Below are 57,671 nucleotides of genomic sequence, written 5' to 3'. Positions count from 1 at the left end.
AATTTAAAATCCTAATTTTACATTCTTCATCCTACAGCACTGCCTGATCTATTCCGCTGCCGGATACTCATTGCACAGCAGCCTGTAAGGCTCCTCATCCTCCTCGATCTCGGGGAACCTTCCTACATTTTCATAGAACCGATTGTCCGTGTTGTCGTCATTGCACATGGACACTTCCCCCAAGAGGACCGGGCCGCTTCCCTCCTCCACGTCAAAGTCGTGATACAGGTAGGGCGTGATGGTGATGGACTCTCCCGGGCAGAGCCTGATCTGGGTTCCTGCCGGTACGGTATAGGTATGTCCGTCGCAGTGAACGGTCACCGGCGTGTCCGCAAACTCTTCTTTTTCATTGGAATTGTACACCCGGATCAGCACATTGCCGCCGCCCCGGTTGATGATATCCTCCATCTTGTTCCAGTGAAAATGCATGGGGGAGTGCTGTCCTTCTTTTATATAAAGGAGCTTCTCCGCATAGGGCTTCGGATACTTCTCATCGTGCACGTTGCCGTTGCGGATGGTGATAAGGGAAAATCCCACTTTGTCGAAGTCCCCAAGGCCGTAATCTGTGATATCCCAGCCCAGCCCGTTGTCCCGGATCTCATCGTACTCGTGCCCTTTTGTCTTCCACTCCTCCGGTGTGAAATGACAGAAGGGCGGAAGGCTGATCCGGTACTCATGGATCATGGCCTCCATCTCTTTTAATGCCTGGTTAATTTCTGAACGCTTCATTTTTCTCCTCCCTCTGCCCCACATGCTCTTCCATCCACCTGTACAGATCCTCGTACACCTGCTGCCGGTCCTGCTCATTAAGCACTTCATGCCGGTCGTTCTCATAGAGCTTCATGCTCACGTCTTTCACTCCCGCTTCTTTGTACAACCGGAAGAGCTTTTCCACATCTTTTCCAAAATTGCCCACCGGGTCCTTCCCGCCGGACATAAACAGCACCGGAACGGTCCTTGGAATCCGCAGGGCTCCTTTCTTTCCGGCGATCTGCTTCATTCCCTCAAACATCTGGTAGTAGCCGTTGACTGTGAAGGTGAAGCTGCAGAGCGGATCTGCCTCGTACTTTTCCCGCATCTGGATATCTGAAGTGACCCACTCCCGCCTGCTGTCGCAGGGCTCAAAGCTGCGGTTGTATCCGCCCAGTCCCAGATTATCTATCAAACGGCTCCTGTAATCCCAGCCCTTCACCGCTGCCAACAGCCGGCACAGGAGCTGTCCCGCACACAGGACAGGCACGCTCTTAGATCCCGTGCCCATGATAATGGCGCCCGCAAGGCCCCTGCCGTGCTTCAGAAGATACTGGCGCAAAAGGAATGATCCCATACTGTGTCCCAGCATAAAATAAGGAACGCCGGGATATCTGTCCCCGGCGCGTTCCCTGAGCGTATGGATATCTCGGATGACACAGGCATTGCCATCCGGCTCATGGAAAAATCCATACTTTTCTTCTGATGTAACGGATTTCCCATGCCCCAGATGATCATTTCCTGTTACATACCATCCTTTTTCTGCAAGCCAGGAGGCAACCCCGTCATAGCGGTCTATGTATTCCACCATGCCGTGGCTGATCTGAAGCACTGCTTTCACCTCGCCCTCCGGGATCCATTCCACACCGTGGATATCCGTCTCTCCATCCGCGGACGGGTAAAAGAATTCTCTCTTCATATTCTTCCTCCTAGCGGTCCTCCATCTTGACGTAGTCTCTGTGTTCTGCCAGCGCTTTGTACGCGGGGCGGATGATCTTGTCTACATTTTTCAGCTCTTCCAGCCTGTGGGCGCTCCAGCCCACAATGCGGGCCGCCGCAAAAATAGGTGTGTAGAGAGCCTGGGGCAGCCCCAGCATGCTGTACACAAGTCCGCTGTAAAAGTCCACGTTGGCGTTAACGCCCTTGTAGATCCTTCTCTTCTCTCCGATCACTTCCGGAGCCAGATGCTCCACCGTCTCATAGAGGGCATACTCTTTCTCGTATCCTTTTTCAGCGGCAAGCTGCTTTACAAATTTCTTGAAAATATCTGCACGTGGATCGGAGACAGAGTACACCGCGTGCCCCATACCGTAGATCAGTCCCTTCTGATCAAAAGCCTTCTTGTCCAGCAGGTCGCACAGATACTGGCGGACCTCATCTTTGTCTTCCCAGTCATGGACATTTTTCTTCATATCCTCAAACATCTGCGTCACTTTAATGTTGGCGCCGCCGTGTTTCGGTCCCTTCAGGGACGCCATGGCAGCCGCGATCGTAGAATACGTATCTGTGCCCGACGATGTGACAACATGGGTGGTAAAGGTAGAGTTATTTCCGCCGCCGTGATCCATATGGAGTACCAGCGCCATGTCCAGGATCTTGGCCTCCAGCTTTGTGTACTGGCGATCTTCACGGAGCATCATCAAAATGTTTTCCGCCGTGGAGAGCTCCGGTTTGGGTGCATAGATAAACAGATCTTCTCCCATACGGTAATTATAGGCATGATAGCCATATACCATCATCATGGGGAACTGGCTGATCAGATTCAGGCACTGGCGGAGCACATTGGGAATGGACGTGTCATCTGCCTTTGCGTCATAGGAATACATGTTCAAAATAGAGCGGGAAAGACTGTTCATCATGTCACGGCTTGGCGCTTTCATAATGACATCTCTCACAAAATTGGGGGGAAGCGTTCTTCTCTCCACCAGCGTGTCATGGAACTTTTTCAGCTCCTTCTCACTTGGAAGCTCGCCAAAGAGAAGCAGATATGTGATCTCCTCAAATCCATAGTGGTCTGCATCCAGGAAACCTTTCACAAGCTCTTTGATGTTATATCCCCGATAGTAGAGTTCTCCCTCGCAGGGCACTTCCTGTCCATCCACCACCTTCTTGGCGATAATATCAGATATGTTGGTAAGTCCTGCCAGAACACCTTTTCCGTTTAAATCACGAAGACCTCTTTTTACCTCATATTTTGTATAGAGCTCTTTATCAATGGCAGTATTTTTTTCACAGAGTTCTGCCAGATGCTCGATCTCCGGCGTGATCTCAAAAAGTGCTCTTGCTGCTGGATAATGTTTCTCCATCTTCTGTTCTCCTCTCTTTATTCTATTCATGATTGTCAGGCTGCCCATTTATCTTCCGATAAATGATATTACTAAGCAGCGCGAAGTCTTCCAGTGTCAGAGTCTCTCCGCGTACACCGGGCCCTTTGCCCAGCTCCTCTATACTCTCTTCAACAATTTCCCTGGGAAGATCCAGCTCTGCTGAGTTTTTCAGTCCATTTGCCAGCGTCTTTCTGCGCTGGTTGAAAGATGCCCGTATCATGCGGAACATCAATTTCTCATCCTCCACCCGGACCGGCGGTTCCCGGTGCACAGTCAGCCTTATGACTGCAGACCCGACTTTGGGCCTGGGCATAAAACAATTGGGAGGCACATTTGCCACAATATAGGGCTGCGCATAATACTGCACGGCCAAAGAGAGGGCACCGTAGTCCTTTGTCCCCGGCCCCACCTGCATCCGGTCTGCCACTTCTTTCTGCACCATCACAGTTATGCTCTCAATAGGCACATGGCTCTCAAAAAGCCCCATGATGATGGGCGTTGTGATATAGTAGGGAAGATTGGCCACCACTTTCACTGGCTTTCCGCCATTTTCTTCGTCCACCAGCTTCTGAATATCCATCTTCAGTATGTCCTGATTAACAATATTTACATTGTCGTAATCCTTCAGGGTATCTGCAAGAATCGGGATCAGCGCCTTGTCGATCTCCACCGCTGTCACCTTACCCGCTGCCGCAGCCAGATACTGCGTCATAGTTCCGATGCCGGGGCCGATCTCCAGAACATAATCGTCTTTTGTTATATCGGCCGCCGCAATGATCTTATCCAATACATGGGTATCTATAAGAAAATTCTGTCCAAATTTTTTTTGAAAGGAAAAATTATATTTTTTCAGTATCTCTATTGTATTCTGGGGATTTCCCAGTGTAGGTATGGGCATCGCCCCGCCTCCCTCCATCATTTAGTCTCTCATGCCGTATAATATTCTGGCGTTTTTCTCTGTCTGTGCCACGACTTCTTCACAGGAAATTCCCTTGATCTCTGCAATCTCTTTCACTACATAGGGAAGGTTCAAAGAACTGTTCCTCTTCCCTCTGTTTGGCACAGGTGCAAGATAGGGACAGTCTGTCTCCAGCACAATGGATGAAAGAGAAATATCTTCCACCACTTCCTTAAGCCTGCGTCCGTTTTTAAATGTGACAACACCGCCCACACCTATGAAAAAGCCCATCTTCACATATTCCCGGGCCAGCTCTTTTGAATAAGAAAAGCAGTGGATCACCCCCATAAGTCCCCGGGCATGTGACTGCATGATCTCCAGCGTGTCGGCCGCCGCATCCCTGCTGTGTACGATAACCGGCAAAGACAACTCCCTGGCCAGCTCGATCTGACGCACAAACCACTTTTTCTGCACCTCCCTGGGTGCCTCATCCCAGTAATAGTCCAGTCCGATCTCCCCCACGGCGACAACCTTATCCCTGCCGCACAGCCCGCGCAGCTCCCGAAAACTTTCCTCGTCCAGCTCTCCTGCGTGATCCGGATGAACCCCAACGGCTGCATAGATAAAAGGATAGGCTTCCGCCAGAGAGATGGATGTCCTGCTGGATTCTATAGAAGCTCCCACATTGACGATCGCTCCGACACCGCCCTCTTCCATGGAGGCAAGAAGCGCGTCTCTGTCCATATCAAACTGTTCGTCGTCATAGTGTGCGTGAGTCTCAAAAATCATGCTGTTTCCATCCAATTCCATTTCTGATCTAAAATTAGTAGAACAATTATACCATAATTTCTCCCCAATTCATATAATATGAAAATTAATTTTTTGTTAAGGATTTGGGTTACCCTCTTGCCCGGAACTCCTCTTCCAGCTTTTGGATCTCTTCTATATTCATGCCGGTCAGGTCCGCAATCATCTCAGGATCCATGCCTTTCTCCAGCATACGAAAGACAATATCCTGTCTCTCCTGCCGTATACCCTGCTGCAAACCCTGCTTCATGCCCTGCTCTCTCCCCTCCTGCAGACCCTTCTCCATGCCCTCCTGCAGGCCCTTCTCCATGCCCTCCTGCAGGCCTTTCTCCATGCCGGTTTCCCAGGCGCTGCTCATGATGGCATCGTGGTCCCTGATGGCCTTCTGTCTGGCCTCGTACTCCAGCCTGGCCCTCTCGTCCGCGCTCATCCTCTCCAGCTCCCTGTATGCCTCCTCAATATATTCACTTGTACCTGCCATATCCTCCAACTCCTTCCGGTTCTTCCCTGCCAGGAAGCGCATCCAACGGATGACCTCATCATCACTCTGCAGTTCTTCCGGCAGCTTCTTAAGCTCCAGGATCTGCATCTCCAGAAGGTCTGTGTACTTTTTCCCTGTCTGTTCATCACACAGGCTGATGATCCGGTGGCATTTCTCGTCATCCGCAAAGCGGATAAAATCCAGTATGCTCACATGGATACACTTTTTCAGTTTCGTGTAGGGATCGCCCCTTCCGATCTGCTCTGTGTACATTTTGCTCAGATAGAACAGAGACCTGGCGTCCCACTGTCCGAACGGGTAAGCCTGCATCTCCATATTGATCTGAGCCCCGTCTTCCATCAGGGCCCGGACATCCAGGATGCCCAGCTTCTCGTCCGGGTATTCCTGCCGCAGCGCCGTGGGGAGCAGCACCGTCTCCCGGACAGCCGCCGGGTCTGTCCCCAGCAGGGCAGCGATAAAGCCTTTCCGCACTTTGGGATTGTACATCAGTCCCTTAAAACACACATCCACGGTGGGAAGCATGATAAAATTGTCATTTTTCTTCGTCACAGTCTTCTCCTTTCCTGCTTGTCTCATACAGGAAAGAGCTCTGCTTTCATATTAGCACATTTTCCAGAGCCATCAAAGGCGAAGCCCTGTTCCTGCATTATTCCTTTTGTTTACAAATCGGATCTAATGCCTGGAATACAGGCTCCGAAAATAAGATATCTGCTGCTTTGAACATCTGCAGCATGAAGATAGATCTTACAGGCAGCGTACATTGCCACCCAACTGATTTTAAAATAACATAATCCGATTGATTATGCAATCCATTTCCCGCTTTTTTCATAATTTTGTTTTCATAAAAAAGCTGCGGAGGTTATACTCCACAGCTTTTTCTTTATGACAGGCCCCTTTTCTAGCAGATCTCTGCTCCTGCCGGCATTTCTTTTTCCGGTGTCATGAGAGCCAGATTGCCGTCTGCATCTTCCGCGCAGAGCAGCATTCCCTCGGAGAGAACGCCAGCCAGTTTCGCAGGTTTCAGGTTCACAAGGACCATGACCTTCTTGCCTACCATCTCCTCAGGCGTGTAGTTGGACTTGATGCCGGACACGATCTGTTTGATCTGGCTGCCCACGCGCACTTTGGAGCAAAGCAGCTTCTTGGACTTCTTCACTGCCTCGCACTCAATGATCTCGCCTACCTGGAACTGCATTTTTCCAAATTCCTCAAAGGTGATCTCCGGTTTGGCCTCTATGTCGATGACTTCTGTCTCCTCTTCTTTTTCCTCCACAGCCGGGTGAAGCTCCTCCACCTTTTTCATGACTTCTTCCAGATCCAGCCTCTGGAAGAGGATCTCCGGCTTCTCTGTCACCTTGCCATCTCCCAGCTGTGCCAGGATCTTCTCTGATGTCTCAGGCATAAAAGACTCCAGCGCTCTGGCGCCGGCCTTGATGCTCTCGATCAGATTGAAGAGCACTGTCTCCAGGCGGTCTTTCTTCGACTCATCTTTTGCCAGAGCCCAGGGCATAGTCTCATCAATATATTTGTTGCAGCGTTTGAACAGGGTAAAGATTTCTGTGATGGCATCCGCCACGCGGAGGTCTTCCATCTTCTTTTCCACTGCTTTCGGCATATTCTCTGTCACAGCCTTCAGATCTGCGTCTACTTCCTCTGCGGCGCCCTTGTCAGTCACAGTTCCGCCGAAATATTTGTTTGTCATGGAAATCGTACGGTTTACCAGGTTTCCAAGGGTGTTTGCCAGATCGGAATTCATCCTCTCCACCATCAGCTCCCAGGAGATCACGCCGTCATTGTCAAAGGGCATCTCATGGAGAACAAAGTAGCGCACTGCATCCACGCCGAAGAAATCCACCAGCTCGTCAGCGTAGAGAACATTTCCTTTGGACTTGCTCATCTTGCCGTCTCCCTGAAGAAGCCAGGGATGGCCGAACACCTGCTTCGGAAGAGGCAGATCCAGAGCCATCAGGAAGATGGGCCAGTAAATAGTATGGAAACGGATGATATCTTTTCCGATCAGATGAAGATCTGCCGGCCAGTTTTTCTTAAACTGTTCTGTGCTCTCCCCGTCACAGTCATATCCGATCCCTGTGATATAGTTTGTCAGTGCGTCCAGCCACACGTACACTACGTGATCCGGGTCGAAATCCACCGGAATGCCCCATTTGAAGGATGTTCTGGACACGCACAGGTCCTGCAGTCCGGGAAGCAGGAAATTGTTCATCATCTCATTTTTCCTGGACACCGGCTGGATGAACTCCGGATGGGTATTGATATGCTCGATGAGCCGGTCTGCATATTTGCTCATTTTAAAGAAGTAGGCCTCTTCTTTTGCCGGCTGCACCTCCCGGCCGCAGTCCGGACATTTGCCGTCCACAAGCTGGGACTCTGTAAAGAAGGACTCGCAGGGTGTGCAGTACATTCCCTCATAATATCCTTTATAGATATCTCCCTGGTCATACAGCTTCTTGAAGATCTTCTGCACCTGTTTTTCATGGTCTGCGTCTGTAGTGCGGATAAATTTGTCGTAGGATGTGTTCATCAGATCCCAGATCCGCTTGATCTCCCCTGCCACATTGTCCACGAATTCCTTTGGCGTAACGCCTGCTTCCTCAGCCTTCAGCTCAATCTTCTGGCCGTGCTCATCGGTTCCTGTCTGAAAGAACACATCGTATCCCTGGCTTCTTTTGTACCTTGCGATGGCGTCCGCCAGTACGATCTCGTAAGTGTTCCCGATGTGGGGCTTGCCTGATGTGTAGGCAATGGCTGTTGTAATATAATACTTCTGCTTTTCCATACTCTCTTCTCTCCTTTATAAATAAAAAAGTCCTCCCTGACTTCCTTGGGAAATCAGAGAAGACGAATTTACCGTGTTACCACTTCTCATTCACTCCTGCCTCACAGCAGAAATCTCGTCAGGTGCCGGCATGGCCGACATCTCTCCGCTATAGAGGGCGGTCCCTTCGCAGACTTACATTGAGCACTTAGCGAGGTTTTTTCTGTTCGTCTGCGCCGCTCGGAAGCCATCTTCAGCCCGCTTCCATCCATTCCCTCTCAGCATACGGAAATTTCTCTGTAAAACTTTTCCGGACCTACTCTCTTCGTCACAGCGTTTCTGTTATGAAAAATAATCTGTTTCAAATCGTAGCACAGGGGAAGAGAAATGTCAAGGCGTCCGGCCTTCCTAAAACTAGGCTTCATAAAAACATCCGTAGCACTTGGTTTATTGTTTGCGGCAGTAATCTGCACAATCAACCGCTCCATATTCGCATTCAGCTAATGCTGAATAGACCGGATTATTGCCACGGGTGCTTCCCTTCTGAAGCTGTTCATTTCTTTTACATTTTTCCTCGTATCCCCCATTGTATTTCATATTTCATTATCCGATGCGGACTGTAAACTCCTCATCTCCCATTCGGACTACATCGCCGTTTGAAATCCTTGTGTCAACACCTGCTTCCAGCACATATCCGTTAATGAAAACACGGTTCGTAGAGTGGTTATCCTGTATGTAACACACTCCATCACGTATCGTAATGAGTGCATGTCTGCGGCTAATCGCCGTATTATCTGTAATACAGTAATCTACATACCCCGCATCCTTGCCAATCCAGAATGACTCTTTGTTTATGCAGATATCCTCTCCTGTCTTCCGGCGGATCAGATGGACCATTTGCAGCATGCCGTTATTGATCATTTGCCCGCCCAGAAGCGTTGTTTCTCCATAAGACTGCTCCTCTGTCTGCTGTGGTGCTACGCTCTGCTGCGGCTGGCACGGCTGCTGTGGTGCTGTGTTCTGCTGCGGCTGATATGACTGCTGTGGCGCTGCGTTCTGCTGCGGCTGGTACGGCTGCTGTGTCTGATGTGTCTGCTGGGGATTCATTTCCAGAGCCTGCATCTTGCCGCGGTACTGTCTGAGCAATATTCCAAAGCAGATACTTGCCGTAGCCATACCCGCATTGCCAAGGAACCCGAATATAGACAGCCCTGCCAATGACGAGAGGGCTGAAATTGCCGATCCGGCTCCCTCGAGATAACAGATAATCTCAACAAATAAAGATACCCTTGCGTTCGGACGGCCTGTAACCAATGTTTCTTTCATTTGTTTGACCATTCCGCTCAGTTTTACATTATAAATGACATCTATCGAACAGATTGCCAATAAAACAAGCATTACCAGAACAAGGATTACAACAACCGACGCACCGTCTCCATAATATCCAGCCAGTGAACCAGTCCCGATTATAGCAAGAAGGCCTATAATTGCCACTGCAAAAACTGTGATACAGGAAAAGACGAGCTGTATGATCACGATCACCCGCACCATTGTCAGCCCTGTTGCCGCGATTCCCGGAAGCTTATTTTGCCTGGCAGCGGCAAAAATCATCCATATCCCCGCCACAGCTACCATCGCCGGAAGCAGGCTGAACAGCGTAGAAATCACCGACGTGCCGCCAAATACTCCTGAAAGGATCTGCATGGTTTCATAATCCATGCTGCTGTATGCTCCGGACTCTGCCATGATGCGGTTCATCATGCTCATGAGCCCTGACCCGCCTGAAAACGATCCGAGCAGTTCAAACAGCACATACGCCGAATATCCGATCGTTCCTACAAGAAACAATACGGACGTCGCCATTGTCCTGATCACGTTTATGGTTCCATTTTGTACATTCTGAGTGTTCATAGTTTCTCCTCCTCATTCGTCTCCTTCTATAAGACTGTATTATTTAACTTCCGCAGTGCATGCGGAATGTTAAAACTTTTTCATCCACCGAGTTCGGCAGCCTTCTGCTCTATCCTCTGTCTCAGCGCCCTTAATTCTTCTGTTGCCTGCCTCAGCCGGCCGGCATTCCTGCGGTCTGCCTGGTCTGCCTGATCATAAATACGATCCATACTGCCCCGGCAGATCCTGCTAATTTCTGATACCCTCTCGAAATAAGCATTAATACCTCCAATTGCATTTGGAATAAACAGGGTGTCATACCACTCTTCTCCTGCATACTGCGTCCACCCTGACACCGAACCATAAGTATCCGCCTCCACAGCGGCGATCGCACTCATCAGTATTCCATATGTACGTTCCGAGAAGTCCCTGATCTTCCCCTCTTTGCAAACTGCATCCCTGCGCACAGTATCTGCATCGAACTCCGGGATACTCTGATACTCTGCCTCAATCTTTTTCCACAGTTCTGGCAGATCGATCTCCGTTCCAAGTTTTTCACCCAGCCAGCCGCTTACAAACCATAACAGTACACCTATGATGGGATCACTTTTTCCATCCCGGATTTGATCTATAATAAGGTTCAGGATTCCGCCAGCATCCGATATCAACTGCTCCAGTGATTTATCATGTTCTTTTGCTGCATCTTCTACTTCGCCAAGTAATTCAGTCACACCAAGTACTTCTGCCAGACTTCGGATCTCATCTTCCGAGACATTGTATGTCTCCACATATTTGATAAAATATGCCAACACTTTCGAGAGCATATCTGGATCAGAAAGCATATATTCAATAAGATTATCAGGGGTATATACCTTTCCGTCCACCTCAAAATGCGTTTCCGAGACGAAGACAAGCGCCAGGATATGACCGATATAGTCTCCTGCTCTCTCCCTTTCTTCCTCAGGCATCACATTGATGATAAATGTTGTAAATTCATGAAGATATATCATAACATCTTCTCGTGCCCCCGGAAGGAGAATAGTATTTCCATCCCCATCATTGCGGATATGCCATCGGCCTTCTTCATCTTGATAGAACTGATAAAAAGAAGATGGACAGTGGTTTTCCGCCCCGATTACACTGGCATCCCCATCGATGCAGATTTGATCGGCTCCCGGAACTGGAAACATCAGGATACTCACAAAATCCCCTTCCAGATAATAGTTCTTAATGCAGTGCCCCTTCTTTCTTATTTCCGCATAATATTTATCAAGGAACTCTTGTGAAAATCCCTGGCCGTCCATGGAGATGCACCGGTCAATTTTATCCGAGAGGATCGTCACATACTGTGCCTTATTTCCGCCCTTAGAATGTCCAGCCACCGTAATATTGTCATAGGGAAGATTTTCGATATATTCCAAAGCATCCTTCTGCCGCTCTGTATCAGATGTACCGAGACCAATAGCATTATCTATCCATTCGTCCTGTCCGCTTGTTCCCTTGAATACAACAACAGCATGCTCAGGATTGTCCGGGTCATTAAAACATATCGCAGGAACTGAGTCGTCTTTATTCACAATATCCAGACTGTACAAATCCGGATCACTTTTAATCTGACGTATGATCGCCGCCCATTTCTCAGCTCCTGTATAGTTAAATGACGCCCCAGAATCTTCCAGTCTTTCCAGCGCATCATCATCAAACTGCTGGAGCAGATCCTCCACGCTGTCATACGGACCAAGAAGTACTCCGGCTGCAGTCGCCACATCGTCTGTAAGATAAGTCAATTGCTCGAGCAGCATGATCTGTTCATCTGTAAGATACATAATCATTTCCTCCGTCAGTAAACCGTAACCTTGCCGGAAGCCGAAATTGCACATTCTGCCTCAACCGTAAATATGTCCTCTCTCAGCTTGTCCTCATATCCGTCCGCATCGATCAACTCCCACTGTACCGCATCCGTCAGTCTCAAACAGATCTGTGCAGCCACACCCTGGCACTGGCTTTCCATCCACTGAGCACATTCCTCTGTAAAATCCTGGAACTGCTCCTCCGTGCACACGCTTTCAGAGATGAAGATGTACGTAACTGCCGAAACTGTCTGAAGTACATTTTCCTCCGTTACACTTTGTCCGTCTGTACCCTGCCCGGAATTTCGAATATCACTGAATACCTTTATTCCACTCTCTGAGAAAGATTGTCCGACAAATTCTCTTACCCTGCTCTCATACAGAGGTTTAACTCCGATATTGCCGTAATCATCTTCGTAATGGTATTCTCCGTCCTCATACGTCCGGTATACCGTTACCACATCCGCTGGTGTTCCTGACGCAGGATATGCCTCCAGATGTTCCTCTTCCAGAGCACCTGCTTCTGCATAAGACAGATAGCAGAAGTCCTCCTGATATTTGTCCTCCAGATATGTAAGCAGTGCCTCAATGGATGTGATTGCATTTTTCTGTGTGTCCGTAAGTCTGTCATAATCTGTCGGAAGGCCCATCTCTTCCAGCAAATCTATCTGTCTCTGTGTTAGTTCTGTACTCACCTGCTCATCCTCCTGATCCGTATTCGCCTGTATTCCCCCAGTATCCGCATCTCCGTCGCTGCCCTGGGTAGCAGGATCCGTGTCATGTCCGAATCCTACGCATCCCGCAGCAGACAATATGCAGATTGCCGCGAGGAGTACAGTAAAAGCCTTCTTCCAAAACACTTTCGATTTTCTACTCACACTTATTCGCCTCCCCGATAGAACCCTGCTGTATATTCATCGGCTGCAGTAAACTCTGCTGCTGCGCTGTCAAGCCGTTCTGCCGTCACAGATGCCAGACTGCTAAGAGCGCTTCCCACGTTTCTCAGCTCTGCAGACATCGCTTCCAGCTCCCTTACAAAAGCACCTTCGCCCTGCTCAAATTCCAGCTGGTATGATCTGGAATCTAGTTTTGCAGCCAGTTCTCGCATCTTTTCAGCCTGCGCTTTTAAATTGACTGTTTTTGCAGCAATTGTTATCACTGATGCCACTATCTTTCACCTCATTTCTGCCTGTTCAGTTACTTACAGAAATCCCGCCAGAGTACTCATGATATCTCCGAAAGATATATCTGGATATGTAAAGTTATCTGCATCCTCGATGTCCTGGATTTCTCTGCTGACACTGTCGGATATCTCCGGAAGCACCGTATCTAGCTCTCTTTTCACCTCTGACAGCCATCCGGAAAGCTGAGCAAGCTGTGTACAGATTAGAACATCTTCTATTCCGTTTCCTGCTGTCTCAGCTATAATCTTGTTATATTCCCGGATGCAATTATCCAGAAACTCGATATATCGCTCTGTCTTATTTAATGCCATGGACAGTTCCCCGTCCGCACATACCAGCTCTCTGCTCATTGTTTTGCCTCCCTCGCCGCCTTTTCCTGCTCTTCTCTGGCAGTATCGATCATATTGTTGAGTGAGTCTATCGATCTCTCCAGTGATGATATCCTGTTCTCACAGTTCTGTATCTTCAGTCTGTACTCACCGAGTTTCAGCCGTATCATCACATCCAACCCGGTAAATGCCGCTCCTACGATCTTAGCCCCGAATCCATTCAATGTTCTCTGGGATCCTTCCAGATAAAGCTGCGCCGTACGACAACTGACAGTTATAGATGAAAGCTCAGATGTCCGGTTAAGCTTTACGGTATTTACATTCTGAAAATTATTCTGGGCTGTATTTACAGCCCCATCAAACTGCCGCAGCGATTCATATGCCCTTTCATATCCACGTATCTTCTGATTCTGCTCTGTGATTTCCTGTTCACAGACTGAACGGCGCCTGACAAGTTCATTTACAATATCCATCTTCTCCTCCTTTCGCTCCCATACTCCATTTTCACAGATGTCTGAGACCTCTCAGACATTGCACCACACTCTATAGATACCTTACTATCCGTCCTGTATGTCTGTAATATTCAACTGTAACACTATTGCTTCCAGACAGTCTAGTATAATCATCTCCCGATATCTCCAGTCGGACTCGTTCCCCCTGACTGTCCGTTCCTGTCAGATAATAGTGCAGCGAAAAGATACTCGTATGCGCCTGGGATCTGCTGACCTGTATATCCGTCAACTGAGTCGTTTCCGGTCCGGAAACAAGATCCAAAGCAGTGCTCCTTGTAAACAGCACGCCAATCATCACACATGCGGCTATAACAAGAATCCGGGCCACTTTCACTGAGCCGGAGATTTTTCCTCTGCTCTTTATGATCTTCACGATCACATAGATACACACCGTCCATATAGCTAGTACATCGCAAAGTTCATCCACCATTATGAGCACTCCCGTCTTCGGCATAAACAGACCTGCTGCGACCACGACAAGCACAAAAACACATAAAATGATTTCATAAGTTTGTATTTTTCTTTTCAATTAGTCACCTCTACTTAACACGTTTACAGCTTTTCTCTAATGAGTTGTTCCTACCACTTTCTTTAAAATCTTAAAATTTACAGCCAGCAGGCCTGCGGCACTTTTTTATGTAAGTTAGATATAATTTCTTTTGTATAATCGCCCCCATTACTAATACCATATGATTTATAAATTTCTGATATATTAATTTCTGAATGACTGAATAAAACTACATATTCACACAAAACACCCGCAAACCCATCGTCTGTCTCAAATCTAACCGGAAAGTCACACGAGATTAAATAATTTCTCCCTAAATCATTAATATCGCCCAAAAGCCTAGTGGTAAAAGGATTACTTGCATAAATTTTGCAATTAAAAGACCCTCTTGATACAGAGACGGAATAGTCCATCTCAAATCCATCAATTCGGTAAATCTTTGTATAATCCGTATCAACAATTGTGTCTTTCAATATTTCTTCACATTTCCCCTGTGCAATCCTTAAAACACTTAAAAACACTTTATCTTGTGGCATATAAGGTTCTTTGCAGTTAAATGCCCTTAAATTACTGCATGGTATGCCTGTCCGTTTTATCGCAAAAACCACATCCTGAAAGGCATTAAAATACCGCTTTTGAGATAATACAGACGCAAAAGAATTAGCCACGACCTCGGGTGGATTATGGAATGCGCCACATCCCCATGCGCCTAAAATAATCACTTCAATATCATTCTCTATCGCAGTTTCGAATACGTTTTTTATCCTCTGTTCATAAATTCTTTGAAGATCTCCATCCGGTAAAATATACTGTGAACCAGAAAAAAATGGCGCCGCTGCTGTAATAACATCTATTTCAAACCACTCATCTGTATATCTTTGTACAGATTCATTTAATCGACCTTTTACATAATTTAAATCTTTTTTAAATACTGTAACTGCCGGCGAATAAATCACTGTATCCGTACCAATAAACATACTATTAAATTGGTTTTTTCTCCGAATACTCTTATGCTTATCGTAAAATTTTTTCGCCTCAAACGATTGTAAACTCCAATACAGATTACTCGCCCGGCAAAGATATTCTTCCTGCCCGTCTGCGCCTCTTAAAACTCCCCCGCCCGGTACAATTGGATTAGCGAAGTTCAGGACTGCCGTCTTTTTTCCACTGTCTACATACTGCTTTGCCTCTAAAAGCGTTAGATTTTCATGAACTCTCGTTCTGCTCCTTGCACAAAATGGCTCTTTATCTGAAAAAAAGCACTCCGCATATACTTTGGTGTTCTGAGTCATATGAAACGTTCGCAAAATTAGTTCTTGATTTATTCTTAGTCTAGTATCTGTATCCGCAAAAACCTTCTTGTTTTCTTCTATTTGAAAGTGGTTGTCTTCCATTTTCCTAAACTTCTCCCAACCTCGAAATGAATTTATGAGCCCGCTCACTTATAATGAACCAGATCATACGGATAATATGGCATATGTTCCATGCCTGTATCATCTATATTTAATATTTTTGCAACAGCTCCAGCTTCAAAACTCCAATAACCATAATATATCTTCTGACTACTCTTATGTGCTTCATAACAACCACAGTCTTCACCATACCAACAGGACAAGTATTCCTGTAGAAATTCTCTTTTATTATGGGTCAATACTACCTTCTGTAGCAAAGAAAAATCTTTCGGGAAGATCAAATCACAGTTTTCATTTTCCACTTTAACTCCGAGCCATGAGCACAGCAGAAAGTTCAAAAGCCAATCATTAATTTCTGTTGTCTTCAGCATATCTTTCATTGCTTTTGCCAACATGGTATCTCCGTCAAATAAAACTCCCAGTGAAATCATCTTTAGATTTTTATTATAATTATCCGGTTCCCAAACCTCTTTCCAGCTTTTCAATAATTCTGCATATTCTTCTTCCAATAACGAGAGGGCATCTCCTCTGGAATATCTTGCTGTTAATATTCCCAACTTTAGATCATGTATCTTTGTTTTTACAGGCAACTGTCTCTCCGGTTTTACTTCACCGTTTGCCAGCTTATTAGAGAATCTGTTTATCCTTACCTGTTCTTCTTCCAAAAAATCATTAAAATATTCGACGTTTTTTATCTTATCTCTCATTTACAGCTTCTCCCTGTCAATTTAAATAATTTACACTAATTGTACCATCCTGATTTACACTTACAACCGTTCTGTCATATCCCTCCAACAAAATTTCATCTGCCATATCTTTGCCAACTGCATTCTCAAGTCGATTACTCCCATTAATCCAACTATCGCTCATTTGAATTCCATCTCTGGTTTTTCCCAGCTTTGAACTTCCATATTTAGCCTCTGCGATTATATATGGCGGATGTCCATCAGGATTATAGTACACACCATCTATACCTTTATGGCTTGGAGCATCCAAATCAGTAACTTTATCCAGACTGATTCTTTTGTATCCATTTTGCTCAAAATGGAGATCCATCTTCATTTCTCCATAATTGCCTTTTTGAAGATTATTGGTAAGTTGAAGCTCCCCATTCTCTACTTTATTGATAATATCGCTCGTATTACTTAGATTTTGCGGATGATAAAAGTGTTCCTGTGCAGCAAACTCTTTTGCTCGCAAATCAATCACAGCATCCGTATCCACCTTGCTAATGGCAATATGTTCATCGAGCTTAGTATCAGCCAGATTCCATGCATCTATATCTGCCTGCGTCAGGCCGGGATGTTCAATATGTACTCCCTTTTCCAACTCGTCCCAGTACTGATTATACCGCTTTGCATCATCAAAGCTCATGTCATCTGCAAAGCTTGCATCCTTATTCACGCTGATCTTCTGCCCTGCAAGATCCATCCCCTTATCCAGCCCGGCGCTTATACCAATATTTAATGCCGCAGACCAGGCCGCATTAAGATCTAGTTTCTCCGTTGCAAACTCCGTGATTTCTCCGCTGATCTTATCACTGATAGTATCTTTGACCGTTTCTTTAGTAATCGTTTTTATCGCTGTCTTGACGAGGACGTCTTTTCCCATACCTGCAACGCCGTTTATAGACTGACCTACTGGTACGCACATTCCGGCTACTGTCATACTCAGGCTGCCCCATATGTCATAAAGCTCCTGATTCCCTGCAAAGACAGTATCACGGATCGGATTGACAGCCGCCGTCTCCAGATCACCGATGCTCCCAAGATACCAGTCCTGGGCCCCTTCTATCGATGTACTTGCCCCGTATACGATTGCGCTTCCTCCGGCAATTCCGGCAGTGACAACGATCGGTGTTGCCATACCTGCAGTTCCCACGATTGCAAGCGTACCGACGACGATCGCAAGACCGCCCTGGAGTAGTTTTGCCTGGCCTTCCGCCTCTCTTGCCTCACATGCCGCTTCATAATCCGCCTGCATCTGGGCAAATGCATCCTCCTGCTTGGCTGCCGCCAGCTCTATCTCTTCTTTATGCTCTTCCACATACTCACTGCCGGCCATGGCCCGCTGATACAGATCCAGTATGTTCGTATTTCCGGCAACAGAACCGGGCTGATAAGAAGCAATATTCGTACCATTAGACAAGTATCCCTGTATCGCAGTCTGCAGGCTGTCTATCAGTCCCTGCATCTCTCCCTGCACAGACGTAAGTTCTCTGGCTTCGTAGCTTTCAATCTTCTGATCGAATTCGTTTAATTCCCGCTTCAATCCGTCCATTGTATCTTTTAAACTAAAAATGGACGGATTCTTCAGATAAATTAAATCCGAAACACTATTCACACTACTGCTGATACTATCAGAAATATCCTGAAGTTTTTCTGATTCATCACGCAATTTCTTTTTTACATCCTGAAGAGTTTCCTGCGGAAGATTGGCATAGATATTCCCGTCAATGTCATAATATCCATTTTTATATAAAAGATATCTGGACTGATAAACCTGAAGGGTCTGCTGTACAAAACAAATCATCAGCCCGTGAACTTCCTGGAGATACGCCTTGGCCGATTCTGCACTTGTTCCCTGAAAGCTCTCCATATCTACAAGCCTGATATACTCCTCTGACCAGTCTGATAATTCATTATACCATCCACTGATCCTGTTGCATATCAGCAAATACAGCTGATCCATAGCGCTGTATTTGATCACATAGTCCTTTCCGCTCATAATCCTTTCACTCCATTACTATTTCCAAAGATTTGTCAGCAGTACGTCTACTTTGAGCATACTTACCCCTACCTTGCTGATCGCATCGATATCCTTCTCTATAAGCTGCTGATAACTCAGCATAATGGACTGTAGCTGCGCATACTGTTCCAGATACTCTTCAAACACTGAGGATTGCTCCCCCATGGAGTCCCAGCCTTCCGTAGTCGTATTGATCTGGTTCGCTGCCTTTCGCATTGATGTGAGAGCCCCGACAAAGGCCACCTCGTTTATACCGATCATTTTCATCATAATTAAGAAGCACCTCCCGCCTTAATTACAAAGTGTCCGGATCTTATTGATCAGAGAATTGATTGCCGATACAAGTCCCAGTATATCCCCGTTAAGTCTGAGGTTGTCATTCTGCAGTCTCGTGATCTCGTCACAGACAGCATCCAGAATCTCATCGATACGCTCGACATAGGTCTTATATCCGGGCACGATCATATTGTTAAATTCATCCACCGCTTTGTCCCGTTTATCCCCGACCCATTCCGCAAACTCTCCAGCGCTCTCAGCGTAATCCCTCAGAGAGTCATATCTGCTTTTCGCTGTATCCTTCTGTGTCTCCAGATTGCTCTTTACGACTTTCAACCGTCTGATCTTCTCGTCATTCTCGCGGCATATATTTTCTTTTTCTTCTTTCAGCCTTTCGTATCCGGACTTTTCATTGCGGGCATTCTGCAGCTCTCTGGCTTTTCTCTGCTCGTCATTTGTGTTCCTCACGCTGCTGCCTCCTCTGTCTGTTCCACTCCTCGGTATCAATGCGCTCAAATGCCGAATTCTCATACCACTCGTTAATGTTATCGACCATCATCTTGTCGTCGTCATCCGTATATCCTGTAAAGACAACCTTCGCAATATCCTTATGGTTAAAATACAGAATCTGATCGCCTATGATTCCCTGCGGATACAGGCTTCCGCCATAATCAAAATAGCCTGCCGGCGTCGTAGTTGCCGTTACCAGCCCCCGCGCATTAATGACGATTTTCTGTACGCCTCCTCTTAATATCACGATGCTTCCCAGCGGAAGATAATCGATTCTTTCTTTATCTTTCATGAATATGTCAATCCCTTCTCACAATTTTTATATATTTGTATCGTCCTGATAACATCTATAACTCTTCTGACTAACCGTCAGCTATTTTCAAAAACATATTCTGGAATCTTCCCCGGCGCCTTTTCCCGCGCCGGGGTCCTTTGACAAACTACCAATGCCGGCTAACCTCTGAACTGGCTTGCAATGCTGGCATCTGTCTCTTCCACGATCCTTGCTGTGGAATCAAGAGCAGCAGCAATCTCTCGGATGAGCTCTTCTGCCTTCTGGAAGCCTGGCTTGAGTTCCTGGTAACGTGCAACGTAAGACTCACTTGCAGCACCTTCCCACTCTCCCTGAAGTGCGGAAAGCAGGGAATCCATCTTGGAGATAACACCGTTTACGGTATCTGCCTCCGTACGGTACTCGTTTGCCCTCTGTCTCATCTGATCCGGAGTGATTCTGATCTGGTTTGCCATTTTGTTTTCCTCCTCTTTGGAAATTTATTTATATATCCGGTCTCCCGGGTATATACATGCTTATAAGCCCTGCTCCGGCGCGGCGAGCGGCGTTTTGAGCTTCATGCACTCATTATCTCTGATGTAATATCCGTCGCCCGTCTCAATCGGCTTCTTGAACTTTCTTGCCACTGCAAGCGGCATGTCATATATCTTCATATTAGAAATATCGTCAAAATACATCATATGGTGCTGATCACGGATGTTCTTGAATATCTCCGGAGCACTGTACGGTATCGGTACATTTTCCACCGCCGAAATAATGATGCATACATTCAGGTTCTTATACCTGCCTGTAATATTCTTGTACGCTTCCATCGCCTCTCTGTCATTGCAGATGGCAGTTGCCGCGTCATAGCTGTCGATTACGAGCATGAGGAGAGGAGATGTGGAGAGTACTCCGTCATCGCCTGCTGCCAGAGCATCATACCGCTCTTTCAGCTGTTCTTCGATTTCTCTCACAAACTGGAGGGCATCATCTGTAAGAATGCTGTACCCGCATGTATATTCTCTTCCCTTTAATACCGCAAGGCGCTTTCCAATACTATCCGCCACATACAGCTTCATCTGTCCCGGATACATGATATCCAGCATATTAACCACATATCTCAGCCAATTATGACGGCCGGCTCCCTCTCTACCAGTAACGGCAAGTACACCTATGGATGCGAAATCGAGCATATGCGGCATAACCGTCTCATAATCCAGCCCGACTGCAACCGTAAATCTCTGCCGCATCATGCTTTGGAATTCATCCTTCATATACTGCTCGTTCAATACGGCAGGAATAAGCGGGATACGTACTGCCGCCATATTGCCGCAGGATGCATTCGTCTGCGCAATGTATTCCCGGATCTTCTGCGCTCTCTCGAACTCTTTCTCGCCGAAAAATGCCAGGTAGCACTGACACTCCAAATGCCGCTTCTCAATCTCCACGAAGCAGCGTCCTGGTATATTGTCCAGTCTCTGGTTACAGTGCTCAAACAGCGCGCCATACTCACTCGAATCGTTACAGAAAGTTGCGATACGCACGGAAAAATTAGACAGATATTTATACCCGATTCCCGCAGTCTGTGCGTTTGCAATAATAATACTGATACCCACAGTGATTCCTTCCCGGCACAGATTCAGCAGCTCATCATCATCCTGGAAATACAGTTCCTTCAACGCCGTCAGGTTATCTATGATCAGTACGATCTGCGGCAGGTCTGTCCGTCCAGCTTCTCTATAGGCTGTAAACGAGCTGACGCCAACAGAGATAAGCCGTTCTTTTCTCTCCTCCAGCTCCGTGCGGAGAAGCTTGAACAGATTCTTAAGCTTCTCATCCTCCGAAGCACAGACAACTCCTCCCACATGGTTCAGGCTGTCGAAATTCTTCAATACCATGGATGCAAAATCCAGGATATAGATGGATACTTCCTCCGGTGTATACCTGGTTGACAGACTCCGGATAATATTTTGCAGGATATTCGTCTTTCCAGTCTGTGCTGAACCGATGATGATCGTATTCTGGCTTCCCACATCCACGGAATAGACGCCCTGATACTGATTGTCCGGATCATCATAAATACCAAGATCCGCATAGAACCCGCCGTCTCCTCCTGCCGCTGTATCCTGTAATGCGAAGTCGATATGTTCGCTCAGTGCCGGGAGACATATATCCGGCAGTTTTTCCAGATGATTCTTTCTGCAATATTCATTTACATACTTCACGATCGCATCAAGCTGAGTAATACTTCCTTTGCCGCTCTTGTCCTTCTTCTGGACATATACCGGCGTCTTCTTTCCTGCATCCGGCACCTGCCATATGGTGAACTCCCTGACATTACTGTCGTCGGATACCGCCGGCGCCCCGCTGTATGCAGACTGGAACAGCTCAAAGATCTCGTTATTTCCCACCTGCAGGTATGCCCGGCCCGGTTCTTTGATCTCCGCCGCCAGAGGCGATTTGAGCACCTCGTTACTGTCTTCCTTACTCTGCACCTTCAGGCAGAGCTTGAATCTGGAATTACTCCAAATCTGCTCATTGACCTGTCCGGCAGGCTTCTGTGTAGCCAGGATCAGATGCACGCCCAGGCTTCGTCCGATACGAGCCGCCGAGATCAGTTCTTTCATAAATTCCGGCTGTTCTGCCTTTAGCTCCGCAAATTCATCCACAATGATGATCAGATGCGGCAGCGGTTCCTTTACCTCGCCCGCCTGATATTTTCTTATGTATTTATCAATATGGTTTACTTCCGCATCCGCAAAAAGCCGCTGACGCTTCTGAAGCTCTGCCTTGATAGACTTCAGGGAACGATTGATTGCTTTCCCGTCGATGTTCGTGATCGCTCCCAGCAGATGGGGAAGCTCCTCGAACTGATTCACCATGCCGCCGCCCTTGAAGTCGATGATCATAAATCCCACTTCATAAGGATGGAACAGCGTTGCCATGGAGAGAATATATGTCTGCAGGATCTCAGACTTACCGGATCCTGTCGTCCCCGCCACAAGACCATGGGGACCGTGTGCCTTATCATGCAGATCCAGGCTTATGATCCCAGTCTTGGACACTCCGATCGGTGCTGCCATGGACCGAAATACGTGCGACGTCTTCCACCTTACTCCCAGGTCGATGTCATCTACCGTGAATATCCCCATCATCTCAAACATACTGATGCTTTTGGTAAGAGAGCTCTCCAGAGAAATCTCCTCCGTGTAGACAGGTGCCAGAATATCCACGACTCGACGCGCCTGTCTGTCACTGATATGGGGATAGAGAAATACGTTCATCCGTGAACGGTCTTCTGTATCGATCAGTACGCCCTGCTGCGCATCAAGGATATTGATCAATGCCGAACAACCCACAGGGATCTCCGAACGGTCATTTCCGAAGAATACAAAAGTCACTCCCAGATCCTTTGCATTTTCCACAAACTTTGATACCGGATGGTTCTTAAACCCATATTCATCATAAAAAAACACAATAATATGATTGTCATAGGACTTATTCTGTTCTCTTATCGTCAGCTCCTTATACAAATACTCAAAGATCAGGTTCTTGCTCTCGTCATCACTCACGATCGCCCTCGTATCTGTCTGTTCACAATATGCGTTTGGAAGAAACCGCAGCCAGTGCACTCTGTTCTTATGCTTCTCCTCTACCACAAAGAAAAGTCGTACATCTGAAAAATACTGGCGGGATACAAGATCAACGATGATATTCTTAAACAGTTCGAACCGGTACTGCTCCTGTCCCGTGATTCCCAGCGCGTTCATGGATTTCAGGTCACATACGACAGGCACGCCCTGGATATATTTATACGCCTCACTGATCTGCTCCGGCATAAGCTGCAGGTCGTCCTCGATCTCCAGGCGCTCCTGCTTCTTATACTTAACCGGACGTCTGGACTCCACTGCCCCGCTGCCGAGACGTACACACAGGAAGTCCTCATCCTCGGGGACACGGTCAAAGAGATCCGGTGAAAAGCTCTCCAGACGCTGTTTTTCAATGTCCTGTGACACATAGATCTCTTCCAGAGATTTTCTCTCCCCGGCGCGGCACTGTTCGATCTCTGCCGTCTTTTTCTCTATGTAAGCGTTATACTTTATGATCCTCTCTTCTGATTTCTCTTTAAAATCCTTTTTCCCCTCTCGAACGCCCATGACCGCCGTGATGATTGCGATCACGCCGGAGATCAGAGAGAACAAGATCATGGTGCCGCCCATAAAGGCCATGGCGCCTGCGGCTATCAGGATTCCGAGAGACGGGAATATCCGCATGAACAGATTGTTCTTCGGCTTCTGCGGCTTTTCAGGCGGATCCAGTATTTCAATCTCATCCTCGCACACCACCGTCTTCAGCCTTGTATTGCGGCTGAAGCCCGGATAGCTCTTATGTTCTGGCGCGTCACGGAAGGAAAGCCCCGTAATCCCCATATCCCCGCGGATCTCTGTCCATATTTTTCCGTTTTTATAGTAGAAGAAATAATCCGATACAGAGAAGAAATCTCCGCTCCTGATCTCTTCTCTCACCTCTGCTTTTCTCCCGTTGTGGTATATCCCGTACATCGTCCGCTCTGTCTGCAGCATCAGAGATTCATTCTGCCGGTAAAGAATCAGGGATTCATTAACCGTGTACTGACTGCGCAGGGTGATATTGCAGCCGTTTCCGGAGCCAATTCGCATAGACTGCACTGCTCCCAGGTCAATGATCCTCTCATATTTCCTGTTTCCACTCTCAAAGTCGATCAAAAACTCCAGGGTAAACACAGGGTTATCAGATTCCTGATACTTCACTTCAAGTGAATCCCCATGCTCCAGTTCAGCTGTCATCAGCTTTCTTACATCTCCAAATGACAGGTACAGATTATCCGAACACAGAACAGACCATTTCCCGTTCATCCTGATGAATGTAAGCTCAATCTGGCCGAAGAACAGATCCCTGTACAGACGCACACCGCAGTCAATACCTGTTCCGACTTTCAGTTCTTCGGCGTCCGCTGCCAGCTCGACCTCTTTATAAAGATTTTTGTTGGAGATGATAATCTTATACCTGTTATCCATACCGCTGCACTCCTATTCCGTATAATTGATAATGCTCCCATTGCGGATGCCGAATTCTCTGAGCGTCTTATTCCCTCTCAAAAGCGCGACAGGCTTCTCTGCTTTCAGATAGCAGTTCTTGATGTCTGTCGTATCGATCCCCAGCTCATACGCTGTATTCAGAGCATTCACCAGCTCATTCGCCGAGATGTCCAATGGCACCTCGAGGTCAACTGAAGTATTTTTTCCTACTATGTTAAATATAATGATAGCCTTCTCATTGTCCATTTTCCCACCTCACTGCTACATGATCAGAAACGCTGTCTTCTGGATTCCGGTATCACGGGCAAGCTTATCTGCAGTTATCTTTTCTCCGGCAGGGAAATGCCCGATATATTCATTTACCTGAAATCGGATTTCTATATCAGATGACGTCAGATAATTCTCCTCATCTTTTCTGAAATCATTGCAGACAAACAGATACTTTTCGCCGCCAATCCCATTAATATTAGACACAAGCAAATCAGTCGCACGCACGGAGTCTTCTGTCTGCTTTGTCACAATGACCACCTTGTCCGCCTCCCCGATCAACGCTGCCTTCTCTTCGTCAAATACAGGATCTGCATCAATAATGATAAAGTCATATTCGTTCGTCTTCTTGGCAGACGCTGCGATCTTCCGGTATACGGAATAGTGAAGCCCCAGAGACATAAGCGGCGCTTTAAACGGCGGCAGATAGCTGAACTCTTCCCGCCGGATGACATGCCGGATTTCCTGGTAGATGGAAGACTGTGGATCAGCCAGTCTCATATAAACCTCCGGAGCTGAGACAGCGCCTTTATTTTCCAGCCGGTACTGAAATGTCTGCAGTCTTTCCGCATTGATATAGAGCACCCTCTTGTAATTTCTCGTCAGGCAGCCCGCCAGCCCCATCGCCACTGTTGTCTTTCCGGTCCCCCCCGCAGCAGAGCAGACAAGAACCGTCTGGCATGCTTTCTTCGTATGGATGTTTACGTTCAGCACATCGGAGCTCTTGCCCACAATCTCATTAAATATTTCCCGGATACTCGTATATTTGAACAGTCTGTTGATCGAGAGTTCATCTGTCGTCCCTTCTTCATACTTCTCCATCATAACAAAGATATACCCGATGCTATGGCGCCGCAGCATCCCGCTGTAGAGCTGATCTGACACGATCAGGACATCCACCTTCTGCGGGCTTGCGAAAAGCTGTTCAAAATACGCTGGTTCCGTTATGATCTCCAGATCAATTTCTCCGGGAAACTCTTCTGCAAATTTTGCCTGCAGGGGAATAATATAATTTATATCTGTGTCTGCTATAATGAGTCTCGGTTTTGCCACTGTCATAGTCTCCTTATTTAATGATCACCTGAAAATCCGTATTAGCCATTCTTACCACATCGCCATTTTTTACCGGATATGCCTGCTCAGGAATCAGGCGTTCCTGGTTGAGGAAGGTCCCGTTTGCACTATTCAGATCCGTGACCATATATCCATTGCTCTTTCTGCTGACCTTACAGTGTACTCTGCTGATCATCCGGTTGAATGTAACTGCACCGTCCACCCGTGACACTTTCTTCCCTATGATAAATTCATCCTTTGTAACCTTAAGCTCTATGCGCGGTGCATTCATAGTAACCAGAGACATCGACCGCTCTTTAGGCAACGGGGATACAGACGGCTCAGGCTCTCTGCAGATTTTCCCACCTCGCATACGGATAGCCGTCTCTTCCAGGGTGAGCGTACCATCCGCCAGATCCGCAGACAGCCGCTTAAGCTCCGGTGCATTTTTATCCGATCTGTTATCGATTGCTTTGATCAGACCGGCCCTCAGCTCATTCTCAAACTCTGAGTCATCCTCAAAAAGAGGTGTATCTATTGGAAGATATACCAGGCGAACCTTGTATGTAGACATATCGATATAAATTTTTTCAAATGCAATGTCCAGATTCCTGCAGGCGAGAAAGCCATTGCTCTTTACTTCGCTGACTGCATCCAACAGATTCCCGGTCACTGCCAGGAATCTGTCTGTGCTCAGCACAGGAGTAAGGGTGGAAAATGCTTTACAGCCGTCTGTCATGTAGTACAGCTCGGTCTTTCCGTTGCACGTCATTTTCATACTGCGCAGGAAGCATCTCCTCGTCTGGCTCTGCAGCACCTTGTATTCTGTTGTGAGGAAACGACTGCTGTCATGCAATATGTAAGCAAAATTTGCTCCGCATTTCATTTCTGTAAAAATCTCATTGTCAGCCATTACTTACTTCCTTCTACCAGGTCGTCCTCATCTCCGGCTCTGTTCAAAATATTCAGCTCACCATGATCCAGTTCAAAGACTTCCCATATATTCTCGATACCAGCCCCCGGCGATACTGTGATCACTTCCGGCTGTGCCTGTCCGGGCAGATACACTTTGACAGTCGCACCGTAATCCTGCAGTGTGCTGGTCAGCCTGTAGTCCACTACCGTATATTGGTATACACCGTTCAGGTCGTACAGTGTGATCGTCTCCGGTCCGTATCCGTTGGTATCATCTACATCAAGCTCTGCGAGAGTCTCTCCGCCAGATGATGCCGTCTTTCTGTAATAGCTTACGAATACGCTTCCCCCGCTGTCACTGTCTCCGATCAGGTAGGAATCAAGATCCTGCGGCTCCGAGCCCCACTCAAGAACGATACGCGCCGTTCCGGCAGCCAGCTCCGGTGAAATAATGAACTGTTCACCGCTGTAGTTTCTATCCTTTTCCATCTCGAACTCAAAGTTCTCCACGACATAGCCGTCTGCTGTAATCGTCACATCATAGACATCCGGATCAAGCTCCACGGAAAATGCTCCTTTCCTGTCCGTTGACGCCTCTCCGGTATGAGATGCATCCTCCTGCCCTTCAAATACGAGCTCTGCCTCCGGAACACCCTCTCCTGTCACGGCGTCAATCACAATACCACTCAGGATACCCTTTGTGCTTCTATTCTGATTTGCCTCCGGGAGAAGCACCTCATTCCACGCATTTACAGATTGGATCGTACCAGCTGCATCTGTCTCGATATTCATGATGACCGATCCTGTCCTGAGCTGTACATAGCTCCGTTCTGCATCAGTGACCGGCTCTACCGTTGAGCTTGAAACTGCCTGAAGCTGCTCAAGTGTAACCGGAGCTGCGAAGTTATCAAAGATAATATCCAGGGAATCCAGCTCCAGCTTCTCCGGCATCCCCGTCTCATCCGGGCGGTTCCTCCTGTCATCTACGATCGTGTCATCCTCCGGTGTATCTGAATAGTACAGTGCGGCCGAAAGGTCATCATGCACGACTTTCACCTCACCCTTTGCCACTTTTACAATATCCGGCCATGCGCCGTACTCATCCGAATAATCGCTGTACGTAAAATTTTCCAGTCTCTGAAGGAAGGCTGTATTCCAGCCAAGCTGTCCCCTCCTCTGCTCCATGGTCTCCTTATCCTGGTCCTGACCGAATCGGTTCACCAACAGAGAGCCGTCATTAATACCATTCAGCATATCCAGTATCGTTGGAGCTTTTGAATAGGTATATCCTTTTTCCAGAGTAGCCTTAGCCTGCGAGACCTTCCCCTGATTCAGATATACATCTGCAAGCCCCAGATACGCCTCATCCTCCTCCGGTACTGCTTCGATCGCATTCTCGTATGCTACGATCGCATCCTCATACTGGGCAGACGCCGCATATTTTTCTGCTGCTGCTATCTCTTCCTTATATGTTTCCTGATCCAGTCCTCTGCGGATTAAGAGGATGCCCGCAGCCACTGCCGCTACAAGAAGCACGCCACAGATAATCAGAAGTACTATCGTCTTCTTGGATCTTTTCTCTCCCATACTCTCTCCTCCCTCAGTCTGTTATCTGACTGATATTGTCTCGGATTTTCTTCCTTCTCTTTTTCAAAATCCGGAAAACAATGATAAATCCGGCTGTGGCAGTCAGAATTACCGCGATTCCCACTATTGCCAGAATAATACCCGCCATTTATGTCCTCACTCCCGTTCTCCCATAACACTGATGAGCTCCTCCATATCCTCGTCCGTCTGTCCTGAGGCATCGTAGGCATGGCGCGCTGTATTGTAACAAAAGCCTGCTTCTGACGGGACCTCCTGCTCTCCATTTGAAGCCGCCTCGTCCAGATAGTTCCAACACATCCACATCGGGATCCTGTAATCATCCGGCCAGGCTGACTGCATCTCTCGCAGCCGGTCAATACTGGTCCCATATCTTCCCAAAGCTCTGAGCACAAGCGCGCGATTTAAAAAATCCTCATAGGAAGCGCTGTCCTCACCGCATAGCCGCTCATACACGGTAAGCGCCTGCTCATAATATGTCCGTTTCTCAATGTCCGACGAAGCGGCATTTCCTGCCTGAAACGCGGTCTGTCCCGCCTTGCGCAGCAGATTTTTGTCGCCGCTTATATCTGCTGCCGTGCCAAGCGCCTCAAGCGCATCCCCATATTCATCCAATTCGATACAAATGTCCGCTTTCAGGTCACAGATGGCGGCAGTCAGATCACTATCCGTACTAAGCCTCATAGCTGCTTCCACCTTTGCAAGCGCCTCCTCCGGCTCTCCCGCTGCATATGCTGCCTCAGCTTCGACAAAGCTGCTTTCTGCCGGATCCAGAGCTGCTTCCGGATACTGCTGTTCCAGCGCAATGATATCGAATGGCTCTCCACTCCTGGTAAGAGCGGCTATGTAGTCCCGCAGATAGAGCGAGCTGTCCGGAGCTGCTTCCAGAGCATCCCGGTAGTACTGAGCCGCAGTCTCGTACTGCTCCTGACGGTAATAGCTCTCAGCAAGGATATAGAGTACATCCCCCTTATCTTCAGGATGAGAATCCATATAGCCCTGCATCATAAAATCATTGAGCATATCTGTCCCTGCTGTTATGACAGATGCTTCCTCTCCGGACTCTGACGCAGCATACAGCTCAGAGTAGCTGTTCTGCCACGCATCCCGCTGCCAGACTCCGATTCCCCCATAAATCATAAGTATTCCCGCTGCCAGACACACCCCATAGAGAAGCCCGGATAGAATCTGCAGTCTGCCCATACTTCTGTACTCCGGATCCAGCTTTTCCAGGTTTTCCAATGCTTTTCCCATCTGCTGTGCCGACTTAAACCGCCTTGCCGGGTTATATTCTGTCGCCCTGCTTATAGCCGCCTTCAGCCCCTCACTGTATGGAATATCCAGCTCCATGATCGGATACGGCACACCGGTCTGCGGCTCTGGCAGATATCCTGTCATCATCCGGTAAAAAACTGCCCCAAGACTGTAGATATCCATCCTGGGATCCGGATCAAACCGTCCGCCTCCACTGTACAGGATATCCATTGCAGCCCGATACTGCTCCGGCGCCGCATAGTGAGGGCTCAGACCCTGCAGCTTTCCTCCCTCCGTACCATCCAGCGAGATGTTGAAGTCGATCAGGCACACATTTCCCTGGGGCGTGATCATGATATTGCCCGGCTTGATATCACTGTGCAGGATTGGTGGATCCTGAGTATGCAGATACGCAAGCACCTCACATAGCTGCTTCAGCCACAGCAGCACCGTCTGTTCCGGGAACTGATACTGATTGTCCAGATAATACTGCAGGTCATGTCCCGGAATATAATCCATCACCGTATAGATTCCGCCTCCTGCCTCCAGGAAATCATAGACCTGGGGAAGATAGGTATGATGCAGGCGCTTGAGAATATCCGCCTCCCCCCGCACATTAATTCTTCCTGTATAATTTTCTTTTATCCTCTTGATCACGATCTGTTTCCGAAGACGGAGATGGTATCCGAGATAGATGACTCCTGTACCGCCCTTACCAATCTCACGGATGATCTGATACATACCATCGATAACATCACCGTTGTGAAGCATGTTCTCCCTCCGGTACCGCGGCCTTCCTATATTTGAAAACCGCCTCTTAAAAAGCAAGCTGCCTAAATATTTCTATTCAGACAGCTTTGCTTCCTTTCTCTTTACTTATTTGCCTGTTCTTCGTCTTTCTTTTTCTTGAAGATCAGGAAGAACCAAAGCAGTCCTCCCGCGATCACTACAACTCCTACAATCGTTCCTACAAGGAGCGGTGTATTGCTGTAGAACTGTACGAACAGATTAGAGGTCAGCAGGACTCTTGTGATCTCAGCCTCTGCCGTATTGCCAGCCGCATCTGTTGCAACCGCTCTGATATCCTGTCTGGAGTTGGAGCTGTTCATCGTATAGGTGAGCTCTCCTCCTGCCGCCTGGATATCCTTTGCGTCATAGGACTGCGCCGGCTGATCATCGTTTCCTACATATACGCCAACATCGCCCATGGCGATATTGTCCGCTGCATTTACAGTAATATTTCTTGTGTTTGCACGGTACTGCTCACCATTTTCGATACCTGTGATAACGACTGTCGGCGCTGTCTTATCGATTGCGAACTCGATGTCGCATCCCTTTGCGCGGCTGTTTCCGACATTTGTCGCACGGTCTTCGGAATCGATTGTTACAGTATAGTTACCCTCTTTTTCAAAGTTCTCTTTGTTGATCGTGTAATCATACTGTTTCCATGACACCTCTGATCCGCTTGCTTTTACTGTATAGTCTGTGCCTGCCTTAAGATCTGCAAGCTGTCCGTCACGTCCGTAAGAAATACCATTGAATACAAGGCTGTCCACATTGATCTCGGTTACAACAAGATCCTGCTCTTCGTTGGTGTAGTAGTTATCCACCAGCTCCTGCGTCTCATCAGACAGCACGAATACGGAACCAAATCTGTTAACTGAGAAGATCACGGAATCCTCCGTCTCATTTCCCGCACGGTCTGTGATCACTGCTGTCATGGTATAGAGATCGTCGTTCTCTTTCGTACGCTCGAAATCTGCCATCTTGATGCTCTCACCATTCGGGATGGATGAACGGTCGCCGTCCAGTGCCATCTCACCATGGTTTGCTCCCTCCAGTGTGATCTCCACCCCATTTTCCGTGTAGTTATTGTCGCTGTAGCGTACCCCCGGCGCCACCACATCGTTGTTTGCTGACTTGTCCTCGATATCAAAGAACTCAAGCTCCGGAGCAGTCTGGTCAACTGTAAAGCTGTCCTGCTCATAATCGGCTGCTGCGTTTCCTGCAAGGTCTGTGTAATCTACATCAAATGTGTAATCCGCATCTGCTGAGAATGTCACGCTCGCTGTGTGTACATCTCCTCTTGTGCTCCATCCGCCAAGTCCCGGTGTTGCTACACCTCTTCCTTCCAGTGAAGCCGTGATTGCTGTGTTGACCTCAGCAGCGTTGAAGTTGTGCTCTGTAACTGTGATCGTCGCCGTGCGGTCTGCATTGAAGTATCCCGGCTCAGCATCGTTGTTGTTGTCATAGGACACCTGAATCGTCGGGTCTGTCTGGTCGATCGTAAAGTCGTCTACTCTCGTGTAGTTTGAATCATTTCCCGCAAGGTCCGTCGTGTTCAGCGTAAATGTGTAATCGCCATCCGCCGCAAATGTCACGGTGCATGTATGTGTCGCACTGTCCGATACACCGGAGTTGGAGCTGTGGCTCCATCCGCTGATAGACGGCTGTGTTCCGTCTGTGTTTGTGATGTTGAATCTCACCGCTGACGGATCGAAGTTGCGCTCTGTCACTGTGACTGTCGCTGTACGCGTTGCATTGTAGTAGCGGTCGTTCAGCGGGCTGTTCAGGTCGTAGGTTACGTCGATGGTCGGGGCGGTGATATCGATACTTATATTTTTTGTTTCCGTCGCTTTATTTCCTGATTGATCTACCGCCGTAACTTTAATCTGGATATTATTACTGTTATTTATTTCAGCCTCAACAGTTTCATTTCGTGTTATCGACTGCATTCTCTGTGTTGCATCTAACAGTTCGTTATTATAATTACCTGATTGTGTTACTTCTCCATCTTTTAAAATTTCATACGATACTTCTTTTAATCCGGAATAGGTTCCATTTACTTTTGGATCTATAACTTGAATTTCAAAATCAACATCCTTATTGTAAATTCCATGTAATGGTTCAGCTGTTGTGATAGTGATTTTTGGGATATTATCCGGTGCCTGACGATCGTCAATCACTCCTGCAGTTGAGATAAAGGAGACATTACCTGCCTTATCTTCCAGGCGCATATATGGAACTTGCTGTGTATTAGCTTGTGTATAATATACAACCGGATTATTTATACGCTGATAATCTGCTCCACCTATCCACTCATCAATAGTAATATTTTTCAGTGTCATTTCTTGTGCAGTGTTTCCCTCTATATCCAACTGATCAACACTTCCATGTATATCTCCCGGATTATACATATAATATTGCTGTTTATAAACAGATGTTACATCCCTACTGGTAAATTCAATTCTAGTATCATCATTAAAGAAAAAGCCAAATGAAATGGTACGGATCATGTCTTTTAAAATTCCGCTATTATCTGTTCCATTTACTTTAATTTCTCCTGTTGGTTCTGTTTGGTCAAAAGTAAAATAATGAGGTGCATATGTACATGAATTTCCTGCTAAATCAGTATAAGTAAAGCTAAAAGTATAATTTGCGTCCTTTTCAAAATTAAGTGTAGCTTTCCCAGTATTTGTATTATATGACCATGCAGAACGTGATTCAAATTTACTGAAATCTTCTGTCCCTTCGGGTGCATCTGTTCCAATTGTAGCGGAAAAGTCACTTTGTTTTTGTGCAAAAGCCTTTTCATATGAAAAATTCTTTTCTTCAATGGAAATCACTGCCTGTATACCTCTATTTGTATACGCTCTCTTATCTTCACTGATTGCCTCTTCAATATCACTCACAATATCATTTGCCCCATCCACACTGTATACAACTGTAACAACCGGTGCTGTCTGATCAATGATAAAGAATTTATTTGCTTCCGATTTTTCATCCGCATAGGTTATTTCCTTAGCATGATTTCCCAGTATATCTTCACAATGCGGAGTAATACTATATTCTCCATCTTTGTCGAATTCTAATTGTATAGTGCATGTCCTCGCTTCTGTATAATCCGTTACATCAAAATCACTTATTGGTTTATTGCCAATATAATCCTTTACCTCTTTATTAACCCATGTTATTCCATATTGACTAAGTTCCTTTAAATGAACCCCGTCATATTCGACTCCATTAACGGCAATATCAAACTTAATATCCGGATATGGATTCTCACTGCTTCCGATATCCATGTTACGTTCTGTATACTTAACAGTCATAATACGGCTTTCTTCTTTATTGTTAAAGTAAATGCCATTATTCGCCTTATTAATATCATCATTGTAAGATACTTCAACCTTTGGTGATATATTATCTATAACTATCTTCTTTTCAAATGCCTGTGCCTCATTGCCCGCCTTATCCTTTGTAGTTATTGTAATAATAACATCATTCAAATCAGGAGTGACCGATCTTGCCGGAACGACAGCATTAATGGTAAAGTCAGATTCTTTTACTAAGTCCGAATATAATTTATCATTGTCTTCTAATTCAATTTTAAAAGAATTTTCATAAGTTTGTTCAAGCGTTGTTTCGTCAAGCGAATCAATCACTATTCCTGAGTCGACTTTTTGACCATTCACTGTCACATCAACCTGAACGGAATCTATACCTGAGAAAAATGGTTCGGGATCTTTAATGTTTATTTGATAACTAGCATCTCCTTGGTAATTGTCAATTCCATCCTGTGTTGCAGTCGCCGGGGCAAAAGTACAATTAATCTCTGGCTGGGTGATATCAATTATCATTCCATTAGATACATATACGGAACAATTATCCGCATTATCTACTGTCTTAATGAAAATAATATAATTATCCTCTATAGCCTTTTCGTCTTCTCCCCTGCCAACAGCAATTCCAGTTGCTAAATCAAGAGGTAACCATTCACCTTTCTCTGTTATTGTTTCAATCTGTTCTTTTAAGGCTTCTTTATCCAGACCAGCATCGCTGGTATCCGATCCCACATTCCAAACATAATACTGCTGGGACACACTATCTGACAGTCCGCTTCCTTCATCTGTAATCGTTACAGATGCTGTATACATTTTATTTGTGTACATTCCGAAAGTTATAGAATCTGCCATCTTTGAATATACTGTAGGAGTAAATCCGCTTATATCTGCTACTGGCGCTTTATTATCAATATAAAGCCAATCATTTAACATTACAGATTGCGATATTGTTTTAGAACTGTTTTCACGTCCAATATATACACTTACATTCTGTACAGCAGTCTTATCAACTTCTTTTTCAGTTAAACTATCCAATACGTTTTTTAATGCATCAATCGGAATACCATCTTCAGTCGCATTTATTGCCGGTTCACCATTTATAGAGATAAATACTTCATCATAATAGGCGGTAGCTTCAAAATTCTCCGAATCTTTTACTCGCAATTTCAATACCGGAGATTCTTCATCGCTTCCATATTTATCCTCTCCAAATTCATCCCTCGCACCCGTGTTCACATAAATTTCTTTTAGCACGGTATCATTTGCATCACTTTCCTTGACATCATATATTCCCGTCGTAGATTCGCTCAATTCAATACATTTTAAAAGTGTATCTTTATTGATAGTTTGGCTGGTTACTATAAGGCTGCCTCTATTATCTACAGTATCATCAAACTTGAATTCATAATTCCCATCAATACGATTTTGTTCAGTAATATCTGGCTTCACTATGTTAAATGGATCATCCTGAACTTCCAGTCTGATAAATTCCCCATTACCGTCAATGGTTGCTCCCGGTAATTCTGATACCTTGTCATTGTTTACCAAACCACTACTTGGATCTTTTTCTATGTACCCGGTACTATTTTCAAGTGTTATTAATCCTGCTGTCTGTTCGACTGCATCCTTAATATTTTGACCATACTCAAACGATTTTATATCGCAGTCTTTTGCCGTAACATACAGTGGTCGGTAATTAATAGTAGCTATTCCCGCAACTAAATCATTTTCATCTGTCACTTTAAGTAAATAATTCGCCAGACTTGATTCATTCGTTGATTTATATTCACCAATTTCTACTCTTACATCTTTTGCTATAACATTACCCGCTTCATCAATAGCGACATCTGCAGTATCTGTATGCACTTTTGAGGAATCAATTGTAATTCTTTCTGTTGTGTCGACTACAGTTCCTGTTAACTGAAAATTTGTTGTTCCATCGTAAGTCTTAGACAAATTATCGTCCCACGCAACATCATTAACTGAAATTTCTTTTCTTTTTACTAAAAGCGTAAAATCTATACTGGACGCTATATAAGAATTATTTGCTTCTGCTGTAATGGTAATCTTAATCTCACCTGCGTTTTTGGGAGTAATTTTTATTTGATTATTTTCTACAGCCACTTCCGCCACCTGTTCTGGCAGTACATTGCCAGCGTATTCATCAGGATTCACAAATTCCACGTTTGCTGTAATGTGTCTTTCCTTAACAGTATCCGCTTTTAAAGAAACATCAAATGGAGTATCCCATTCCGGATCACCATAAGTAATTTCTTTAGAATTTTCTCCATCTATTTCAAGATTCTGTGTCTTAGTGTAGTTACCCTCAACAGATGCACTTTTTGAGACATATTTCGTATCGCCGGTATACTCTACGGCAAACATTTTATCTCCGATAATTGATCCGGCATCATTATATGTCATTGTTGTATTCGGAAGTACCGCTGTACCAATCAGGTTCCCATCTGCCTTGAATGTAAGTGTACCGGTTGCCTTATCTGGAATACCAGTTGCAGAAAGCTCGACTTTATTCTGATCGTTTCCTTCGCCCGGATTCACAGATAATCCCATATTGAAACTATTCTTAGATACAGTCACATTGATGTTTGCTGTTTTTCTGCCGTTACTCACCTGGACAACAGCATTCTTTGCAATGTCATCTCCTGCATTGCCTGCGGCATTTGCAGTAATATTACCATCAGCCACGCTTACAAACTGAGTCCCATTTGTTATGGACCATGTATATGTTCCTTCTGCAACTTTGTTCGTGACATTCACAGATGCACTTCCGCCAACATATAAAGATATACTGTTTTGGCTCAGATCTATCTCCGACATTTTCATTCCAACTTTTATATTCGTGTCTGATGATGTCGGTGTAATCTTTCTTTCATTCTGCGCATTATACTCATATCCGGTCTTTTCGACGGTATAAGTATATTCTGTATTTGTGTCAAGACCAGTCACCTTAAACATATTGAGATGCTCAAAATCTGTCTCCTGTGTCTCGGCTGTATTGACACTGGCCACGACCTGGCTGGCATTATCAAGTACTTTGATCGTGACATCCTGCGTCAGAAGTGTATTACCGTTTTCCACATCCTGCACACTGAAGTATACCGCCCCGGCATCCCCCGGCGCCGCCTCTGCCGTCAGTGCCGCATTCGGTATCATCCATGTAATGACCATAGCCACCGCGAGCAGCAGTGCGCATATCCTTTCTTTCCAGCTTCTTGTACTCTTTTTCATATCTCAATCCTCTCCTCCTTCAAGCTGTACTGTTTTATCCTCTGGTTTATAGTTCCGTATATATTGATAAACATTTCCATTCAACAGGAAATGCGCATAAATCCCTGCCAGTGCCAGCAGCAGAAATACTACTGCCACAATCTGATTCACTGTTACATTTACGATACAGTAAATCGTTCCTATCAGTCCGATAATCAGCACAGCATCCATAACCTGTGCCGGCCGGTTACTGAAGAAGCATAGCGGAGACGGCCGTCTGCGCTTTGTCTCCTCCGTCTGCATCTTTTTATATCGAAGGTAAAGCAGGATATATCCGGCAATCCCAGCAATCAGTCCCAGCCAGAACATCCCCCCGGCGGCATATCCCGCACCGTTCAGATTGCCATCTCCATCCAGTGCGAACGGGATCAGCACCGGGCTCAGCGCCGATATGGCAAATGCCGCTAGTACTCCTGCAAACCTTTTCCTCATCAAGTTCATATGTTAATCATCTTCCTCCCTGCCACATGCTTCGGTACACTGTCTGACCTTCTACAAGTCATGCGCTAGATCCTCTCCTCCGTATGGATCAGCATCGTTTCCTTTATAATCTCGAACCTTCCGGAATACGCCTTCTTCTCACGTTCTTCCCGCATTGCCTTCTCCAGCTCCGGAGTAAGCAGCATCGTCTCGCCCTGGGCGCCATACAGCGGTACAGTCGTCTCATCAGCACTTCCGCTAAGGAGTGTTGTCTCTTCCGCACCACCATTTAAGAGTGTAGTCTCCTCCGAACCATCTCCCTGCAGGAGCGTCGTCTCTTCTGAACCTTCAGGCAGTATCTCTGTCCTCTCGTCACCCTGGCTTACACTGCCTGCTCTGCCACCGGACTGGATACCAGATCCCGATGTCTGCGTATGCGCTGCATTTGCGTGCATCTTTTCTGTAGGTTCACTGCCTGTTGCCACCTCTCCGGTGGGCGGATAGATCACCGGCGGAATGCTGCCACTGGGGGTCTTATAGAGATCCCCGGTAGTTTCCGGTACATAGGTATCCTGACGGAGCTTTCCTGTCTGTGCGTTCTCCTCTTCCATCTGCCGGATTGTACGCTTCTGAGCGCGCCCTGTTAAAAAGTCGAATACTCTGCGTATCTTAAACTTGAAAAAGATAACCACACTCAGAACTGCAAAGAGGATTGTCAGGCAGAGGCAGATGATAAATCCTGTGTGATAGATCGCGATAAGCTGTTCAGTTTCCTGCATCTGTTTCCCCTCCTGTCTGACCTCCCTGAGAGCTGAACGCCGCATTTACCTGCGTCTCCGCCTCCTCTATGCTTGCCAGTATTTCTTCCTTTGTGCCGGATACGTCATCCGTTGCAAAGCCGCTCATCAGCATACTCCTTATGCTCTGCAGCTCATCCAGCATCTCTCGCTGCGTCACTCCCGCCTGCCGGAAGTTCAGCGCATTCCTGTATATCTGATAAACCATCTCTCTGTACATGACGAGTGCGGTCTGTTCATTGTCAATTGCAGTCAAATCACCTGACGTAAGCTCTACCATATCATCCCAGTAATCGGCATAGGAGACTTCACTGTCACCCGCAAGATCTCTTGTGTCCAGTCCCTGGGAATATCCAGCGATCTTGGCAAAACGCTTCGCCCTCTCCACCTTATTCGGCTCAAGGCTGTCACTCTCCGCCGCTGTTTCAAACCACGACTGTGACATGGGCTTGTTGCCCTCTTCGCCATAATAATAGAAATAGGCAAGCCCCATCTGGAAAGAGAACTCATCATACGCTTCCGAATTACTCTCCAGATAGCTCTCATTCGTTCGATTTCCACTCCCAGTGTATCCAAGGATTTCTTTCATCTGGATATCCTCTTCCTGAGTAAAGAACCCTTCATCTCCTGTTCCAGTTCCATCGATAAAGACATCAAGAAGATCTAACCATGCATCTCCTCTGGAAGGATCGAGATTTATTGCATCTCTGTAGTAACGCACTTTTTCTTCCTGGGAAGCGGCATTAGATGCCGCTCTGAGATAACCGTCATAGCTGTTTCTTATCGTTGAATTTTCCGCAAATTTAAATCCCAGACATCCGATCAGCGATACAGCTGTCAGAGAACATGCCGCAAGGAATCCCCTCCATTTGCGTTTTTGTTTCTTCCTGTATTCGATATCCAGCTCATCAAAATGCTCCAGCGCATACATCAGCTCTGCGCACGACTGATATCTGTCGTTAGGATTCCTCTGCGTACACTTTATAACGATCTCCTCAAGTCCCGACGAGAGCGCCGGGTTCCACTGACGGATGGGATACATCTCATACGGCGGGAGGCTTGGATTATGTCCGGTCAGCAGATGGTACATGGTAGCGCCCAGATTGTAAATATCCGTCCTCGCATCTGTCTGTCCGTGGCCGCCGTACTGCTCCGGCGCGGCATAGCCCTGCGTTCCCAGACACTTTGTATCTTCGATACTCTGCTCTTTAAATTCTCGAGCCGTACCAAAATCTATGATCATAATCTTTCCGTCTGGTTTGAGCATAACATTGGAGGGCTTTAAATCCCTGTAAATAATAGGAGGCTTTCTGGAATGCAGATATCCAAGCACATCACAGATCTGCTTTGCCCACTCCACGACCCGTTCCTGAGGCTGCGCTCCCTCTTTCTTGAGCCAGTAATCCAGTGTCCTTCCCTCGATGTAGTCCATTACGATGAGAAATGTATCATCGCAGTCGATCACATCGATGATACTCGGCAGATGCGGGTGGTTGAGCCGTTTCAGGATGTCTGTCTCCGCGATCAGCCCCTGCTTCACGACCTCATAATCCTTAGTGCCGTCTTTTCTGACCTCCTTGATCGCCCACTGCTTGTTGGCTCTCTCGTTCATCGCCAGATAGACGACGCTCATACCGCCCTGTCCGATCTTATTCAAGATTTTGTATTTACCGTCAACTATTGATCCTATTTCCAGCATATATCTATCCTCTAACACGTTTTCAGGAGGATGACGGATATGTTGTCCTTCTCCTGACGTGATTTATTCAATTCCGTAAAATAGACCGCAGCGTTCTGCAGTTCCTTCTCTCCCTTAATCTTATCGGGAGCCATGAGCTTCACGAACTCTTCCTCCGCAATTACATGCCGAAATCCGTCCGAGCATATCATATAGACTTCTTCCGGTTCATAGGTTCCATGTTCAAATTCGGGAATGATCACTTCACTTGCTCCAACACACTGGAGAAGCACATTCCTCTGGGGATGATTTTTGGCTTCCTCAAGTGTCATCCGCCCCTTATCGATTTCGTTCTGTACAAATGTCTGATCCTTTGTCAGCTGGCTGATCGTCTGTCCTTTCAGTCTGTAGACTCTGGAATCGCCTATATTTAATATGTAATAGCTTCCTTCCGCAAACAGGATCATTGCTGCTGTAGTCCCCAGCGCTGCATGAAGCTGTTGCCCATATTCTGCAATCCTCGTATTCACATCGAGTATCAATTTGTTTAATTCATTCTCCATCCCGACCCGATCGATCCCGTCTACAGTCCTGTTCTCATACAGGAACACCGGAAACCTGTTTTCAAACCAATCTGAAAAAGCCCTGATCAGAGTGGCACTGGCGACCTCGCCCTTCGCGAGACCGCCCATACCGTCACAGACCGCGGCAAAGAAAACCTTGCCGTGGTCTGTGATCGCCTCTTTGATCAAGACAGAATCCTGATTTGTATTCTTTTTTATCCCTTTATCTGTATGTACAGCACTCAGAAATTCCATCTTTTTTCCACCCGTTTATCTGTTATGATATATGAAATTCAAACTCTTCATCTGAAAGCTTGAGCGTAGACCTGTCAGTCAACAGCGTCTCCTGATACGGGCTGAGCTGTACGCCATTTACAAATGTAAAGTTGCTGGACTTCTGATCCTCCGCATAGTAGTCAGAGCCCTTCTTTTTGATAACCACGTGGTATCTGCTGACCGATGTATTATCGGAGATGCAGTAGTTGACTCTTCTTCTCTCTTTACCGATCGCAAAGTTCTGTGATGTGACCGGGATCTTCTCGCCGTTCTTCTTCCGGATCAGATAAGCGCCGCCCATGCCGCCGCCAAGCAGTGTCGTCTCGCCTGCACCTGAATCAAGGAGTGTCGTCTCGCCTGCGCCGTCCTCCTGCGGCATTGTCTGATAACCACCTGGCTGTGCCGGTGATACCGGAGGTGTATTCGGTTGTACCGGTGATATCGGAGGCGTCATTTTCTGCTGTGCCTGAGAAATCTGTTTTGCTTTTTTCTTTTTATTGCCTTTTACAACAATGATGATCACTACGACAATGATTATGATCACCACTATCGCAATGATGCCTCCGATGAGGAACCAGTTCGGTCCTTCCGGCTCCGGTTCCGGTTCCGGAACTTCTTCCCTCTCCAGTCCGCTCTGCGCTGCTGAGAGTTCATCAATTGCCGACTGGATCGCTGCTGAATCCGGATTGCCCGCCGCAACGTCCTCTGCGTCAGCGATCGCATTCTGGAATGCCTGTACGCTCTCCGCTGTATATCCGTCAAGAGTCAAAGCCTTTGCATTATCGATCTCTGTCTGCAGATCTTCTAATGTAAGCTCTGCAAGCGTTACATCGTGGCCAGTGCTTCCTGTATACAGGATTCCCCATGTGTCGAGGATCTCTTTGATCGCATTGATCTGGATGGAATAATTCTTCTGATCTACGATAAACTCGTTGATACCGACAACCTCTCCCGCCTCGTTGAGAAGTGGTCCGCCTGAATTGCCATTGTTCAACTGTGCCGTATGCTCGATAACATCCACACTTCCTGTTACTGTTACTTTAGAGATAATACCTGCTGAAATAGACACATCATCTTTTGTATTGAAGTTCTTATTCTGAATCGAATCAGCCGGGAACCCATAGGCATATACGTTATCCCTCTGCGCAATCGTATCACTGTCGCCGAGTACGAGAGGCTGCCTTCCGTAAATCTTCTCTGAGAGCTGCAGCGCCGCAAAGTCAAGCACATCACTCTGTGCATTCTCATGGACAGTCGCCTCTACATTTGTATCGCGGTTTGCGAATACAAAAAGCTTCAAATGAGGATCGTTGTCCTCGAGCTTATCCAGCCCCAGTGTTGCCATAATAATTTCACGCGTCGTAAGTCCTGTCGAGGGATCCATTTCATCGAGATCAAAGATATGTTTATTTGTCACTACATATTCTTCATTGATTAAGAAGCATGTCCCTCCCGTAAAGTAAGTCCTCTGTCCGCCATCATCCTCATAAGCGAGCATAACCTGCAGAATACCATTTGCCGGATCCTCGGTAGTCGCTGTTACCGCAGAACCGGCCCCCTCCTCTTCTGCCGCCTGCGCAGGTAAGGTCATTCCTATCACCATGCACATTGCCGCCATAAGTACCAGCAGTTTTCTCATAAACCTTTTGCCCATACTTAAGTCCTCCTGTAAAATGTAATATTTTGTCATACTATGTTTATTTTACGGATTTATCCCTCGTGTACTCAATATGTGTCGCCCTTTGTGGTCACACTTTTTTCACAATTTTTATAGATTTTTTATATTGTATTCCATATAATGTAAAATGCTTTTTAGTGACGTATCTGGAGTCGGAGATATATTCTCCACATGAATATCCCGGATACAAGGGGGGAATACTATGTCTGAATTTTCATATATTCTTTCAAGACATATCCATGGAAAGAATATTAAAACATATGCTTTAGCTCAGTACTGCGGTCTTGACCGCTCAAATATGTATAAAGTCATAAATGGAAAAAGAAAGCCGACTTCTCTTGAAATGGTTCGCAAAATATCAAAATTCATGCACCTCTCTCCGGCAGAGGAGAAAGAATTGGAGGCGGCATATCAGATCACCCTGGTGGGATATGATAATTATTACCGGAGGAAAGATGTGATGAATTTTTTCAGTGAATTTAATCTTTCTCCCCCGGGGCTGTCTTCATTCAGCTATGACTATGACGCCGAACAAATGCACGACAGGGAACTTTCTTTTCTCAACTCACCGTCTGAAGTGAAGCAGGCTCTGTTTCATATTATTTCCACAGAAATGAGCAGACAGAAGGACGGACATATCCAGCTTTTGATCCAGCCCGATGCGTCATTTCTCATCAATCTGATCAGTGCTGAAATTCAGGCGGAGATGAATATCCGCATTGAGCATATCATCTGTCTGAATAATAATGCGGAGACAACCCTGTCACAGAAAAACTATAATCTGAACTGCCTGAAGCAGATACTTCCTTTATATGGAAACTATCAGAATTATGAATGCTTTTATTATTATGATGATATTTCTGCAAGGACCGGCGATTTCACTCTGTTCCCTTATATGGTCATCACTTCCCGGTATATATGCCTTCTTACCCATGGACTGAATAGTGGTATTGTTATGCTTTCCGCTTCATCACGCAGAATGTTCACGAAAATCTTTTCCGAATACATGCAGGCATCGACTCCTCTTCTCGACCATATAGGCAATGTGGCAGCCCAGCTGAATTACGTAGAAAATCTTTTCAACGAAAACCAACCGGCATACTGTTTCCAGATGTCGCCTTGCTTTACGCCGTTTATCACATTTTCCCAGGCGGAAAAATATATTAATCAGGACCTGCCAAACCGCACAGAGTTTATTACACATTTTCTTGAATATACAAATAAAATTTCCTCGATGTATGAACAGGGATACGTGGTCTGCACTTTTTCTCTGGATGGTGTTCGCCGTTTTCTTGAGAGCGGAAGGATAGATGAATACCCTACATATGTGTGTCACCCTTTTGAAATGTATGACAGAATCTATCTGGTAAAAAAGCTGATACAGTCCTGTAAAAATATGCACTACCGTATGTTAAAAAGGAATATCGGTAATCCTGCACACGGGCTATATTTATTTGTTAATCAGCAAAACGGCTATCTCATGTTCTCATCTCCTTACAACGGTCAGCCGGTCTACCTGAATATTGAAGAGCCAGGCCTTCTCTTTACCTTTTATGATTTCTGTGAGAATCTGGAGGATGATATGTTTTATACATATGAAGAAACCGAAAAGCTCCTGAGTGATCTGATCAAAAAGTAAAAAGGGGAATGCAGTATAGCTTCTTTCTTCGAAAAGCTATACTGTATTCCCACTTTTTTTGTTATTCATTTTTCTTTGTAAGTCTAATAAAGCATCGTCCGAGCCCCCTACTAAAAGCAGGTGAAGGCTCCGTCAACAACAAAGTCCGCGCCGGTGGTAAACGTGCTCGTATCCCCCGCCAGATACACACAGATGGACTGCAGCTCCTCCGGCTTTCCCATGCGCCCCAGGGGTGCCATCTCGTTCCACTTCTCGATCAGCGGAACAAGAGTCGGAGAGTTGAGCGTCAGCTCCGTCCCTATATATCCCGGACTGATGCTGTTCACCCGCACACCCCGCTTTGCCCACTCGATAGCCAGAGACTTGGTAAGCTGGATCACTCCCGCCTTTGAGGCATTATAAGCACACTGAGGCTGAGGGACATTCACGATATGCCCGGACATGGAAGCTGTGTTGATGATGGAACCCCCTCCGTGCTCCAGCATATATTTCCCGGCGGCGATATCTGTCAGAAAAATCCCGTTTAGGTTGATGTTGATCACCTTGAGCCACTGCTCGTAGGTCATCTCCTCAGCCGGCGCATTGATACAGATGCCTGCGTTATTGTGACAGAAATCAAGCCCTCCCAGCTCTTCCACAGTTTTCTTCACCATCTGGTCCACCTGTTTCGGGTCTGTACAGTCTGTCCCAATGGCGATTACTTTTCTTCCTGTCTCCCTTGAGATATACTCCGCCGTTTTCTGCGCTTCTGCCAGATCGAGATCCACAATAGCCACATCTGCTCCGGCCTCAGCGAAAGCAGTGGCCGTACATTTTCCGATACCCCTGGCGGCGCCTGTAACAAATCCCTTTTTCCCGTCCAGTCTCATCTTTTCAATAATTCCCATGACAATGCTCCTTTCCTTAATTGTATCCAGATCATTTGAAATATAAATATACGGTATAGAATTATTTTACAATACAGCGGACGCCTCCCGCAACGGCTTTATCTCTTTTCCAGCCGGGAAATCACGTTTTCTCCTCTACCGCATATACTGTTAAAAACCCTTGTTAGAAATAAACATGAACGATCGCTATCCCTTTTTCAACACCCCTCTCCCCTACGCCTATGACGCCCTGGAGCCCTTCATCGACGAAAGGACCATGCGGCTGCACCACGACCGGCATCTCCAGACATATATCGACAACCTGAACCAGATCCTTGAGGCTGATCCGTCTCTCCAGAAGTATTCTCTCACAGAGCTTCTGGTCAGCCAGGACCGACTCCCCTGCCAGCTCCGGACTCCCCTTATCAACAACGCGGGCGGCGTATTTAATCACCGCTTCTTCTTTGAAGGCATGACAAAGACAGGCACCCGGAGTCAGGCGCCCACCCTCTTTCGGCAGATAACCAGGCAGTTCGGCAGCATGGAGCACTTTAAGTCCTGTTTTAAAGAGGCCGCCCTCTCCGTGTTCGGCTCCGGGTATGCGTGGCTTGTCTGGGAAAAGGGCGGTTTATGCATCACCACCTCCGCAAACCAGAACACGCCGGACCTGTGCCGCACCGTGCCGCTGCTGGCCATAGATGTCTGGGAACACGCCTACTATCTGAAGCATTACAACATGCGCGCCGCCTACATCGACGACTGGTTCCGGGTCGTAAACTGGTCCTGCGCGGAAGCCCGTTTCCGCCGGTGCATGTCAGGCCATATGCTGGTCAGATAGCCGGCCGCAGACTTACGCGTCTTTCCCCACATGATATTCTATGGCTTTCTGCAGGAGTTCTGCGCAGCCCGGCACTTCCCTGTCATAGTACAGCTTAAACCTCTCGTCGCTGATGTAGAGGTTTGCCATGGCTCTGTGGGCCTCCTGCGTATATTTCTTCCAGGTCATGCCAAGCCACTCCTTGTGGAGCATGACAATCCTGCCGGCCTCATGACTGTCCAGGCTTACGCCGTCCAGGACAGCAGATTCACTTCCCGCTCCCCGTAAAAGCGGTACCCCGCCTCATTTGTATGAGCAGGCTTCAGAAGCCCCAGCCTGTCATAGTAGCACAGCGTGCGTGCACTCACGCCTGCCAACTCTGACAATTCTCCGATACTGTACATCTCTTCTCCTCCTTCTGTCCCCGGACTTGACAGAGGCATCTCCCCTGCAAGAACTACAATAAGGGTTAACGCAGCGTTAAGGTCAAGTCCTTTCCGAAAAAATTTTTCAAAAAATTTTCAACGCCTGCACACAGAGAAGGAAATTTCTCTGTGTACAGGCGCTGTACATGCCTATATAGAATAAGATCATATGAGCAGCATCTCCTGCTCCAGACCTTTTCCGGTCTTCAGCAGCTCCTGCCTGAGCTCTTCCAGCTCCTCCGGCAGGGCCGCACTCATCTTCTCCAGGTCCCGGAGCGCTCCCGGCTCCATCTCATATCCCGACGACAGGTGGCGGCGGTAGAGCTCTGCATTCATATGCAGCGGCCTGACATCCGGGAAGAGATTGTCCCGGATGAAGCAGAAGATGCGAAGCCCTCCGAAATCCATATCCCCGCTGTGCAGGTATTCCACTGTCCTGCCCTTCAGCGCTCCCGCCAGGGCCTTCAGGAAATCCCTCTCCTTGGGAGAGAGGAAGCCGTGGGTGAAGACATACAATGTTTCCTCCTCAAAGGGCTCGCAGACAAAGCTGGCCCTGTTCTCTATCGTCACGATCCGCCGTATGTCCTGCTCCCGGCAGATGCGGGCGTTCTTCAGCGTCTCGCTGTTGAGGACCGTGCCGTACCGCAGCTTTCCCAGGTCCACAGTCTGCCCTTCGATCTCCAGGCGCAGCGGTCCTTTCACCTCCATCTGCTGGGAGTACTCTTCTATGTAGAGCCAGGAGAGCACCTGAGCGTCATCCATGGCCCTGTCTATATCCGAGTGGTAATCCCGGGCCATCTGGACCACCCATCCTCTGAACCCGGCCGGGTCCTCCCTGAAGATCTTTGGACGCCCCAGATACCGGCTGCTGAATATCTGTACATAGACAGGCTCCTCCAGCTCATCCAGCCCCTTCAGACAGGCAAAGTACTGCTCCTTCCTCCCCTGTCCGAAGATCCGGCTCAACTCCTTTGCCTTCAGCTTTCCGCTGTCCGCCTCCCTCCAGCGGTCTCTGACATAGTCCCTGAGCCACTGTCTGCGCAGCGCTCCGCCCAGCTCCTCCAGCTCATGTTTGTACGCAGCGGCAGTCTCATACTTGGGCGTCTTCCCCGCCAGTTTATAATAGACGGGCATGTCTTTGTTATAGTAGTGGAATTCACTGAAATCCTGCTTATAGTTCTGCCAGCGCACCTCCTTTTTGGGGATCAGGCCCAGGCGCTCCAGCTCCAGCATCTCCCGGACCACCAGGTCACGTCCTGCTCCCCTCGGGGCGCCGGCCTCCCTCTCCGCCCTGTCGAAATCCTCCTGATGGATCTTCAGGCTGCGGCGTCCTTCAAGGGAATGGTCCCAATCATTTTTCTTTTTTTCATAGTTTTCAATGATCTTCCTGACAATGTAGCCGCCTCTGTATCCGTCCATAGGATCACCTCCGCTCCTGGTCTGTCTTTCGCCTGTTTCACGGCTTATTCTTCAGCCTCCTCCAGAAGTTCCTCGAACTCCTGCTTCTCAAACTCCATGATGGAGATGTTCTGCTTGTCCGGGTTGGCAAAGACAAAGGTCTTATCCACGTTCTCCAGATAGTTCTGGATCTTGTCATTGGTGGCACTGATGATAGCCTGGAAGCCAAGTCCCCGGATCAGCTCGATGCAGGTGGCCACCTTCTCCGCGTCCATCTTGGAGAAGGCCTCGTCCAGGATGACAAGGCGGATAGTGGGGTTCCTCCTGACTCTGGGCGAGTAGTCCAGACGATAGAGCTGGGCAAAGCTGGCCAGAAGCGCCACATAGAGGGGATTCTGGCCCTCCCCGCCGGAGTTCTTGGAGATCATCTTCCCAAGACCGATGTGCATATTTTTCTCGCCCCGCACGATCTGCTGCATGTCAAAGGAGAGGTAGGTCCGGTAGTCCGAGTATTTCCGCATGTTCTGCTTCGCTTCCTCCAGCTCCTCCGCCGAGGCGTTCTCCGGCGGGATGAAGATCTGGATCAGGTCCCCTATCAGCTCCCCGTACTTCTCCTCGTGCTCCATGGTAAACAGATTCATCTGGTTCTCCATATTGTAGGAGAGCCGGGAAGGGTCTATCTCCAGGGCATCGTCCATGAACATGTCGTAGTACTCCCCGTAGGCCCCCTTGTTCCTGATGATCACAAACTGGTACTTATCCTTTCCGAAGTCCAGCCTGCTGATGATCCGGTTCAGCTCGTCCTTTCGCTGGAGCGCCTCCTTGATGGCGCTGCGTATCTTATAGATGAAGTCCTCCTTGAAGTGCTGGACCGCGGTCCTGGCCTGCTCTGCCGCCTTCTCCTTGTACTCCTCCAGATGGTCGCACTGGAGCGTGTTCAGGAGCTTCTCGTAATCTCCATTGTCCTCCGCACTGGCCGAGAAGGTGCGATGAGGATACTCCCGCAGGTAGCTGCTGCGGATATCCACCAGCTCCTGATATCTCTTCTCCCTCTCCTCCCGACAGGCAGCCTGCTCCCGGAAACAGAGATTTTTCAGGTACTCATAGTTGGAGCTCTTCCGGCTCTCCATGTAAGACTGAAAACTATCCGCAAATTTTTCGTTTTCTTTGAAACTTCTCTGTTTCTCATTTAACTCTTCATCCAGGTCCAGATACTCCTGATCCGCCTCCTGGATCTTTCTCTCATGCTGCCAGATAGCCTTCTGGATGCTGTCCACCTGCTGCTTTTTCCTTGTCTGACGCTCTCTTAACTCCTCCTTCTCCCGCTCGAGCCTGCCTACATTCTCTTCCTTCAGCTCCTCTATCCGGCTCTGCAGCATTTCTCTTTCCTTTTCCTTCTCGCCGATCATCCGGATATCCCTGATCATGCTCAAGTACTCTCCGGCGGGGCGGTCCAGGTAGTCCATGGCAAGGACAGAGCGGATCTCCTCCTGGCGCTCTTCCAAGGGCACTCTCTGCTTCTCCAGCTTCTCCAGCTTTTCCTCCAGCCTCTTTCTCCTCTTTCGGAGACTGTTCTCTCCAATGCAGGCCCGCTCTGTGTAGTTCTCCGGATCAATGTGCTGCAGCTTATAGCTCTTGTACAGCATGCACCCGGGGGTGATGCCCACGGTCTGCTGCCGCAGCTCGTCGATATCCCGGCACTTGATCACCCTGCCAAGAAGGAAATCCGTGTAGGCCTGGGCGTAGTCTGTCCCCGCCTTCACCTCCTCTGCCAGAGCTCCCTCCCTGACCGGGTGGCTGTCCTGCATGAGACGCTCCGTGTCCACCACGGCGGCACGCCAGAATTTCTTTTTGTCCATGGTCTCGTAGATCTCCATGGCCTCCCTAGCGTAGGCCGGCTCCACCATGAGGGACAGCTTGTTGTTCCCCAGATAGCCCTCCACTGCATTGTGCCATGTCTCATCCTTTACTTCCAGCATGTCTGCCAAAATCTGTACATTCACAAATTTTCCGGCTCTCCTCTGGAGCTCCTCCCGGATATAGTATCTGGCCTCCTCCAGCTCCCGGGGATAGGCCTTCTTCCCCTGCTTCAGGTCAGCAATCTCCTGCCGGCCCGCCTGCATCTCCTTTTTCAGGAACCGAAGCTGGGCGCCCGTCTCCCCTCTCTCCTCCTCCAGCTCCCGCCGGATGTCGGCAAAATTCTCCTTGAGCCGCTGAAGCTCCTCCTCTGTGATGCTGCCCTGGCAGAGCCTTTCTATATCTCTGAGCATGGAGTTGGACACCATGTCCTGCTTCTTCCACTCCTCCATGCTCTCCCTTGTCTTCTGCAGGCTGCTCCTGCTGGCAGACAGGTGCTCCAGGAACAGGTTGACCTGGGAGAGCTTGTCCTTCAGCTCCTCGTACCCGGTCTGGGCAATGCGGACGATGATGTCCTCATACTGCCTCTGCAGCTCTTCCGCCTCCCGGTCGGTCTTCTCCTTGAGCTTTTGCTGCTCCTTTTTTTCCTTCTCCTCCTGGGCCCTCCGGTCCCGGATACCCTCCAGACGGCGTCGGAGCTGGAGGATCTCCAGGCGCAGGGCCCGGTACAGCCAGCTCTCCTCCTCCGTCTTCTTATCTTCGTACAAAGAGAAACTTTCTTCTATTTTTGTCAATGATTGAATTTCTTTCAGTGTTGCTTCAATCTTGCTGCGCATCTGCCCGTATCGCATGACGCTCTCCTGCATGTCCTGGATCTCAATATCCTGCTCCATGCAGATGTACTCCTTCACAAAGTCCTCCAGCCGGATGTTCATGCGGAAGGGGATCGCCCGCTTGAAAAGCCTGGGGAACTTCTCCTTGTCCAGTCCTCCCAGGTACACGTCGTAGAGCTGGCGGCGGAACCTCTCATTGCTGGGACCGCAGTAGTAGCCATCCTGGGGGAAGTTTCTCTGCAGATACTCCCGCATCTCCACGGTGGACAGGACACGCCCCTCTCCCCGGTACAGGTTGGAGAGCAGCGGCCCCTGATGCCAGAAGAACAGACGGCTGATCTCATTTGTGGCCGTCTCTACATCAAAGACAATACCCACGCACTCCTGCTCCCCGGTGGCGCTGTTTGTAAACTCCAGCACAATGGTGCTGGAAAAATTTTTGTTTCTCCGGTACTGGGACTCATTGTTGTCGCTGATGTTGACCATGCCCCGCAGATACTCGATCAGACTCCGGTCCGAGTCGTCGGCTGCCGCCTTGTTGAAAAAGCCCCTTCCGTCCGTGTTGGCGTACAGGACGATCTGCAGCGCGTCAATGACGGTAGACTTTCCGCTTCCCGAGTGGCCGGTAAAAAAGTTCACTTCCTTGTTCAGCGACAGCACCTTTCTGTCTATGTAATGCCAGTTATTCAGACAGATCTTCGATAATATTTTGAACGCCTGTTTCGTCTCCACTGTTCTCCTCCTCGCCAAATGTCTTTAAAAGGGCCCGTATGTCGTCCCCGGTGAGCACCATATTTATAGTGGGGTAAATGATCATCCTTGTCCCCTCATTTAACTCCTCCAGTATATCCAGAGGTTCTATGATCTGATATTTTTTCAGAAGCGCAATGCTTCGCCGTATCTCCGTGGGCGACGGCAGGGACTTCATCACCTGGAATTCCCCGGCCTTGCCATTCACAGCTCCCAGCGTTGTCACGATCCTTGTGCTGGATGACACCTGGGCCATCTGCTCGTCATACAATATCTTCAGCACCAGGATATAGATCGTGGCAAGCCGCGGGATCTTCTCACCCATGAGCATGCTGTCCCGTATATAGATCACTCCCAGATAAATGTTTTCCACGAGCTCGATCCCTGCCACCTGAAAATATTCCTTCAGAAATTCCATGTGCATGGCACAGATCTTATACTCCCTGCTGTACTGCCACTTTTCAGCCCGCCTGTCGTATTTTCGCTCCAAAATGAATGTCTGTCTGTAAAGGAGCCAGATCACCTCCGTGATCTGCTCTTTCTCCTCATCACTCAGCTGTTCTATATAATCGATCATATTCTTCTTAAACCCTCCTGCGCACAAATGTCAGCTTCGGATAGCGGTATTTTCCGCTCTCCACCAGACCGCCTTCCTCGATGACCTGATACTTGCTGCCGTGCTTTGTACTATAATCATAGGCAAGGATGATCTTCTCAAAGTCCTCGTCATCCTCCACCTTCAGATCCGCAAGCCGCATCTGCTCGCCGTCCATATGCTCCTCGATAAATTCCTCGATCTGCTTTCTTGTATACCGGGTGTGGATGCGATTCAGCTTCAGAACATCCTCCCTGGAAAGTTCCTGAGAGTCCTCCTCCCGCTCCAACTGGCTGACAAAATCTTTCCTGGGCTTTCTCCTCTTATAGAGGGACTTCTCCGAGAGGATCTCAAAGAGAGACAGATTCATCCGGGAAGCTGTCTCTTTGATCCGCTCCTCCTCCCTGCCCTCTTTTCCAAGCTGGTTCAGGAGCTGGATCACAAGCCCTTTTGTGTCTGTCTCCCCGTTCAGAAGATAATTCAGCCTGGTCACTGTGGCCCGGATATACTTTGTGTTCTCCTTGTCCATATTGGCAATGCGCCGCTCGATATCATCAAAGCTCCTCTCGATCCGGTCCAGTATATCCAGCCCCTCCTCGCCAATGCGGTCATAGATACTCTCATCCTCCCGCATTTTCTCCAGGCACTCCTTTATATCCATCTTGTAAATGTAGAAGTTATCACTTGTCTTTAAAATGTGGTATTTCTTACGTACCACTTCCTCCACATACCCTTCCAGGTGTTCTGAAAGAAGCTGTCCGTACTCTCTGTGTTCCAGCAGACGCCCGTAAAACCGGTCCATATTGTGGAGCATGTCCTGCAGTGCCTTGTTCAGCTTTCTCGTATTGACCAGGGCCGACCGGAGCATGGCGCTGTTCAGCCTGGGATTGTTCTGGAAGGAATACAAAGTGGCGTACACATTCTGGATGTACAGCTCCGTATCCTCCATCCCCTCACGGGTCAGCCGGTCAAAGGCCTCTATAAAAATAGCCGCATAGTCGGGGATAACAATGTGGGTCACCAGCGTATTGTAATCCTCGATCTTTTTCAGCCACTGTGCCTTAAGAAGCCAGTTCAGTATCCTGGACGCCGGCGTCTCCAGCATGTCCAGCTCATCCTCCGTCTCCTCCGCCTCCAGGGTGATCTTTTTCTGGGTATAGAAATCTCCCAGGATCTCCAGGCACACCTCCCGGCTCAGGAAATAGTTGTTATACTCGTATTCTTCGTTGATCTGAAGCAACGCTTCTACATAAATATCCCGGTTCCTGGAGCGGAACAAACTCCAGAAGGAGTCCGGGATCTCATATATATACTTCATAAATTTCTCCTGTCTTGTATATGGAGTTATTATACCATATCTCCCAAACCCGTGGAAACCGGTTTTCTCCCATGGAATTTTCTCAAAACCAGCCGCATATCTATAGATAAAATGCTCCGCCCGTTCCAGGAGGCGTTCTATGCGAAAAAAATGTACTGCCCTTATCCTTCTGCTTTCCATCCTTCTCCCGGCTCTGACCTCCTGTGGCCATCTTCCCGTCCCCGACGAAGATGCTCTCTTCCGGCAGTTTACCCTGGATCTTTTCCGTCAGGAAGTGTCCGCTGACACCATCACCCTGCACTATACGGTACAGGAGCCGGAAAGCTACGGCATCCAGGATACACCGGCGAGCCTTGGCTCTTTCAGCACCGACACAGCTGTCTCCGCCGCATCTATCGAGAACTTCCTTTCCCTCCTTCAGGATTTCAGATACAGAAAGCTCTCTCCGGAAAACCAGCTCACTTTCGATGTTCTCAAATCCTATCTGGAGACAGCCCTCCAGGGCGCCCCCTACGCTCTCTACGAGGAGCCCCTGAGCCCCCTCACCGGCGTCCAGTCCCAGCTTCCCATCCTTCTGTGCGAGTTCTCCTTTGACACACCGGAGGACGTGGATACCTATCTGTCCCTCCTGGAGGAAATGCCGTCCTACTTTACGTCTCTCATCTCCTTTGAGCAGGCAAAAGCAGACGCCGGACTTTTTATGTCCTCCCGGAATGCCCAGGACATTATCGACGAGTGCGCTGCCTTCACTGCACTTGGGGACAGCCATTACCTTTTTTCTTCCTTCATCTCCAGGCTGGAAGGACTATCAGATCTGCCCCCTGTTCAGAAAGAAGCCTGCATCTCACAGCACCGGGATCTCATCTATGACTGCGTATTTCCCGCCTACAACCGGCTGGCCGCCGCCATAGCTGCCCTGAAGGACACCGGCACAAACGACGGAGGACTCTGCTACTATCCGAACGGAAAAAGATACTATGAATATATTGTGAAGCGGGACACCGGCTCCGCCCGCACAGTCCCCCAGCTTCAGAACCTGACCCGCAGGCAGATGGCAGAGGATCTGTCTGCCATGCAGTCCGTGGCGCCTCTATCCGGCGAAGACTCTTCCTTTGCGCTGGCGGACAGCAGCCCGGAGGCCATCCTGGCAGACCTGAAAGAAAAGACAGCCGGGTCCTTTCCCTCTCTGCCGGAGGTAACCACCGAGATTAAATTTGTACAGGAGGAGATGGCTGAATATGTAAGCCCTGCCTTCTACATGGTTCCCCCGGTGGACAATTCCCAGGAGAACGTGATCTACATCAACCGGGGACATCTCCCGGACGACCTGACTCTCTTCACCACACTGGCCCACGAGGGCTACCCGGGACATCTCTACCAGAACGTGTACTACGCCTCCACAGATCCGGATCCCATCCGCAGTCTCCTCTCCTTTGGCGGCTACACGGAGGGCTGGGCCACCTATGTGGAGATGCTCTCCTACTACTTCACCGGTATAGATGAAGACAGAGCTCTCCTGGAGCAGAAAAATGCTTCCCTCATCCTGGGACTCTACGCCCTTGCCGACATGGGTATCCACTACGACGGATGGTCCCTCACCGAGACGGTCTCTTTTTTCCGGAGTTTCGGCATTACGGACACAGAGATGATCCGGGAGATCTACGACCTCATCATCGGGGATCCCGGTAATTATCTGAAATACTATATCGGGTATGTGGAATTTCTGGAACTGAAAAAGACAGCTGTAAAAGAGTGGGGAGAGGATTTCTCCCAGAAGCGTTTTCACAAGGCGGTGCTGGACACAGGGCCTGCGCCGTTTGAGATCGTGGAGAAGGCGGTGAAGGAGAAAAAATAGGATCGGAACATCTTTGCAATGCATTTTTCACAGCCGCCGCAAAAGGCTGACAGCGGCGGCTGATTTTACTGGAAAAGATAGCTGTATTTCCGCACCTGCCATCTCAGGATCTGCTCAACCCGTTCCAGCACCTCCCCTTGGTAGTAGGGTCTGCATCCCTCCAGTATCTCCACTGCCTCTTTTATAGAAAACCGGAAATGCACCTGCTGTCCATATAGCTCTTCCGCCGCATCCATCTGTTCGTCAAAACTCCTTGAAAATGGCTTTGCCTCTATCTTCTCCATGCATTTTTCCAAATCTTCTCCCAAGGGAAAGTCAGTCATTGTATCCGCAAGTAAAGCCAGTCCATGATCAAAATAAGGGCAATGTCGAAACCGTCTGGTTTCCGGGTGATAGACTACCCCAATATTATTGGTATGCCTGTCCTCATTCAGAAAAAAAGCGTCTATCTCCAGCATAGCTGTAAGATATTTCCCAAAATCTGTCATTCCTGTGATCTCTGCGATCGCATTGACCAAATAACAGATCCGCTCCTTCACGTCCGCCATAGAAGCCATGGTCCTTGCCGCACTTTTCCCTGTGTACAGACGGATCAGCTTTTCGACTGTGATAAGAGACTCTCCCTCCATTAAGAAGCTCCTGCTCCTGCATCCGGTATACACATGTGATTTAAACTCCATTTTCATCGGTTCATAGTCAACGGCTGCCAAAATATCCGACCGGGACAGAAGAGATGATACGACTGTTTCCGCCAGCCCTTCATAGCCCATGCAGTCTGCCTTATACCAGTATATTCCATCCTTCGCCTTCAGCTGGTTTCCCTTTGATGAGTGCCCCCTCAGATCATCCCGGTTCAGAATATCCAGCTTTATCCATTCTGACATAACGCATCCTCCCTGTAATGTATTCTGATCCACTGATCGTCCTCAGCCATTCTTCCTTTTGTCTCTTCTATGATCAGCATGGGATCGTAAAAGTCGACACCCATATCTCTCAGAAGCTCCTTTAAGTGAAACCTTGTCCCGGGAACACATCTGTCCTCCAGAAACTCCCTGAATTCTTCCCATCCGGGAGTTTTGTTGACTCCAAAGGCTGTCAGGGGAAGCTGATTCGTACGATTTTCCACATAGACCGTCTGATTTTTCCAATCCACATCTATCACCGTACACACCCTGTCTTTATACATATATTCCAGCTGCATCTGAACAGAGGGATGCCTCTCCCACCGCCTGATCTCTTCAACATACCGATATACAGTAGGACGGCTGACAGACAGTTCTCTTGCAATCCTTGCAACGGAAACACCCTTCCGGTACATTCTCCGTATGGTATCAGCCTTTTCCTCTTTCAGCCCTTTTCTCCCAGCTCCCCTGGGATTTGCCGGCCTGACTCCGCGCATCAGATCATCGTACTTCTTTGCCTTTTTCATAATTTTCTTCCATTGCTCTGGATCGTCCGTCCCGAAGATTTCCAAGCACTTACAAAGAAGCTTTTGCTCTTTCTCCATACCACTCCCTCCCTTCTATTCTCAGGATATCATAAGACTTTTAATATGTAAATAAATTAATTTTTTTACTTTTATTTTTATCTGCTTTCTCTTTGCACATATAGATATTTCCCCATAAATATGCTAAGGTATTCTCACAGGCTTCCTCCAGGAAGACCTGGATAACTCAGAACAAAGACACCGGTACTCCCGGCCTTTACACAGAAAGGAAAAGACTTATGAAAATAGAAATTCCCGGATATCCTTCACTGGACCTGAAATATCTCCTTCTGGACTACAACGGCACCATCGCCCTGGACGGCATCATCTCAGAGGCTGTTGCTAACAAGATCCGTCAGCTCTCTGACCTGTTCCAGATCTACGTGCTGACGGCTGACACAAACGGCACTGCCCGCCAGATGTGCCAGGGCCTGCCGGTGGAGATACTGACCTTCCCAAACGACGCCGCCATGCAGGAAAAGCAGAATATCCTCTATTCCCTTGGCAAGGAGAACTGCGCCGCCATCGGCAACGGGCGCAACGATCTTCTCATGTGCCGGGAGGCCGCCTTCTCCGTCTCTGTCCTTGGTCAGGAGGGCATGTACGGAAGACTTATGACTGCAACGGACCTGTGCGTCCCTTCTGTCCTGGACGCCCTGGAGCTCTTCCTGAAGCCCCACCGCATCATCGCATCGCTGCGGGGATGATCAAGAAACAGTATATCCCGTTTTTCCCTATCCCATCATCCCCGCCGCCAGCACCACGCTGGCCGCCAGCCCGGCAAATGTGGCGATAAGAGCGCCTGCCAGGGTAAATCTTGTCTTTGTCACCTTTGCCGTCATAAAATACACGCTCATGGTATAGAAAATGGTCTCCGTGCAGGACATGCTGATGGAAGCCACAAGCCCTATGTAGGTGTCTGTGCCAAATTCCTTGAAAATATCCAGAAGAAGCCCGGTGGCCGCCGAGGAGGAAAACATTTTCACGACAGTGAGCGGCACCAGCTCTCCCGGAAATCCAATATAGTCTGTCATCCTCCCGAGCTGAGAGGCCAGCATATCCAGAAATCCCGACGCTCTCAGAATACCCACCGCGATCATCAGCGCCACCATGGTAGGCATGATCTTCACCACAATGTGAAATCCGCTGTTTGCCCCCTCGATAAACGCATCGTACACCTGCACCCGCCTGGACACCCCAAAGCAGACGACCCCCAGTATCACCACAGGGATGATCATATTTGAGATGATCATAAATATTTCCATCTACATCCCTCTTTCCACTGC

General features: G+C 47.8%; 47 protein-coding genes. 4 read left to right on the top strand and 43 right to left on the bottom strand.

Annotated features, from left to right (window positions below; all coding sequences use genetic code 11):
- Positions 1–48: 48 nt before the first annotated feature.
- The 33 genes from Q5911_RS07735 to Q5911_RS07575 all read right to left on the bottom strand — a co-directional run bounded on the left by Q5911_RS07735 (position 49) and on the right by Q5911_RS07575 (position 42,522).
- A complete protein-coding gene (locus Q5911_RS07735) occupies positions 49–729 on the bottom strand; it encodes a D-lyxose/D-mannose family sugar isomerase (RefSeq protein ID WP_076779735.1) in 681 nt (226 codons plus the stop codon).
- Entirely contained in the window at positions 710–1,669 is a 960-nt protein-coding gene (locus Q5911_RS07730) for an alpha/beta fold hydrolase (protein WP_076779737.1), read from the bottom strand. Before Q5911_RS07730 ends, Q5911_RS07735 begins: the two co-directional genes overlap by 20 nt.
- A 10-nt stretch (positions 1,670–1,679) precedes the next feature.
- Positions 1,680–3,056, bottom strand: a complete 1,377-nt coding sequence (locus Q5911_RS07725) for a citrate/2-methylcitrate synthase (RefSeq protein WP_281725423.1) — start codon at positions 3,054–3,056, stop codon at positions 1,680–1,682.
- Between the two features lie 22 nt (positions 3,057–3,078).
- The gene (gene rsmA, locus Q5911_RS07720; protein WP_303182187.1) at positions 3,079–3,975 is read right to left on the bottom strand and encodes a 16S rRNA (adenine(1518)-N(6)/adenine(1519)-N(6))-dimethyltransferase RsmA; all 897 of its coding nucleotides are present in this window, start codon (positions 3,973–3,975) and stop codon (positions 3,079–3,081) included.
- Positions 3,976–3,996: 21 nt separating this feature from the next.
- Complete coding sequence (locus tag Q5911_RS07715; RefSeq protein WP_303182185.1) at positions 3,997–4,764, bottom strand: TatD family hydrolase; 768 nt, start codon at positions 4,762–4,764, stop codon at positions 3,997–3,999.
- 109 nt (positions 4,765–4,873) lie between these two features.
- Positions 4,874–5,833, bottom strand: a complete 960-nt coding sequence (locus Q5911_RS07710; protein WP_303182183.1) for an Rpn family recombination-promoting nuclease/putative transposase — start codon at positions 5,831–5,833, stop codon at positions 4,874–4,876.
- A gap of 349 nt (positions 5,834–6,182) precedes the next feature.
- Entirely contained in the window at positions 6,183–8,081 is a 1,899-nt protein-coding gene (metG, locus tag Q5911_RS07705; protein ID WP_303182181.1) for a methionine--tRNA ligase, read from the bottom strand.
- Positions 8,082–8,663: 582 nt separating this feature from the next.
- The gene (locus tag Q5911_RS07700) at positions 8,664–9,971 is read right to left on the bottom strand and encodes an FHA domain-containing protein (RefSeq protein ID WP_303182179.1); all 1,308 of its coding nucleotides are present in this window, start codon (positions 9,969–9,971) and stop codon (positions 8,664–8,666) included.
- 80 nt (positions 9,972–10,051) lie between these two features.
- Entirely contained in the window at positions 10,052–11,776 is a 1,725-nt protein-coding gene (locus Q5911_RS07695) for an Mbeg1-like protein (RefSeq protein WP_303182177.1), read from the bottom strand.
- A gap of 14 nt (positions 11,777–11,790) precedes the next feature.
- Positions 11,791–12,678 carry a hypothetical protein gene (locus Q5911_RS07690; RefSeq protein ID WP_303182175.1) on the bottom strand — a complete coding sequence of 296 codons (888 nt, stop codon included), beginning with the start codon at positions 12,676–12,678 and terminating at the stop codon, positions 11,791–11,793.
- Between the two features lie 2 nt (positions 12,679–12,680).
- The gene (locus Q5911_RS07685) at positions 12,681–12,968 is read right to left on the bottom strand and encodes a hypothetical protein (RefSeq protein ID WP_303182172.1); all 288 of its coding nucleotides are present in this window, start codon (positions 12,966–12,968) and stop codon (positions 12,681–12,683) included.
- A 33-nt stretch (positions 12,969–13,001) separates the two neighbouring features.
- Positions 13,002–13,334: a hypothetical protein gene (locus Q5911_RS07680; RefSeq protein ID WP_303182170.1), complete on the bottom strand. Its 333-nt coding sequence runs from the start codon at positions 13,332–13,334 to the stop codon at positions 13,002–13,004.
- The gene (locus Q5911_RS07675) at positions 13,331–13,786 is read right to left on the bottom strand and encodes a hypothetical protein (protein ID WP_303182168.1); all 456 of its coding nucleotides are present in this window, start codon (positions 13,784–13,786) and stop codon (positions 13,331–13,333) included. The genes Q5911_RS07680 and Q5911_RS07675 overlap by 4 nt, the downstream gene beginning before the upstream one ends.
- A gap of 70 nt (positions 13,787–13,856) precedes the next feature.
- The gene (locus Q5911_RS07670) at positions 13,857–14,279 is read right to left on the bottom strand and encodes a hypothetical protein (RefSeq protein ID WP_303182166.1); all 423 of its coding nucleotides are present in this window, start codon (positions 14,277–14,279) and stop codon (positions 13,857–13,859) included.
- 152 nt (positions 14,280–14,431) lie between these two features.
- On the bottom strand, positions 14,432–15,727 hold the full coding sequence (locus Q5911_RS07665; protein WP_303182164.1) for a TIGR02452 family protein: 1,296 nt from the start codon (positions 15,725–15,727) through the stop codon (positions 14,432–14,434).
- A gap of 44 nt (positions 15,728–15,771) precedes the next feature.
- Positions 15,772–16,452: a PoNe immunity protein domain-containing protein gene (locus Q5911_RS07660; protein ID WP_303182162.1), complete on the bottom strand. Its 681-nt coding sequence runs from the start codon at positions 16,450–16,452 to the stop codon at positions 15,772–15,774.
- A gap of 16 nt (positions 16,453–16,468) precedes the next feature.
- Positions 16,469–18,472 (bottom strand): T7SS effector LXG polymorphic toxin, encoded by a 2,004-nt coding sequence (locus tag Q5911_RS07655; RefSeq protein ID WP_303182160.1) that lies wholly within the window; start codon positions 18,470–18,472, stop codon positions 16,469–16,471.
- Between the two features lie 18 nt (positions 18,473–18,490).
- Positions 18,491–18,763, bottom strand: a complete 273-nt coding sequence (locus tag Q5911_RS07650; protein WP_303182157.1) for a hypothetical protein — start codon at positions 18,761–18,763, stop codon at positions 18,491–18,493.
- Between the two features lie 21 nt (positions 18,764–18,784).
- Entirely contained in the window at positions 18,785–19,237 is a 453-nt protein-coding gene (locus Q5911_RS07645; RefSeq protein ID WP_303182155.1) for a YwqH-like family protein, read from the bottom strand.
- The gene (locus tag Q5911_RS07640) at positions 19,221–19,571 is read right to left on the bottom strand and encodes a DUF4176 domain-containing protein (protein ID WP_303182154.1); all 351 of its coding nucleotides are present in this window, start codon (positions 19,569–19,571) and stop codon (positions 19,221–19,223) included. Before Q5911_RS07640 ends, Q5911_RS07645 begins: the two co-directional genes overlap by 17 nt.
- Before the next feature lie 161 nt (positions 19,572–19,732).
- Positions 19,733–20,026, bottom strand: a complete 294-nt coding sequence (locus Q5911_RS07635; protein WP_303182152.1) for a WXG100 family type VII secretion target — start codon at positions 20,024–20,026, stop codon at positions 19,733–19,735.
- A 60-nt stretch (positions 20,027–20,086) separates the two neighbouring features.
- Positions 20,087–24,610, bottom strand: coding sequence for a type VII secretion protein EssC (essC, locus tag Q5911_RS07630; RefSeq protein ID WP_303182150.1), 4,524 nt, complete (start codon positions 24,608–24,610; stop codon positions 20,087–20,089).
- 12 nt (positions 24,611–24,622) lie between these two features.
- On the bottom strand, positions 24,623–24,877 hold the full coding sequence (locus Q5911_RS07625) for an EsaB/YukD family protein (protein WP_303182148.1): 255 nt from the start codon (positions 24,875–24,877) through the stop codon (positions 24,623–24,625).
- A gap of 15 nt (positions 24,878–24,892) precedes the next feature.
- Entirely contained in the window at positions 24,893–25,957 is a 1,065-nt protein-coding gene (locus Q5911_RS07620; RefSeq protein WP_303182146.1) for an AAA family ATPase, read from the bottom strand.
- A 7-nt stretch (positions 25,958–25,964) separates the two neighbouring features.
- Positions 25,965–26,864: an FHA domain-containing protein gene (locus Q5911_RS07615; protein WP_303182144.1), complete on the bottom strand. Its 900-nt coding sequence runs from the start codon at positions 26,862–26,864 to the stop codon at positions 25,965–25,967.
- Entirely contained in the window at positions 26,864–28,453 is a 1,590-nt protein-coding gene (locus Q5911_RS07610; RefSeq protein WP_303182142.1) for a tetratricopeptide repeat protein, read from the bottom strand. Before Q5911_RS07610 ends, Q5911_RS07615 begins: the two co-directional genes overlap by 1 nt.
- Before the next feature lie 156 nt (positions 28,454–28,609).
- Entirely contained in the window at positions 28,610–30,496 is a 1,887-nt protein-coding gene (locus tag Q5911_RS07605) for a protein kinase domain-containing protein (protein WP_303182141.1), read from the bottom strand.
- Positions 30,497–30,597: 101 nt separating this feature from the next.
- The gene (locus Q5911_RS07600) at positions 30,598–37,095 is read right to left on the bottom strand and encodes a hypothetical protein (RefSeq protein ID WP_303182139.1); all 6,498 of its coding nucleotides are present in this window, start codon (positions 37,093–37,095) and stop codon (positions 30,598–30,600) included.
- 3 nt (positions 37,096–37,098) lie between these two features.
- On the bottom strand, positions 37,099–37,575 hold the full coding sequence (locus Q5911_RS07595; protein ID WP_303182138.1) for a hypothetical protein: 477 nt from the start codon (positions 37,573–37,575) through the stop codon (positions 37,099–37,101).
- A gap of 65 nt (positions 37,576–37,640) precedes the next feature.
- Entirely contained in the window at positions 37,641–38,333 is a 693-nt protein-coding gene (locus tag Q5911_RS07590; RefSeq protein ID WP_303182137.1) for a hypothetical protein, read from the bottom strand.
- Entirely contained in the window at positions 38,320–40,050 is a 1,731-nt protein-coding gene (locus tag Q5911_RS07585) for a serine/threonine protein kinase (protein WP_303182136.1), read from the bottom strand. The genes Q5911_RS07590 and Q5911_RS07585 overlap by 14 nt, the downstream gene beginning before the upstream one ends.
- 11 nt (positions 40,051–40,061) lie before the next feature.
- Entirely contained in the window at positions 40,062–40,847 is a 786-nt protein-coding gene (locus tag Q5911_RS07580) for a PP2C family protein-serine/threonine phosphatase (protein ID WP_303182135.1), read from the bottom strand.
- Positions 40,848–40,869: 22 nt separating this feature from the next.
- Positions 40,870–42,522, bottom strand: coding sequence for a trypsin-like peptidase domain-containing protein (locus tag Q5911_RS07575; protein WP_303182133.1), 1,653 nt, complete (start codon positions 42,520–42,522; stop codon positions 40,870–40,872).
- Between the two features lie 226 nt (positions 42,523–42,748).
- Here Q5911_RS07575 and Q5911_RS07570 point away from each other — a divergent pair, with 226 nt between their 5' ends.
- Complete coding sequence (locus tag Q5911_RS07570; protein WP_442913479.1) at positions 42,749–44,185, top strand: helix-turn-helix domain-containing protein; 1,437 nt, start codon at positions 42,749–42,751, stop codon at positions 44,183–44,185.
- A 110-nt stretch (positions 44,186–44,295) separates the two neighbouring features.
- On the opposite strand, the gene Q5911_RS07565 is transcribed toward Q5911_RS07570, so the two are convergent.
- The gene (locus Q5911_RS07565) at positions 44,296–45,072 is read right to left on the bottom strand and encodes an SDR family oxidoreductase (protein ID WP_303182130.1); all 777 of its coding nucleotides are present in this window, start codon (positions 45,070–45,072) and stop codon (positions 44,296–44,298) included.
- A 175-nt stretch (positions 45,073–45,247) separates the two neighbouring features.
- Between Q5911_RS07565 and Q5911_RS07560 the strand changes: the two genes are divergently transcribed.
- Positions 45,248–45,889: a superoxide dismutase gene (locus Q5911_RS07560; RefSeq protein ID WP_303182128.1), complete on the top strand. Its 642-nt coding sequence runs from the start codon at positions 45,248–45,250 to the stop codon at positions 45,887–45,889.
- 12 nt (positions 45,890–45,901) lie between these two features.
- Here Q5911_RS07560 and Q5911_RS14835 read toward each other — a convergent pair whose 3' ends face one another.
- The 6 genes from Q5911_RS14835 to Q5911_RS07535 all read right to left on the bottom strand — a co-directional run bounded on the left by Q5911_RS14835 (position 45,902) and on the right by Q5911_RS07535 (position 53,044).
- On the bottom strand, positions 45,902–46,081 hold the full coding sequence (locus tag Q5911_RS14835) for a TipAS antibiotic-recognition domain-containing protein (RefSeq protein ID WP_076779749.1): 180 nt from the start codon (positions 46,079–46,081) through the stop codon (positions 45,902–45,904).
- Between the two features lie 32 nt (positions 46,082–46,113).
- Complete coding sequence (locus Q5911_RS14830; protein ID WP_331592096.1) at positions 46,114–46,272, bottom strand: MerR family DNA-binding transcriptional regulator; 159 nt, start codon at positions 46,270–46,272, stop codon at positions 46,114–46,116.
- Between the two features lie 186 nt (positions 46,273–46,458).
- A complete protein-coding gene (locus tag Q5911_RS07550) occupies positions 46,459–47,712 on the bottom strand; it encodes a Wadjet anti-phage system protein JetD domain-containing protein (protein ID WP_303182126.1) in 1,254 nt (417 codons plus the stop codon).
- Positions 47,713–47,756: 44 nt separating this feature from the next.
- Positions 47,757–51,113: an ATP-binding protein gene (locus Q5911_RS07545; RefSeq protein WP_303182124.1), complete on the bottom strand. Its 3,357-nt coding sequence runs from the start codon at positions 51,111–51,113 to the stop codon at positions 47,757–47,759.
- Complete coding sequence (locus tag Q5911_RS07540) at positions 51,064–51,708, bottom strand: DUF4194 domain-containing protein (protein ID WP_303182122.1); 645 nt, start codon at positions 51,706–51,708, stop codon at positions 51,064–51,066. Before Q5911_RS07540 ends, Q5911_RS07545 begins: the two co-directional genes overlap by 50 nt.
- A gap of 7 nt (positions 51,709–51,715) precedes the next feature.
- Complete coding sequence (locus Q5911_RS07535; protein ID WP_087174362.1) at positions 51,716–53,044, bottom strand: Wadjet anti-phage system protein JetA family protein; 1,329 nt, start codon at positions 53,042–53,044, stop codon at positions 51,716–51,718.
- 139 nt (positions 53,045–53,183) lie between these two features.
- On the opposite strand from Q5911_RS07535, the gene Q5911_RS07530 reads away from it, so the two are divergent.
- A complete protein-coding gene (locus Q5911_RS07530) occupies positions 53,184–54,899 on the top strand; it encodes a DUF885 domain-containing protein (protein ID WP_303182119.1) in 1,716 nt (571 codons plus the stop codon).
- Between the two features lie 65 nt (positions 54,900–54,964).
- On the opposite strand, the gene Q5911_RS07525 is transcribed toward Q5911_RS07530, so the two are convergent.
- Complete coding sequence (locus Q5911_RS07525; RefSeq protein ID WP_226395104.1) at positions 54,965–55,783, bottom strand: hypothetical protein; 819 nt, start codon at positions 55,781–55,783, stop codon at positions 54,965–54,967.
- Positions 55,768–56,406, bottom strand: coding sequence for a helix-turn-helix domain-containing protein (locus tag Q5911_RS07520; protein ID WP_226395103.1), 639 nt, complete (start codon positions 56,404–56,406; stop codon positions 55,768–55,770). The genes Q5911_RS07525 and Q5911_RS07520 overlap by 16 nt, the downstream gene beginning before the upstream one ends.
- Before the next feature lie 218 nt (positions 56,407–56,624).
- Between Q5911_RS07520 and Q5911_RS07515 the strand changes: the two genes are divergently transcribed.
- A complete protein-coding gene (locus Q5911_RS07515) occupies positions 56,625–57,092 on the top strand; it encodes an ATPase P (RefSeq protein WP_303182117.1) in 468 nt (155 codons plus the stop codon).
- A gap of 27 nt (positions 57,093–57,119) precedes the next feature.
- Here Q5911_RS07515 and Q5911_RS07510 read toward each other — a convergent pair whose 3' ends face one another.
- Entirely contained in the window at positions 57,120–57,650 is a 531-nt protein-coding gene (locus tag Q5911_RS07510; protein WP_076779789.1) for a spore maturation protein, read from the bottom strand.
- Between the last annotated feature and the right edge of the window lie 21 nt (positions 57,651–57,671).

Source organism: Lachnoclostridium phocaeense (genome assembly GCF_959599685.1).
GTDB lineage: Bacteria > Bacillota > Clostridia > Lachnospirales > Lachnospiraceae > Claveliimonas > Claveliimonas monacensis.
Note: the sequence above shows the minus strand (reverse complement) of the source record. Positions and strands in the feature narration are given on the sequence as shown.

Bases quoted from the DNA above. Each gene is read 5' to 3' on its own strand.
- Q5911_RS07735 (WP_076779735.1), bottom strand. From the start codon at position 729: ATGAAGCGTTCAGAAATTAACCAGGCATTAAAAGAGATGGAGGCCATG.
- Q5911_RS07730 (WP_076779737.1), bottom strand. From the start codon at position 1,669: ATGAAGAGAGAATTCTTTTACCCGTCCGCGGATGGAGAGACGGATATC.
- Q5911_RS07725 (WP_281725423.1), bottom strand. From the start codon at position 3,056: ATGGAGAAACATTATCCAGCAGCAAGAGCACTTTTTGAGATCACGCCG.
- rsmA (WP_303182187.1), bottom strand. From the start codon at position 3,975: ATGCCCATACCTACACTGGGAAATCCCCAGAATACAATAGAGATACTG.
- Q5911_RS07715 (WP_303182185.1), bottom strand. From the start codon at position 4,764: ATGATTTTTGAGACTCACGCACACTATGACGACGAACAGTTTGATATG.
- metG (WP_303182181.1), bottom strand. From the start codon at position 8,081: ATGGAAAAGCAGAAGTATTATATTACAACAGCCATTGCCTACACATCA.
- Q5911_RS07700 (WP_303182179.1), bottom strand. From the start codon at position 9,971: ATGAACACTCAGAATGTACAAAATGGAACCATAAACGTGATCAGGACA.
- Q5911_RS07695 (WP_303182177.1), bottom strand. From the start codon at position 11,776: ATGTATCTTACAGATGAACAGATCATGCTGCTCGAGCAATTGACTTAT.
- Q5911_RS07680 (WP_303182170.1), bottom strand. From the start codon at position 13,334: ATGAGCAGAGAGCTGGTATGTGCGGACGGGGAACTGTCCATGGCATTA.
- Q5911_RS07675 (WP_303182168.1), bottom strand. From the start codon at position 13,786: ATGGATATTGTAAATGAACTTGTCAGGCGCCGTTCAGTCTGTGAACAG.
- Q5911_RS07670 (WP_303182166.1), bottom strand. From the start codon at position 14,279: ATGCCGAAGACGGGAGTGCTCATAATGGTGGATGAACTTTGCGATGTA.
- Q5911_RS07665 (WP_303182164.1), bottom strand. From the start codon at position 15,727: ATGGAAGACAACCACTTTCAAATAGAAGAAAACAAGAAGGTTTTTGCG.
- Q5911_RS07660 (WP_303182162.1), bottom strand. From the start codon at position 16,452: ATGAGAGATAAGATAAAAAACGTCGAATATTTTAATGATTTTTTGGAA.
- Q5911_RS07655 (WP_303182160.1), bottom strand. From the start codon at position 18,472: ATGAGCGGAAAGGACTATGTGATCAAATACAGCGCTATGGATCAGCTG.
- Q5911_RS07650 (WP_303182157.1), bottom strand. From the start codon at position 18,763: ATGATGAAAATGATCGGTATAAACGAGGTGGCCTTTGTCGGGGCTCTC.
- Q5911_RS07640 (WP_303182154.1), bottom strand. From the start codon at position 19,571: ATGAAAGATAAAGAAAGAATCGATTATCTTCCGCTGGGAAGCATCGTG.
- Q5911_RS07635 (WP_303182152.1), bottom strand. From the start codon at position 20,026: ATGGCAAACCAGATCAGAATCACTCCGGATCAGATGAGACAGAGGGCA.
- essC (WP_303182150.1), bottom strand. From the start codon at position 24,610: ATGGATAACAGGTATAAGATTATCATCTCCAACAAAAATCTTTATAAA.
- Q5911_RS07625 (WP_303182148.1), bottom strand. From the start codon at position 24,877: ATGGACAATGAGAAGGCTATCATTATATTTAACATAGTAGGAAAAAAT.
- Q5911_RS07620 (WP_303182146.1), bottom strand. From the start codon at position 25,957: ATGACAGTGGCAAAACCGAGACTCATTATAGCAGACACAGATATAAAT.
- Q5911_RS07615 (WP_303182144.1), bottom strand. From the start codon at position 26,864: ATGGCTGACAATGAGATTTTTACAGAAATGAAATGCGGAGCAAATTTT.
- Q5911_RS07610 (WP_303182142.1), bottom strand. From the start codon at position 28,453: ATGGGAGAGAAAAGATCCAAGAAGACGATAGTACTTCTGATTATCTGT.
- Q5911_RS07605 (WP_303182141.1), bottom strand. From the start codon at position 30,496: ATGCTTCACAACGGTGATGTTATCGATGGTATGTATCAGATCATCCGT.
- Q5911_RS07600 (WP_303182139.1), bottom strand. From the start codon at position 37,095: ATGAAAAAGAGTACAAGAAGCTGGAAAGAAAGGATATGCGCACTGCTG.
- Q5911_RS07595 (WP_303182138.1), bottom strand. From the start codon at position 37,575: ATGAACTTGATGAGGAAAAGGTTTGCAGGAGTACTAGCGGCATTTGCC.
- Q5911_RS07590 (WP_303182137.1), bottom strand. From the start codon at position 38,333: ATGCAGGAAACTGAACAGCTTATCGCGATCTATCACACAGGATTTATC.
- Q5911_RS07585 (WP_303182136.1), bottom strand. From the start codon at position 40,050: ATGCTGGAAATAGGATCAATAGTTGACGGTAAATACAAAATCTTGAAT.
- Q5911_RS07580 (WP_303182135.1), bottom strand. From the start codon at position 40,847: ATGGAATTTCTGAGTGCTGTACATACAGATAAAGGGATAAAAAAGAAT.
- Q5911_RS07575 (WP_303182133.1), bottom strand. From the start codon at position 42,522: ATGGGCAAAAGGTTTATGAGAAAACTGCTGGTACTTATGGCGGCAATG.
- Q5911_RS07570 (WP_442913479.1), top strand. From the start codon at position 42,749: ATGTCTGAATTTTCATATATTCTTTCAAGACATATCCATGGAAAGAAT.
- Q5911_RS07565 (WP_303182130.1), bottom strand. From the start codon at position 45,072: ATGGGAATTATTGAAAAGATGAGACTGGACGGGAAAAAGGGATTTGTT.
- Q5911_RS07560 (WP_303182128.1), top strand. From the start codon at position 45,248: ATGAACGATCGCTATCCCTTTTTCAACACCCCTCTCCCCTACGCCTAT.
- Q5911_RS14835 (WP_076779749.1), bottom strand. From the start codon at position 46,081: ATGCTCCACAAGGAGTGGCTTGGCATGACCTGGAAGAAATATACGCAG.
- Q5911_RS14830 (WP_331592096.1), bottom strand. From the start codon at position 46,272: ATGTACAGTATCGGAGAATTGTCAGAGTTGGCAGGCGTGAGTGCACGC.
- Q5911_RS07550 (WP_303182126.1), bottom strand. From the start codon at position 47,712: ATGGACGGATACAGAGGCGGCTACATTGTCAGGAAGATCATTGAAAAC.
- Q5911_RS07540 (WP_303182122.1), bottom strand. From the start codon at position 51,708: ATGATCGATTATATAGAACAGCTGAGTGATGAGGAGAAAGAGCAGATC.
- Q5911_RS07535 (WP_087174362.1), bottom strand. From the start codon at position 53,044: ATGAAGTATATATATGAGATCCCGGACTCCTTCTGGAGTTTGTTCCGC.
- Q5911_RS07530 (WP_303182119.1), top strand. From the start codon at position 53,184: ATGCGAAAAAAATGTACTGCCCTTATCCTTCTGCTTTCCATCCTTCTC.
- Q5911_RS07525 (WP_226395104.1), bottom strand. From the start codon at position 55,783: ATGTCAGAATGGATAAAGCTGGATATTCTGAACCGGGATGATCTGAGG.
- Q5911_RS07520 (WP_226395103.1), bottom strand. From the start codon at position 56,406: ATGGAGAAAGAGCAAAAGCTTCTTTGTAAGTGCTTGGAAATCTTCGGG.
- Q5911_RS07515 (WP_303182117.1), top strand. From the start codon at position 56,625: ATGAAAATAGAAATTCCCGGATATCCTTCACTGGACCTGAAATATCTC.
- Q5911_RS07510 (WP_076779789.1), bottom strand. From the start codon at position 57,650: ATGGAAATATTTATGATCATCTCAAATATGATCATCCCTGTGGTGATA.